Below are 49,592 nucleotides of genomic sequence, written 5' to 3' on the forward strand. Positions count from 1 at the left end.
CGGCTGGTCGTGGGCGCTGTCTCGGAGCGTCTGGGACAGCGCCCACGACCAGCCAGGACCGCTCGGCTGGCGGGTGAGCGCCGGTCAGCGGGCCTCCGGGTCGGGGCCGTTGACCGCGCGGCCGCCGTCGACCGGCAGGATCGCACCGTTGATGAAACCGGCAGCCGGGGACAGCAGGAAGGCGACGGCGGCGGCCACCTCGGCCGGTGTGCCGACCCGGCCCAGCGGATGCAGTGCGGCCATCTGGGCGTCCGCTTGCGGGTGTTCGGCGCGGTACCGCTCGTACCGCTCGGTGGTGATCGAACCGAGCGCCACCGCGTTGGCCCGGATCCCGTCCGGGCCGTGGTCCACGGCGACCGCCCGGGTCAGGCCCTCGATGGCGGCCTTCGCGGTGGCGTAGGGCAGCGCCCCGCGGACCGGGCGCTGTGCCTGGTGGGAGGAGACGTTCACGATCGCGCCGGCCCGGCGGTGTGCACGGAGGTGGTTGACGGCGGTGTGGCAACCGGTCACGGCCAGGGCGAGGTTCGCGGTGATCAGGTGAAGGACGCGCCGGACCGGATCGGCCGCCAGCCCGGCGTCGTGGAAGACCGCCGCGTTGTTGACCCAGCCGGTCAACGGGCCGGCGGCCTCGGCTGTGACGGCCGCCCGCTGGGCCACGGCCGGGTCGGCGGCGTCGCCGTGAACCAGCGTGACCCGATCCTGCCGCCAGTCGAGCCGGTCGGCGACGTCCAGGACGACCACGTGCCCGTCGGCCGCCAGCCGTTCCGCGATCGCCCGGCCGATCCCCTGTGCCGCACCGGTCACCACGAAGGAGGGGTTAGACATGCCGTAATCCTCGCGTGTGGACGGCGTGGCCGTCGGCCGCAGCCGTGCGGTGAGGCTGGTCGCTCGACTGGGCTACCGGGAAAAGCCGGATCTGTGGGAGATTGTGGCGGAATCAGACCTTACGTCCCAATTTATAGTAGTTTCGATAGGGAGTTCGCTTATTTCCGGCATGTTTCAAGATTGGTTTCCCCTGCGGGTGTCTCATCGGTCTGCCTAAGATCAGGGCAAATCGGACCCTCCTACAGAAAGGCTACTGGGTCAACATGAAGCACTACACCCGTAAGGCATTCGCCGTGGCTGCTCTCGCTGCCGGCGCCCTGATGATCGCGCCCGCCGCTGCGCAGGCCGGCAGCCCGCCGCCCGGATTCGAGATCGACATCGACTGCTCGGAGACCAGCTACCAGGGTGTGGCGTCCGCCAGCATGAAGGACGTCAACAACATCGGCCTGCTCAACGGCATTCAGGTTCCGATCGCGGTCAACGCCAGCGACATCCTCAGCGGCAACGGCCTCGGCCTGCTCGGCGGCGGCCTCGGCGGGTACAACAGCAAGCACTGCTGATCTGCCCTGCCCGAGCCGACGACGGCGGACGATCCGCTATCAAATAGACGAAACGGCCTCCACCGAAGGTGGGGGCCGTTTCTCGGCCACCGATCTCAGCCCGGCGGCCGCGGCACAGGCCGGGTTGGCAGACGCTCGCGCCGTGCGGACGGGACGGGGCGGATTCGGTGGGGACGGCGCACGGCGTACCGGAGATGAAGGGTCTTGTTGTTCGCGGAGCGCCACGCCCGTGGACGAAGGAGACTCTCACCTGCCGGGTCACCGCGTCCGGCGCCGTCACGAAGGAATGACGCTCCGCGCGTCGTGGTGGTACCCCGGCTGCCACGACTCCCGGAAGGCGGCTGCGACGCGGGCCGCGAGCTCATCGCTCACCGCGTCCGGAGCCTGTTCGAGCCAGCGCCATTCGATCATGTCCTGGACCGGCGGGCGGATGTGGGGCCGCAGAATCTGGGCGAAGCGCGGCGGGCCGTCGGGGTCGGCCATCGTGAGTCGCTGAGCCGGTTCGAGTCCGACCGCCAGGGCCACCCGGCGGCCGTGTCCGATCGGCAGCGAGGAGAGCGTCTCGATCAGCTGCCGGATCTGTTTCGTGACCTCGCCCCGGTCGAGAACAGCGAGGTGACCACGGCGGAGGAGCGGAACCCACCCCGACCTTCCACCCTGCCGGGTGACCGCGAGGCCAGCCACCTCGTCGACGTCCCCGACCACGAGGCACACCCTGTCGTCAGGGGAGGAAACCCGCTTCGCCCGAACGGCGCCGAAGCGTGTGCGCAGCTCCAGATCCTGCGGGAACAAGCCGTCTCGCCGTCCCGACTCGCGCAGGTGGCCATCGATCCCTTCGAGATCGGTGAGAGCCAGCCTCCAGGGAGTCAGGTCCTCCACCGGAATCAGGTGGATCTCGATCGACTCCGGTGTATCACGCTCGACTCTGGCGCCGAGATCCTTCCTCCATCGAACGTCGACCTCCCGCGGCAGAAGCTCCCACTGCGGCCGGGCGGGCACCTGAGGCCTCGGCGGGATGGCCATGAGAGGCACGACGGATTTGGAAGCCTCCACGTCCGTCTTCGCGTACGCGGGCGACGACTCCTCATCGCCAAGCAACTCGTCGGCGGCCCGGCAGGCGATGCGAAAGTAGTACTCCTGCAGTTCCGGCGTCAGGTTGTTCCGGGACGTCAGGATGAGTCCGTTGGCGCAGAGAGCGAGCAGGTTCAGCCTGTGCCATTTCTCTGCGACTCCCCGTTTCTTGAGCCACTCGTCGCCGACGGAACGCACCTCACGAAGCAACGGGACCATGTCGGGCTCGACTTCGTCCCATCTCTCCTTGTCGGTGGGGCGGGCGACGAGGAGGTCGACCAGCTCGGCTTGGGCTCGGTGGTTGTGCTCCAGGTCCATCAGCCGGGGAGCGATCGCGGTGAGACGGAGGTACGTCGGATCGAGGGTGAGCGGTACCTTCTCCTCGAAACGGCTGAGATCGATCAGGCGGAAAGAAGCCCGACTCTTCGCATCCTTCGGAACGATGATGTTTCCCGGATGCAGATCGCCGTGGCTGTTGCCTGTCCAGTTCTGCACCTCGACATTCGAGCCGAAGTCTGTCTCATCGGATGCCAGGGCCCAGGGGTTCGCCAGAGGCGACCGTTCTCCGAAGATGCGCAGCTTGGTGTTCCGCGTGTTCAGGGCCGCGGAAAAGTGCATTTCGAGCCACTTCGCGAGCTTTCCCTCGGGGCTCAGCCGGTGCTTCAGAATGGAGCGCAGCAAAGACTTCGCGTCCGTGGTCTCTGGTTCGCGACCGTATCCCCATCCGTCGATCAGCTGTCGCGTGAGATCCTTTACCGTTTCGGTCCAGTCATGCCAACCATGCTTCTTTTGGAGCGCCTGAGCCAGCGTCTGACTGTTCTCCAGGGAGTCGTTGGCGATCTGTTGCAGGAGGACGGTTCCCCCGTCGGCGACCGGCAGTGGGTCGCACACCTGCGTGACGAGATGTCTCTCAGCGAACTCGCGGTTCGCTGCCAGTGCCTTGTTGAGACGAACGGACTCGAATCCCCCGTCCGGGCGGGGCCGGCACCTCTTGACGATGATCTCTCGATAGCCGTCGAGGGGTGTGGACAGTGTTGCCGAGAACAGATCGTCATCGGTGCCACCGGTGACGATTCTTCTCATGAGCTCCAGATTCGCACCGGTACGCTTACGCCACTCGTCAACGGCCTTTTGCGCGGCCTCGTCGAACTGCGGACTCCCGTCATCCCCGGGCATCATCACTCCTCGGCGCCCCTGAGCCTGTCACCCCGGACGGGATTCTAGGAAAGTCCGTCGATCTTTCCGGTGCCGGGCTCACCGGCTTGCGAGGGTGTTCCCGTTGGCTAGGATGGCCCGATAGACGCTCACCGTCCGAACCGCGCTCGCCGGCTCACCGCCGCCATCGCCGCGTTCCTGCTCGTCAGCCTGGCCTTCGCGATCCTGCTCATCACCCGGGCGGAGACCGTCACCAAGGCCGTCGGAGCCGAGGCCTACAAGGTCCTGCTGCAGTTCGTCTTCATCGCGCTCCTCGGCGGGGCGGTGTCCTTGATCTATCAGGCGTTCAACCGGGACGCCGAGCAGCGTGCGCAACGCGCCCGGCGGGCCGAGGACCGTGCGATCCTCGTGCGAGAGTCCCGGCAACGCTACCTTCGCGAGCTCGTCGAGCAGTACAACACCGTCAAGAGAGCACGCCGGCTGCTGCGTGCTCACGCCCTCACCTACGCGCGGGATGTGGACACGCCGTGGGTCAAGGTCGACCGTTACGACGAACTCATGCAGACGGTCCTTGACGCGCAGCTGTGGTTCGAGACCTTTTCGCACGTGCTTCGCGCCGACACCGAGAGCTTCGCCACGAGCGCCCGGATAAGAACGTCGATCAGTTCCGCCGAGGATTTCCTCCGCTCGATCCTCAGCGAATTCGAAACATTCCGGCCGACCGTTCAGGCGGATCAGGAGGTGCCGCTGGCCACCCTTCCCGTCCTGACCGACTACATCGGCCCCTACCAGGACTCCGAAGGCTTCCGCCGGCGATTCGTTCATCCGATGCAGGAAGCGCTGACCGCCATGCAGGCGCTGATCCTCTCCTCCGACCAGCCCTGAACCGCGGGAACGGCGCGCCGGCCGGTGGTCCCGAGTTGCCGGCCCGTATCGAGGCCGACGATCGGAGCGCATCCGGAGGCGTCCCGCCGGCGCCGCGTCCACGCTACCGGTACTGGCTGCCCTGGGACCGGCGCAACCCTTGAGATCTTGACCGAATTCGATTAGCAAGGCGCTTCCGGGCATTGAAGGCATTGATAACCTGGCCGGACATGAGTGGGTGGCACGCGAAATATCGAATGCGTTTCACTTCGCGGGGGTGATCGGCCATGAGCGACGAAATGCGAGGCGCCGTGTTCGGCGGTCCGCTCGAACGGCTACGCCAAGCCGCCCGCATCGACCTGCCCCGCCTGGCGGACGAGTACGCGGAGATCCGGAACGCGTGCGAGACCACGGCGAGCTACGACGACAAGCTCGACCGGCCCGGCTACTTCGGCGCGCCGGCCCTCAAGGACAGCTGGACCCGGCTGCGCGACGTCGTCTGGAGCGCCGCCGGCGAGACAAGCGAAAACCTGTGGGAGCTGTCGCGAGGCCTGGAGGCCGCGCTCAACCGCTTCGCCCACGAGGACGAGACCGCGGCCCGCGAGATGTACGACGCCCGCGACCGGCTGCAAGGCGACCGCTCCCCGGGCAACGACGAATGGACCGTCGGCCACGACGCCGGCGACTATCCGAAGTGACGGACCGGGAGGAGGTCCCACGGTGGCGGAGTTCCCGCAGAGTCTCGAGTTCGCGATCAGCAGCCTCGTCAACACGCTCGTGAACAAGGTCATGACCCGCGCCGGCGACACCGACGCGCTCGAGGAACTGGTCCAGGTAACCGGCATCCCGTACGTCAGCGACGTCACGCTCCGCAACTACGCCACCGAGAAGGCCCAGGAGATCTGGGGGCCCTACATGGAGCTTCCCCCACCCTCGGCGTTCGACGGGCCGATCGAGACCCTGCGCGGCGCACACCAGCGGCTCACCAACACCGGCGTCACCAGCATCGAGGACGCCGAACTGTTCAGCCTCGGTGCTCTCGTGCCGGAGTTCATGGCGGACTTCCGCACCAATCAGGCCGGCTGGCGCGGCCAGACCATCGACGCCGTCCGCAGCGGCTATCTCGACCGGTGGGGCGGCATGGTGTTCCTCCAGGCCAACACCATCGCGCTCCTCTGGCTGGTGCTGCGCGGCTACCAGGAGCAGGTCCGGCAGGCGCAGAACGACGTGGTCGAACTCGTCAACCTCGCCGAGGAGGTCATCGCGGCCTACGACCCGCAGTCGCTGTGCGGATCCACCGAGAGCAAGAACCTGACCTTCAACATCGCCATCGGTGTACTGGGCGTGCTGTCCGCGGGCGCCGGAGCGGCCGGGATGGCCGTGGCCAGCGTCGTCGCGGCCGTCGGCTCCGCCGGTCTCGGCGTGGCCAAGGACCTGTACGAGCCGGACGCGCCCCGGGACGCGGACATCGGGGGCGACAGCGTCGGCGCGATCTGGCAGAGCATTCTCGACGCGACCGAGAAGCTCCGCCTCCAGTTCAGCGCCTCGGACAGGGAACTCCACGACATCATCGACGGATTCCACGACCAGGTCGTCAACGGAGGCATTCTCTTGCGAACGTCCGGCAGCGGGGTGAGGTCCATGGTTCCGGCGTTGGAGGTGTTCCGGTCGAAACCGTTGGGTGTGGGCACCAGCAACCTGGAACGGCCACGGATGGGTTCGCACAATCCCGACCCGGCCCATTCGCCGGAGTATTGATCCGCACGCGCCGAGGAGGGGAGAAGCGATGGCCGCGATCGTGGACGATCTCCACGCGATAGTCGTCACGGCGACCTCACCCGACGGGCGTATCGAAGGGCGGGTGGAGTCCCTCCGGCACATCACCCTGCGGTTCGTGCACGACAGCTACGAGCAGTACTACCGGCGTTGCGACGCCGGGACCCTGGCACATCAACTCGGGCGCGGCGCGACCCTGATGGCCACGGCATACCAGAAGGCGCGGCGGGAGGTCATGCGCGTGCACGGTTTCGAGCGCTACAGCCCGCTGAGCCCGCCGTTCTCGATCCGGCACCGGGAGTACCTGGAGCGGGGCGAGAGACTCACCGCACATGGCTGCTCGCCGGGACGGGAGATCGAAGTGACGACGGCCGGTCTCCTCGATTTCAGCGTCAGCATCGCGCCCGATGTCCTCGACCGTCACGGCGAACAGGGGTTCCTTCGTCTCGCCGACACTGCGATGAAGAAGCTCCAGGAGGACCATCAGCGAGCACACACCGAGTTGCGGCATGAGCTGTACCTGAAATACAAGGACAGGGAACGGTGAATCAGATCCCGCGACGTCACCTGCTCACGGCCGCGCTCGGAGCGGCCGGCCTCGTCGTGGCGGCCGGCTGCACCGGGCCGCCGGAGAACGACGACCCGCCCGAGCCGTCGACCAGCCCCGACCCGGCGCTGCTGCGCGACGACATCGCCGACGGTGTCACCGTCGACGAGCGCGGGTTCGAGACCTTCCCCGTACCAGAGGGCGATGCCACCCGGAGCATCGTCGGTGCTGCGGCGGTCTTCCGGAACGAAACGGATCAGCCGGTCAGGATTCATGTCCGCTTCCGATTCGTGGACGGCGCCGGGCGGGGGTGGCGTTCCGAGGAGCTGAACGACTGGCAGGCGATCGTCAACGCGGGTTGGGCCTACCTGCCGGCGCGACGAGCCGTCGAGCTCGGCGGCATTCTCCAGGTCGGCACGGAGGAGGCCGGCCGGGTCGCGGGGATCGTGCTGTACGTGAACGGGGAGGGCAAGCCGCCGCCCCGGACCGTGCTGCTGCCCGCGCAGAACCTCACACTGCAGCACCGCCCCACCTCGAAAGACGAGTGGGACCACGTCTCCTTCGACGTGAACAATCCCACCGCCGGGTTCAAGGAGCCGAACTACGGCCTGGCGTACCGGTCCGCCGACGGGCGCCTGATCGGCGGCTGGTTCGTCGACCGTACCCATTGGTGGGACATCGAGAAGGCACTACCCGACGACGAGAGCGACGAGTACCGCCGGGGCACGAGCCGCCACACCCTGCCCACCTGGCTGCCGCCCGGCATCCAGCCGAAAAGCGTGACGATGTACGTGTGGCCGAGCTGATTCAGACGCCGGCGGCTCCGGTCGGCGCCGGGCCCGTCGGTCGCTCCGGGGCGGGCCATGGCGGCGCGGACGTCGGTCATGATGGCCGTGGCCCGGGCGCCGGTCGTGCTGGCAGGGCGGGCGGTGGTGGGCACGGTGCCCACGGCGCAGATGAAGGCGAGTAATCTACCTGGCTCCAGGAGGACGACGGCGGGTGGAGCGGCGGCAGCGCCACTCCGCCCGGCGTCACCGCCTGACCGGGCCCGGAGAGGAATCACGTTAGAAATGCGTCGTGTACGACCGCTGACGCGGACACTGGTCGTCATAGCCGCCGGGCTGGCCGTCGTGCTCCCCGGCAGCGCCGCGCGTGCGGAGACCGTCCGCCAGGCTCAGTGGTACCTGGACGAGCTGAGGATCAACCAGGTCCACCAGATCACCAAGGGCAGGGGTGTGCTGATCGGGCTGGTCGACTCCGGCGTGGACACCGGCCATCCCGACCTGAAGGGCCGGATCAAGGTCGGGCCACGGTTCGACTCGACGGTCCCCACGACGGTCAAGCCCGACACCGACGGCCACGGCACCGGCATGGCGGGTGTCATCGTCGGCAAGGGCGGTGGCCGCAACCACGTGCTCGGCATCGCCCCGCAGGCGACGGTGCTCTCGGTGCAGGGCGCCGCCGACGGACAGGACAACGTCGCCAACCGCGCGGCGATCGAATGGGCCGTCGACAACGGCGCCCAGGTGCTCAACCTGTCCTTCGCGCAGAACGAGCCGGCCGAGGATCTGACCAAGGCGATCGAGTACGCCCTGGCCAAGGACGTCGTGGTGGTGGCCGGCGCCGGAAACCTGAAGCAGGGGCACTACGAGGTCGGCTACCCGGCGGCCATCCCCGGGGTGATCGCGGTCAGCGGCACGTCGCGCGGTGGCAAGGCGTGGGATCTGTCCGCGATCGGTGACCGGGTCGTTCTCAGCGCCCCTGCCGACGGCATCGTCAGCACCGCCTCACGGGCGTCCGGCAACACCAGCGGGTTCCGCAAGGGCGTCGGCACCAGTGACTCGGCCGCCATCGTGTCCGGTGCGGCTGCGCTGGTCCGCGCGAAGTACCCGGAGCTGAAAGCACCCGACGTGATCAACCGGTTGATCACCACGGCGGACGACGCCGGTCCGGCCGGCCGCGACGAGAGGTACGGATTCGGCCGTCTCGACATCCTGAAGGCCCTGACCGCGGAGGTGCCGTCCGTCACCACCAATCCGCTCGGCGGCGTGGCAGGGACCGGGAGCGGGACCGCGTCGGCCGGCACCGACCGGGTGGCGGCCGATCGGGGAACCCGGGTCGGCCTGACCGGCAAGGCGATCGCCGGTTTCGCGATCATCGGCCTGCTGCCGGTGCTCGGTATCGTCGCGATCATCTGGCTCGTGGTCGGCAACCGCCGCCGGAAGCGGGACCGGCTCGCGCCGGCCGGGGGCTACCCGTACCCGCCGCAGCCCGGTTATCCGCCACCACCCGGATATGCGCCACCGCCTGGTTACCCATCGCACCCACAGCATTATCAGCAGCCCCCGTCGGCACCGCCCGGCGCCGGCCGATGAGACCGCTGGACCCTCGGTGCGGGGCCGGTGACAGGCACATTCAGGTCCGGGCGAACGGGTTCCGCTGGATGCGGATCTCGCCGGTCACGTAACCGGCCTGGTCGAAGCCGAGTTCGGGCAGCCGGCCGGTGAAAAGCTGGAGCAATGTCTCGACCAGTGTCAGGTCGAGTGCCTGCCAGGTGTCGCCGTCGTCGTCGCCGACCACCACACTCCAGGAGTCCGGGTCGTCCTGGCTGGTGTCCCAGTAGATCTGGGTGCCGTCACTGTCGGCGCACAGCATCAGCCGGTCCCGGCCGATCCCGAGGGGCAGCGGCGGAGCGGTGAGGTGCGTCTCCAGATACTCTTGCTCGGCGTCCGGCGCCTCCCACTGCTCGGGCGCCTGGAGGAGGTTGAACCCGGCCTCCGTGGTTGTCGGATGCCGCACCACGAACAGCCGGTTGACGAAACCGACGCCGTACTCGTCGATGTAGGCCTTGTAATCGGCCGGCAGGCGCAGACCGAGTGACGACTCGAAGTCGGCCCAGGCGACCGGCGGCTCGGTGTTCTCGTCGGCCGAGGTCACCGCCCGCCGCCACTGGGCGAAGGCGGCCGTTTCATCACCGGGCATCGGTGTTCCTCCTCGAGATCAGATGTGGCCGCCACCGGCCGTATCAGAGATCAGACCAGGCCGGGACGGGCCGTGGACACGGTGGAACTCTGACGCCGGGTGCCTTTCACGTCAGGCTCCAGTGTGCGCCGCGTCCGGCGCGGTAGGTGACGTGGTCGCGCCGGCAGCGCATGGCGATGCCCGATGCCTGGACCGTCGTGTCCGGCACGTCGGCCACCCGTCCCGCGATCGCGGCGGTCACCACCACGACGCTGAGCTGGTGCCGGCCACCGTGCCGGGCCCGTGGATCAGGCGCCGCGGCCAGTGCTTCGGGCAGCCGACAGCGGTTTCCGGCACGGCAAGAGCGGTGGATCGAACAGTGAGGAGATCAGAGACGATGGCAGCGCGGCATGACTCGTTTCGGAAGGCACTTCTGCGTTCCCGGCCCGCTCCTTGGGAACCCTTGACGAAGGGGCGAGGCTGACCGCTGCAATTCGATTTTCAATGAAATGATCAAGTCGATTGGTGCAGCACAATCAAGAAATAGACGTGCCGCCCATCATGCGCAAAGCATGGAACGCGTCCCGACGCCCATCCGGCGTAAAGAACTTGCGTCCGATGCAGTAACCCCTGAATCCGAGGTCGGTTGCCAGCGCAACCGACTCACTGAGATCGACGTCCACGTCTCCTCCTGCGAGTAGACACGGGGGCGACGACTCAACAATTCGCCTGCCCCAGGCCAGGGCATCTCGGTCGGGCCGATCCGGTAGCGCAACCTTAACAAGATCTGCACCCAGCTGGCTGGCGGCAACGATCGCCTGGCCAAGACTCCGGAACGATGATCGGTCGTAATTCGCCATCACCAGAACAACGAGCCCCACTGCGTGCGCGGCATGAACAACAGCCGCTGCATTCGCCATTTGACGGGATGAGCCGGTTGCGTTGTACTCTACCGCGATCGCCGCACAGTCGAGCTCCAGCGCGACGGAGGCAGGGGCCACAACGTCCTTGGCCTTGTCCCCGGGAGTGCTTGCATGGGTCTGCATGACTAGCTCAACACCCCTTACTTGGCTTAGCCTGGGTAAGAGTCCGAAGTGTGCCACTACCCCTTGAACGCCAAGCGGTGCGCAAGCGAGAGCAATATCAAATGGATCTTCCTGCTCGAAGGTCCATCCCATCGTCACTCCATGATCGAGCGCTAGGACACGGTATGTCCCGTCGCTGCTTTGCAGTCGCTCCAAACGGCGCGCGCGGCCGACACTGGACATTCCCCCACACCTCGCCTGGAAAGAGGTTCACATGAGTCGGCTCGACCCTATCAGCACCGATCGTTTCCGTATAGTGGAGTCGGACAAATTAGACATCAGTCTAATCGATGGAGTATTGAAAGGCGAATTGACTTGCGTAGTGGTTCGCCAGTTCGCTACAACTCAGGAGTGCCAAGAACTGCTTTTCGCGTTCAGGAGTTCGACGTCTCGTCGGCAGAGAGCCGGTGACGCCACCGGAGAGTACGTCGGGTCTTTCCACTGGGGAAAGGACTTGGATGACTACTTTGACGACTGCGATGCCATCCGCGCGGGGCTCGAACTGACTCTGGGCCGGGCGAGCACCAGCCCATGGCACAGGTTCGAGCAGCAATTGGTTGGCGAGATGGCTGTGCGGGACGTGGAAGTAGGAAGAGCGGTCCATAACGGCCGGCGGGCGTGCGCTCCGATCATCAGGTCATGGAACGGGGTGGGCCGATTTGCACTCATTCCGCACGAGGACATCGCACAGTGCAGCGATCCTCGACAAGCGGGATTCGAGATTCAGTCGGTCGAGCCGAGTGCGGTGGGAAGCATAAATCTATGCCTCGCCAACGGCGATGGTGGCCGACTCCTGCTCTGGCAGCACTTTCCGACCGAGAAGGAACGTGAGCGGTTCGGAACGACCTACACCGGCGGGCCATATCCGGCCGAGTATGTTCAGGAGTTCCCATCACTTGAACTTGACGTCAAGCCGGGCGACCTATATGTGTTCAACGGCTCGATGATTCATGCGGTCACAGGAGTGTCGGGCGAGCGCGTAACAATTTCGTCGCTTATAGGCTATGTGTCCCCGAGTAAAGTCGCTATGTGGACCTGAACTAGATTTCCAGTCGCATACATATGAAGGCGTAGGTGGACGACGGAACACTTACTGGAACCACCCTGTCCACCCGCCAGCCGCCATCGGGTAGGACCTCGAGCCACTCATCCAGCCCAGGAATGTATTGGCCCATCGCTTCATGAAGGTATTCATAGCCGAGCGACGGTATTCCGTCCGTGACACGCTTAGCGGTTTCGGCTCGCACAGTCTCCAGGAGAACCAGGCGGTCCGCATTCGGAAAAGCAGCTCTGATCTCCCGCAACGACGACACGCAGGTTGGCCGCGGCCACAGATCGTGGCCCATCAAACAGCATGTCACCGTGTCAACATCAGGATCGAGAGTCGTCCTCGAGAGTACGCGGACATCTGCCACCGTCACCTCGATCTCTTGACGATAACCGGTAGACAGGATATTCGCACGAGCCCTCTCGACAGCCTCGCTGGAGAGGTCCACTCCCAGCCCGGCGGCACCGCATTCCCGCCGAATATGAATCAACCTGCTCGCGTCACCACATCCTAGATCGGCAACCTTATTGGCTCCTGCCACTTCGGGAAACGAAGCGACAACCGGGTCCAGCATTGCCTTTCCGAAGTCACCCGTGGACCTTGCAATAATCCCACTCTCACGACGAACCGGATCGGTGCCTCGTGACGACTTCGCAGGATGGGCAGCGTATACGAGGGCCGCTCCGGAACCTGCGAAAAGCCAGGAGAAGAAGCCCTTCATGGCGGCATATTGATCAAACATGGCACCCTTCGTCCAGACGTCCGTATCCACTTCAATGACGACCTCCACGATCGCCAGCAATTCAAGGGTGTGGCGGACGAACGAACGATCTTGCTCGGCATAGTCCTGTAGGCGCATGTTCAGGGAATCTGCTCTATCCAGTTCTTCAAAGACACCGAACTGGTCTGCGGCAGCAATAGCATGCGCCAGGACGCCAGAGTTGAATATGATCGCAGGCGTCCACTCGTCCACGGCGTACTCCGGTGATAGTCAGTCGCTGACGTCGATCAAATATAGCCGCAATATCCGGACAAGCAAATACCAGAGCCGCGAAATGCGCAATGTCATCAAAACTACTGCGGCTGCGAGCCCGGCACCGAACGCTGGTATGCATAGGGACGGCCTCAGACCGCCTGATACGGCGAACAGCAGCGCCACGAAAATGAGAGAGCCGAGGCAACGAGCCAGCATCTCACCCAGGCCACGACCGACCGACTGCAGAGCGAACTTGCCCCGCCTGCCGGTCCCGACTGCCAGAAGAAGCGTGAAGGATGTAGCTCCGAAGCCCAGCAGGGCGGCACATACACCGGACAGCGTCTGCATGTAGGTCGGCCAACTCGCTTCTGCCAGCAGGCTCGCACTTAGGGATGCTCCGAGGTCGGTGTGCACCAGATAAGAACATGCGGTAACGCCTGCGATCGCGAAGGCGAGCCAAATATCGACCGACAGGCCAGAATAGAGCCACCAGCGAGCGAGACGCAGCACGGGACGTTTCACACGTCGTCTCCTGCGGTGCCTCCTCCACGGAACCACCTTTTCGGCTTGGAATTGCGCCGGTCTTTCTTCTCGCGAGCGTCCGCCTCGATCTCGTCGAGAGTCTCATACACGCGGAGTTGGGGCACACTCAGGCGCCCTACGTCAGAAAGTGTGGGTGGGACGTCAATGAATTCCAGCGCCTTCTCGAAGGATCGAATGTTTGTGGTTACGAACGAGCTCAACTCCTCGGTCTTCTCGTTGATTAGGGACTGAAGGGAGTCGTCGCTCTTCGGGTATATCAACAATACGTTGAGGCCTTCGGATTCGAAGACCGGGTGGATGATGTTTGTGGTAGCTCCGTCCAGCAACTGGCAGGCAATGCCAAAATATGATCCCGACATGACATACGGTGCTTCACGAAACGGCACCACAATCGCGTCGTGAGCCTTGAGCGCCCGGCTCATCAGCAACTCCTCCCGAGGCAAGGAGGTGCTCACGAACGTAGCCGCCAGAAGATCCGCGTGCGTATCCGCCATGGAGTTCCGGAGTGCGGAGAGGGACCTGCTCAGCGTGTTTATGCTAGGCACGCGCCATCCACGCCTTCTGCCTATCAGTGCGACATCGACACGGCCGGCCTTAGCCTCCGCTCCCAATATTCCCAGTATGTCATAAACTGCCTCAGAGATCCTTTGACTTGCAGCCTCCATTGCTTGGAATATCTGATCCTCTATCCATTCGCCGAGCCCTTCGAGCATTCGGACGGCGGCATCCATCGTCGCATCCAGGCAGCGAACCGTCTCTTCGGTGGAGGAGCCGATCACATACTTGTAGCGACTGGGCGGTCTTATCGAAGTCGACCTCGTGACGCGCCGGATGGTCGACGGCGGATACGGCTCGATGCTGATCACGAAGATCGATGGCCTGGAAGGATCTATATCGGCGCGGACGGAGTACAGATCGCCGTCCGCCCCGATGGCGAAATCCAATGCCTTGGCGGGCCGGAGCGGCGGCGTTGACCTGGCTAGCACGGAGCAGATTCTTGCGACTTCGTCCTCGCCCACCCGGTAGGCTTCCAGAGTCGCCTGTTCAAGGCCAGACGCCTCGAAAGCTGCCCTGCAGTTCAGGTCAAGGTAGGCCAGTAGCCGGATTCTCGCGCGCTCCGGCGTGACGTGCTCCGCCACATCAGTCCACTCAGATAGAAGTTTTTCCGGCCGACAGGCCACCGTCAAGATAAATGACCTGGCCGGTAAGGTATGACAAATTTTCACCCAGGATCGTCGCGGCGAGGGTGCCCACCTCCGCCGGCTTTCCGAAATGCTTGACCGGGATCTGCTTGAGTTGCTGCGCCTCGCCAGTGCTTCCCACGGGGTTTCGGCTGCGGAACAGCTCTGTCTCAATCGGTCCCGGACTGATCGCGTTCACCGTGATGCCGGTGTGGGCCAGTTCCAGTGCCCACGTTCGAGTCAGCGATGCGAGTGCCGCCTTTGAGGAGCCATAGCTACTCCGCTCCTCCTTGCCGAGTCCGGCTGTCGAACAAATGTTCAGGATTCGTCCGCCGTCTGTCATGCGGCCGACGGCCGCCTTCGTCAACAGCGCGGGCGCGAAGACATTGGCCATAAAGACCCGGCGCATGTCGGCGAGGTTGATTTCGCCAATTGCGTCGGCATGCCCCACACCTGCATTATTGACCAGGCACCAGAGCGTCGACAGCTCCTCGATTCTCCGACATGCTTCCTCGAGTGAGTTCTCATCCAGTACGTCGCACTCGATAAATTCGCCCTCCCAGTCCGAGGGGCGATGTCGCGCAAGCCCTATGACTTGGTGGTCCAGACGCCGTAGTTCAGCAGTAATGGCAGCGCCGATGCCCCGTGTTGCACCGGTGACAAGGGAAACTCTCATTTGGACCCGTCTCTCCTCGCGGTCGAGCCTGCTTAGCCTGCGGCACGTGAACCTGAGTGGACGATATAGCAAGGCCGACGCGAGTGATAGGTACGACAGGCGTGGCCGGCGGTAAAGCGTAGGGACAGCACGCATGTAGCCTGGCCACACTTTTGATCCACTTGATCCGAGGCGTGCGCTCGGCAATCGGCCGGTTCTGATTCCTGAACGTTATCCGCTGAGTTCGCCGCGCCGGGCGAGGAACGATCTCCTTGATCACCCGGGTCATGAGGCCGGCCCTGCGCCGCGGAATCATCGCCGGCGAGCCGCTCGCGGTGGCCGAGCTCCCGCCGATCAGCACCGGGATCTTGCGGGTGGGCGGCGGGTTCAGACGACCCCAGCGGGACTCGATGCGGGGGAGCGCGGTCGCCAGGTCGTCGAGGCGGCCGCCGGCGGTGCCGAACTCGCAGCCGAGTCCATCGAGATCGATCTCGGCCGGGTCTGACGCTGCGGCCCGGCGACGGCGGCCGATGCCCTTCCGGTGGAGGGCTGAACGCCGGAAGCCGGTGGTTCAGCCCTCTCCGTGCGTGTCATGCGTTGAGTTCGTCGCGCCAGGCCAGGAACTCGCGGAGCTCGGTGAGGTCGGGTGTGGGGCCGCCGGTGTGGATGGTGAAGAGGCGGGCGCCCAGCTCGTACATCTTGTCGCGGTTCTCGGTGTGGCCCATGACGGAGATCTCGATCTCGGAGGGGTCGCGGCCGATGTCGGCGCAGTGACCGGCGAGGATGCCGAGTTTGCGTTCGAGGGTTTCCGGGTCGGAGAAGCTGTGCCAGATGTCGGCGTGTTTCGCCGTGAGGCGCAGGGTCTTCTTCTCGCCTCCGCCGCCGATCAGCACCGGGATCTTGCGGGTGGGCGGTGGGTTCAAACGAGACCAGCGGGACTCGATGCGGGGGAGCGCGGTCGCGAGGTCGTCGAGGCGGCCGCCGGCGGTGCCGAACTCGTAGCCGTACTCGGTGTAGTCGCGTTCGAACCAGCCTGAGCCGATGCCGAGGATCAGGCGGCCGGAAGAGATGTGGTCGACGGTGCGGGCCATGTCGGCGAGCAGGTCGGGGTTGCGGTAGCTGTTGCAGGCGACGAGTGCGCCGATCTCCACTCGGGAGGTGGACTCCGCCCAGGCGGCGAGCATGGTCCAGCACTCGAAGTGCAGGCCGTCCGGGTCGCCGCTCAACGGGTAGAAGTGGTCCCAGTTTGTTCTGCTACCACATCCAGTCACACGACAAGCCCTCGATGGCCGAGAACTCGGCCTGAATCTTATCCCTGGCGTTGAGTTGAACAGGCAGAAGTCGACCCAGATGTCGGGCGGCGTGTTCGGGTGGCGCCTGCTGTGGATGTGCCGGCGGAACGGCGGCGGGCGAGCGCCAGCCAGTTGACCCAGCGCTGGTAGGCAGCCGATGACTATACGACGAGAACGTGTGGCCCCTCCCGATGAGGTGAATTCGACCTTTTGGGGGACGGCTTCCGATTCGCAGGCGACTAGGCTTCGCCGCCGGATGGCCTGTTGGCACACAGCCTGTGAGGAACGGGAGACTGTCGATGAAGATCGTTGCGTTGAGGCTGAGCAACTTTCAGTCGTTCGGCCCTGAGCCGACAACGATCGATCTTGATGACTTGACTTACGTTCTCGGCCCGAACGGCTCCGGCAAGACTGCTGCCTTGGAGGCGCTTTCCCGGTTGTTCAGCCCACTGGCCGCGCAGCGTCAGATTCGGCCTGAGGACTTTCACGTGCCGGTCGATCGGTCCGCCAGTGAGGTGCAGGATACCCAACCGACGCTCTGGCTAGAGGTCGATGTGTGGTGCCCCGAAGCGGGGGCCGACGGGACACACGCGTCGGTACCGCCTTTTTTCGCGCATATGAGGATCGATACGGCGGACGGGATCCCGCAGATTCGAGTTCGGCTGACGGCACAGCTGGCCGCAGACGGAGTCATCGACGAGAAGATCGAGTACGTGCTGCAGGCTGACGCAGCAGGGGTGCCGACCAGCTGTACTCAGATGAGCCGTTTCGACCGTGCACAGATCGAGGTGTACTACCTTCCAGCCCGCCGCGACCCGGTAGATCACATCGCCTATACAGCGGCCTCGCTGATTGGACGTAGCCTGCGAGCAGCGGACTGGACGAGCGAGCGGGAGGTGCTTGGCGATCTATCTGCGCAGATCACCGACACACTGGTTGCCAACGCCGCGGTGGCGGGTATCGGCGTGCACCTGACCAAGCAGTGGCAGAGCCTGCACAGCGGCGGGTACTTCCGAGATCCCTCGATCGCCTTCGGGCGTGGCGATCTTGAGGGGGTGCTGCGTCAACTCACGGTGACATTCTCCCCATCGCACGACGGGGCCTCCCTCCCATTCGACCGGCTCAGTGACGGACAGAAGTCGTTGCTCTACATCTCACTCGTGCTCTCCTGGCAATCGTTGGTCCGACGGGTTCTGCGGGGTGAAGAAACGTCCCTGGATCCAGATCGGCTGCGCCCTCCTGTGCACATCGTGATCGAGATCGAGGAGCCGGAGAACAGCCTCGCACCGCAGTATCTTGGCCGCATCATCCGTCAGGTGCGCGGCGCATGCTCGGCCGGCGACGTCCAGGCACTGATCGCCACGCACGCGCCGGCTCTGCTACGACGGGTTGACCCGGACACGATCCGCTTCTTGCGGCTCGACGCCGCCCGGCGGACGACTGTCAAGCGCATCGTTGTTCCGACGGACGACGAATTGGCCGCGAAGTACGTCCGCGAGGCGGTCCAGGCGTACCCGGAGCTGTACTTCTCCCGCCTCGTCGTGCTGGGTGAAGGCGACAGTGAGCAAGTGGTACTGCCCCGAGTCCTAGCCGCAGCCGGCATCGCCGAAGACGACGCCTCCGTGTCGGTGGTTCCGCTGGGCGGTCGGCACGTCAACCACTTCTGGCGGCTGCTCAACCAGCTACACATCCCGCACGTCACCCTGCTTGACCTGGACAGCGGCCGTTATCACGGTGGGTGGGGCAGAGTGCGCAACGCCATGCGGCAGCTCAATGCAGTCCGACCCAATACGTTCGCGGAAATCCAGATCGACCAGTTGCCGAAATGGGATGACGACTGCGATTTTCCGCAGCCCGGATGCGGCCCCGACATCGGCGGTGGGCTCGGCCCGATCGATGTGCTGGAGCAGCATGGCGTCTTCTTCTCCGAGCCAGTCGACCTTGACCTCATGATGCTGGCGGCCTACTCGATCGCCTATGCCGTCGACTCTCCCGCGCAACCGGACCCGAAGACCGTCGTGGCCGTGCTTGGAAAGAGCCACAAGAACGAGATCCGCCTTGGCAGCGAGGTCCTTTACCTTTTCGACGAGTATCACCGAAAGTTCGACCTCAGCAGCAAGCCTGCGACACATCTGAGCGCCCTGGCCAGCCTCGATGACCAGCACTTGCTCAAAGAACTACCCATGGTGCTTACCAGGATGATCGAGCATGTGCGCGCGATCCTGGGCGGCCTGCCGGAATGATCCGCCCCGAGCACTGGCGGCCCGCAGAGGGCCTGACGCTGGAACCGAATGCGCTGAAAGCGGCGACAGCAGGCGACCTCAACGCGGTTGTCGCCGCCGGGCCCGGCGCAGGGAAGACGGAGTTGCTTGCCCAGCGTGCAGACTTCCTGCTGCGTACTGGTCAGTGTCCGTACCCGCGCCGTATTCTGGCGGTCTCGTTCAAGGTCGACGCCGCTCGAAATCTGGCCGAACGGGTCCGCCGCCGCTGCGGGCCGACGCTCGCGGACCGGTTCGACAGTTTCACCTTCCACGCCTTCGCCAAGCGCCTCGTTGACAACTTTCGGCCGACGCTGACCGGTGTCAACGCTCTTGACGCTGACTACAGCATCGATCGACAGGATCGGGTCGCCCGCAAGCAGATCACCTTCGAGGACCTGGTTCCGCTTGGGCTGGAGATTGTTCACGCCAACGTCTATGCCCGGCGGGGCCTACACCAGACCTACAGTCACGTATTTCTCGACGAGTTCCAAGACTGCACAGCGAACCAGTATGAGCTGATCAAGGCGGCCTTCGGGCCGTCGACCGCCGTATTGACCGCAGTCGGCGACACCAAACAGCGGATCATGCTGTGGGCCGGTGCGCTCGACGGTGTGCTGGAGACCTTCGCGGACGACTTTTCCGCCGTCCGGCTGCCGCTATATCAGAACTTCCGTTCCGCGCCACGACTGCGGCGCATGCAGAACCGGATGATCGCCCAGATGGACCCCAGCGCCGTCAGCCCAGCGGAGGATCTGGTCGGTGATGATGGTGTTATCGACGTCCTCGGCCTCTCTAACGAGCACCAGGAAGCCCGAACAATCGGCGATCTTTTATCAGGATGGCTCGGCCAAGGGGTGCCTCCGGACGAGATCGCTGTGCTTGTGCGCAACCAGCCGCACCTGGTCGCCGCAGTGCTCGGCGACGAACTGCGCACCCGCGGTATCGCCTTCCGTAACGAACAGGAAAGTCAGGACCTCACCGCAGAGCCGATCGCCAGCCTTGTGCTCAGTTTTCTTCGGGTGATCGCTGACGATCGGCAGCCTGACGCTTACGCCGACCTGATGAGAATTGTGACTCGCACGAACTCCTCCGACGATGAGGTGGCCCGCTTCGACAGCCAGGTTAAACGGATGATCACCACGGCTCGGGTCGCTGTACGCGATGTAGCTTTCACCTCTGGCAATCCCGTAGGGTGGCGCAACCTCGTCATTGGATTCCTGCGCCTGGTGTCCCGACCGGTGCTGACCGCATTGTCGGCCAGCTACCAGCAAGGTAACCGGCTCGACGACCTCATCGTGCAGACAATGGCTGCCTTCGAACGGGAACTCGCCATCGACGGCGACGCCGTACTCGCCCTGCGGAGGCTCTCCGAATCCGACGCCGTCCGAATCCTGACCATCCACAAATGCAAAGGCTTGGAATTCGAGAAGGTCGTAGTGCTTGGGGTAGAGACGCAGCTCTTCTGGAGCAGAGACTTCACGACGATTATGTCGGAGTTCTTCGTCGCGATCTCCCGCGCGAAACAGCACCTCGTCCTGACTCACGTCGAGCATCGCGACCGGCCCAGCGCCGCCACTGGGCGGTGGGACGAGTGGCGCAGGCCATATCAGACGTTGCTCGGCTTCGCCGACGGGTACTAACCATCCAAACCACGTCGTCGTATCTGAACGGCATGGTCGGTGGCTGGCGTGTCGCGCTGGTCGGATCGGTACGTCCTGGACAGTGATTTTTCGACGACAACAGCCGCTGAGAAGACGGAACAGCCTTGGCTTCAGGGGGAGATCCTCGTAGCGAGGGCCCAACACTCTCCGGGGCGGCTCCCATGCCAAGGCCGGCGGGCGCTGCTCGCCGCCGCGAGACCCTCAAGCGAAGATCCATTCATCGTGCTATTCAGAGAGAGTGGACGAGAAGCGCCGGCTTCGTCCGGTCCTTGTGAACCGCTACGAGAAGGTGACCGATCAACTTCTGACCGAAGTGGCCGCCGAGCACGGAGATCGCCTGCTCACCAAGGTTCGGGTTGCCGATGTGATGAACGTAGATTCCTTGACGGGGGTCGCGAAACACTACGGGCTTTCAGCCCACTACGACTTCGTCATGATCCAGGCCGAGACGTCCATGCCCAAGTTCGCTGTCGAACTCGACGGCGCTCAGCACTGGACCGACCCCGCAACTCGGCGACGCGATCAGCTCAAAGATCAACTCAGTGAATGGGCTGAGCTGCCGCTGTTGCGTATCACCAGCGACTTCACGCAACAGCGAGGCCGTTGGTCGGTGCTCACCTACGTGGTCGACGCCTTCTACCTCTCGGAGGGTTTTCTTGCCGCGCAAGAGGCAGGAACGGTTCCGTGGGACGAACCCTTCGATGCGGCCTCGTTCCTGCGCCGCGGTGACGATGGTCGCCTCGGGTTCAACACTCTCGACCACGAACCGCGTCTCCAACTCCTTCGTATGTACGAGGCGGGCAAAATTCCGTTCTTCGCCCCCGACGAGTGGCACACGACGGCTGTCGAATCGCGGGGCGTGCAGACGCATGCCTGGATGGCGGTGGACTCAAGCCGCTACCTGGTGTCTCGTGTTCGCGTTCGCGACTTCCTCTTCCAAGGCATGTCGCCTAGCGAACTGTCCAGCCAGCTGGCGGTCGCCGAGTTCGCCGACCTTGCACGTCGATGGTTAACCGGCGAACCCGTGGCATGCGATCAGCGTCGGCTGGCGCGTTACATGGCGGAGGTGCAAGAGGCCATCGACGCTGGCGGGTTTCGGGGCTCAGGCACCGGAGGCGCGATGAGGGCCAGCGGTCCTCTTCCCAGCACGATCAACGTCCGGATGAGCCACCTGCGGCACCCGCCCAGTCCCAGCCAAGAACCTCTTTGAGGAGTGACGTTGACCGACGCAGAGCCGGAGACCCGCATCAAACGGCTTCAACGAGAAGTACACGCCGCCACGACCGGCCGCTGGGACCTCCCTTTCGTGGGGAGGGAACAGTCCAAGGAAACGTGGCACTGGTTCGGCAACGGACCTAACGGTGTCATCGCTGGACTTTGCGACTTGCTCGACCGGCACGTCGCGCGGGGACGAGGCCGGTTTTGGCCTGCAGCAGTCGGATGCGTTCCGTGGTTCAACCACGAAGGCATCGCCGAGCGGCTCGCATCAATGCCGACCTGCATCGTGATCAACAAGCCACAGAACCGGACATCCTCGGCCGTCCATCACCTCTACAAACACGGAAGCCCTGTCCACTCGGAGTGGCTCACCGACATCCGCGACCTTGCCCCGGCACAATCCGGAGGCGCGCCACGGATCGTTCAGCCGGGCGATCGGTCAGGTAGCGCGTTAGGCCCGGTAAGGGTGTACGGCTACCGCCAGGATGGGAGAAAGCCACTACTCCACACCAAGATGCTGGTTCTCGGTGGCACCTACGAAGATGACGAATACTTTTCAGGCATCCGCTTCTTGCCGGACCTAGTCTGGCTCGGCAGCGCCAACTGGACCGCCGAAGCCGACACGCAGCACGTGGAGGCCGCCGTTGCCGTCGCCGACCCCTCATTCGTCAAAGCGGCGACCCAACACCTAATGACCATCATCATCGGCAGCGAGCCGCTTAGCTCGTACTCCGCCACGCCCTCTCCCAACTTGCTGCCGAGCCGACTGGACATGGCTGCTTTCGCCGCTACTACGCAGCCGAGTTCCTCCCCTTGGACGATGGCGACACGGCCTAGAGAATGAGAACTGCCCGGAGGCCGGTGGAGATCGAGTGTGCGAGGTGCTGACGCCCATCGGAGTGAACATCGATCTTCTCCGAGAGGAGTTCCTGTACGCGCCTGCATGAGCCTGGCAAGGTTGACACCCGATTCCGTGTCGGGTTTCAAGCACATCTGCTGATGAGCGTTGATCCGATTGTTGTGAGGGAGCTGGTGGTGGACCCTAGTCGGCGGTGTTGTCACTGGGACGGCTTGATCTATCCCGACGGTCGCCGAGTCTGCGAGCGTCACGCCACGCTGGCCGAGCGAAGGCTCGTAGATGATCTCGACGTGGCGGCCAGGCCGATTCTCGGTCGCCAGGATTGGCCATACGGTCCCAACCTTGAGGTCGCTACGAGGCAGCGGCTCGTTCAGTGGGCAGAAAAGTACGGTCTCCAGTTGGCGAATACCTCTTGCAAGGATCTCCATTGGCTGCGAGTAGGGCGTTGTGCCGTCCAGCGTTGCGTACTCACCAGCGGATGGTTGAAGGAGCATGTCACCCGCTGGAACCACGCGGGAAGGTCGGCGCTCGTTCTTGCGCAGCCTTACAGGTTGAGCGCCGAGGACGAATTCGAGATCGATATGCTGAGCGTCGACCGTAACTTGACGGCCTTCACCGGAGGTGAGGGCTGGTATGGCCACGGCACGATCGAGGTAACAGTCTGGAGCCGGACGGCGCTGGCCATCGTGTGAGAGTCGATCCCGTGGCCGAACCGACGATGGGCTCGGCTTGTTCGCGGTGAGCGGTTCGAGTGATTCAGATCGGACGGGCCGGTCAACGCTCAATGAACACGACCGTAACCGCGCGCCACGCATAGCGTGGTAAACCTCGTGACGGTGCCAGGGCAGCCGACCCTCCGCAGCGGTGTCACTATGCCGCGTCAGCCGGGCCCAGTTCAGACGTGATCGTTTGGGTGAGGCCGGACCATACTTTCCACGCGTCAACTGTTCATGCGTCCACTGTCCACGCGTTAACTCGCCAGGAGCGACCGGCAACGGGGCACCGGGATGGGGCAGAATCCTCGCCACGGTACCAGGGGAGGGCGAAGATGGGTTCGAGTACGCACTTCGATTGGCAGATCGGCGATGACGTGGTCATTGCGTGGCGTGACGGCGGTACGGTCCGATTCACGGATCTGATGGCTGAGGCGCTTCCGGTCATCCGCGGGATTCTGATTGCCGCGGCTCGCCGTGGGGAGACCATCACCTACGGCGAGCTGGCTATGGCCATCGATCGCCGCTATCACAACCTTCAGTTCGGCGACCCGCTCGACATCCTCAGCCTGGACTGCGAACAGTCCGGAGAGCCGTCGCTCGCCCCGCTCGTGGTGAACAAGAAGACCGGTGCTCCCGGGGACTCATTCGTCGGAGACCCCGTGTCGGGTCAGCAGGAATGCTTCGCCTACTGGGCGGCCCAGTAGTAGGGAAGTCCGGGCAGGGCCGATCATGATCCGATCGGTTGCCTGCCCGATTCCGTCATGCGTTGCGTTGATCACGCCAGGCGAGGAATTCGCGGAGTTCGGTGAGGTCGGGGGTGGGGCCGCCGGTGTGGATGGTGAAGAGGCGGGCGCCGAGTTCGTACATCTTGTCGCGGTCCTCGGTGTTGCCCATCACGAAGATCTCGATCTCGGACGGGTCGCGGCCGATGTCGGCGCAGTGCTGTCCGAGGATGCCGAGTTTGCGTTCGAGGGTTTCCGGGTCGGAGAAGCTGTGCCAGATGTTCGCGTGCTTGGCCGTCAGGCGCAGGGTCTTCTTCTCGCCGCCGCCGCCGATCAGCACCGGGATATCGCGGGTCGGCTTGGGGTTGAGTTTCTCCCAGCGGGATTCGATGCGGGGGAGCGCGGTCGCGAGGTCGTCGAGGCGGCCGCCGGCGGTGCCGAACTCGTAGCCGTACTCGGTGTAGTCGCGCTCGAACCAGCCCGAGCCGATGCCGAGGATCAGGCGGCCTTCGGAGATGTGGTCGACGGTGCGGGCCATGTCGGCGAGCAGGTCGGGGTTGCGGTAGCTGTTGCAGGCCACCAGCGCGCCGATCTCCACCCGGGAGGTGGACTCGGCCCAGGCGGCCAGCATGGTCCAGCACTCGAAGTGCAGGCCGTCCGGCTCACCGCTCAGCGGATAGAAGTGATCCCAGTTTGTTCTGCTACCACATCCAGTCACACGACAGCCCTCGATGCTCGAGGGCTTGTCGATAGATTAGCCGGAGATGGGCTGAGGCGGCAGGCGATCAGTGTGTCCAACCGGACGGTCCGAGGCCGATCTCGTGCCGAGAGTCTGCTTGCTGGCCCCGCGCCGATATGGCGCGGAGCCTGCAGTTCGAGCGTTAGAACTATTCCTCTCCGTCGAGGTCGGCTTCCTCGTCGGCTGTTTGTGCGGTGCGGCGGTACTGGGGATGGTCATTATCCATTTGGATTGCCGCGTGTAGGGCGACGGGGTAGCGGGCGCGATCGGACCAGGAGATGGTTTGGTGGCAGAGCTGGGCTGTGGCGAACGCGAGCGCTTCGTGGGAGACCCGGTCGTTGAGGGCAATGGGGAGGATTTCGGTGGCGGTCATCGAGTACCACGGCTCGGGGATTTCGCTTTTCCGGCGTTCTTCCTTGTTCTCCGAGTTGACGGAGTGTTTCGCGTCCCATCGGGTGTACTTCGAGCCGAGCCGGCCGGAGTTGCCGCCGTCGTAGTTGCGGGGAACGTTGCAAAGCAGCCATACGGGGGTGCCGAAGTCCGTCTCGATCTCGTACAGCGCCTTGGTCGTCTCGCCTTCTTTCTCCTCCTCTCGGCTGCTGAGCACGTGGGTGTAGCCAATCGGCGGAGGCACCCGGTTGTCGGCGATGTTGACACGGATGACCGCGTCGGGCCGTTCGTCGGCGGGAAGGGTGTAGCCGGGCAGCCAGTATTTGCTCTTGCGGGTGTCGGGGTGCAGTCCCTGCTTGCTGTTCTGAAGACCGTCCCAGATGCGCCGCGCGCTGTCTTCGTCGACGGTGACGACGTAGGGGCGGCCGTCGAGTTCTTCAACGAGGTCTTCCAGCGCCCGTTCGATGATCGCCCCGATGTCGTCCCACCGTTGGCGGTGGGACTTCTTGCCGCCGGTCTCGCTCGGGTAGTTCGTGGCGTGGAATTCGTTCTGGGCGCAGCGGTAGGGCTGCCAACGAGCAGCGGTCGAACTCCAGCCGCGCAGTTGCCACACATCGCCTGCGACGGTCGGTGGGACCAGTGCGGTTGCGGTCACGACGGCCTTGGGGGCGCCCTTCTCGCGTTTGCGGTTGTTTTGCTGGCGGATATGGAATCCGACGTGGGCGATGCGGTCGGCCCCGTACGCGGCGTGCCGGGTTTCGGGACGCAGGGCGTTAGCGATGCGGTCGTCGATAATGCCGAGGGACCGGTACAGGTCGAGCAGCGCCATCTCACTCGGGTGGTCGGGCGTTTTCGGCGCGATGATGCCCTTGGCGTTCTTGCCGAGCAGATACTGGCTGGGGATGTCCCGGCCAGCCAAGATCATCTTGGTTTGCGGCTTGGCATCCAACTCCTCCAACTCGGCCGGTTTGAGGCCGGGGGCATCCTCGGCAGTAGGAACGTGGGTTTCGCACCACGTGCCGACCAGCACGCTGCCGCTGGAGTCGAGAGCCGCCTCGGCCGGCTTCAGCGCCTTGGTTCTGCCGTGCGGGCTGCCGTGGGCGAGGAAATCGTCCATGAGATGGAAGACCGCGGTGACCGTTCCGCCGTAGAGGTCGATCTCCTGGCCGTCGCGTGGGTCCAAGCCCTCGGTTGCCAGGCCGTAGGTTTTGGCGAGGGTCGCGATCATACGCAGGCGGGTCTCATCGCGGTACCAGAGACAGACCAGGCGTAGTTTGGTGAAGCCAGCTGCCTTCACCGCGGCGGCGATGGAGGCGGGGTCGGGGAATGCGCTGCCTTTTCCGCGTAGCCGCACATCGGCGCCGGCCTCGCGCGCTGCCTTGCGCCGATCCACCTCCGCCTTGGACACCTTCTCCGCATCGGTGGGGCGGTGCGGCAGGGTGAGGGTGGTGGCGCGGGCGACGATCGGTTGGGCTAAGTCGCCGAGCCGGTCCACGATGTGTTTGTTGAGCACGCGCAGGTGGTGCATGCCGGTGCCGACCCCGATGGGGAACTGCCGGTTCTTCGCCAGGACCGGCCAGATCTGGCCCGGGTGTTCACGGGGGAACGTCAGCTTTGCTTTGCCGTCCGGGCCGGCCGCGGCGATGGCTTGGGCGCGCATCCGCTGTTCGGCCTGCGAGCGGGTCGCGATGGCTTGCAGGATCGAGTAGTCCATGTCGAGGCGCCCGAGTGCTTCGAGCGCGTATCGGCTGATCGTGCGGGCTCCGCCGCCGCCGTGTAAGCCCACCTCGAGGATCGGCCGGTTCTCTCCTGGCTGGACCGCCAGGACTGTCCTGCTGAAGATCAGTGAGTCCGAGATCCGGGTTACCCGGGAGGTCACCATGAGCACCGGGTTGGCGACGTTCGGCACCGTTTCGAGGCTCAGTGCGGTACGTGACAACGCGTACCGGCCGCCCTGGTCGCTCTCCCACGGCTTGTCGAGAACGACCAGGCCGCCGGTGACGTCTGGGCGCAACGTGACGCTGAGCCCGTCGCGGATTGCCCATGGGCCGGCCAGCTTCTGCGCCAGCCCCCAAGTGACGGTACGGTACACCCAGTTCGGGGCGACCGGCTGAACACCGGTCTGCGGCTGGATGTGCTGGGCCAGGTACTCCTTCTTCTGCGGAGTGTCGGCGATGCTCTGCGCGACCTCCGGGGGCCGCCGCAGGTCGATCTCGTGGATCGCCACACCGTGGGCAAGGCCGTGGGTGAGGGTGAACACCCGGCACAGCAGCTTGTCGTCGATCGGCTCCCGCGACGCGAGGAACGGCTGGAAACCGCCGGGCTCGAAGTAGACGTACCCGCCGCTGAGCACGCTGAGCACGGTGGTGGCGATCGAGTACGGCGCCTGCGCTGATTCGTTGCCGTACCGGTCTTTGCAGGCGCGTTCGAAGTTCTCCCATAGGGAGCGGGTCTCGGGGCTCAGATACCGCAGATATACGGCGTCGTCGCCGACCAGGTCAGGGGTGCACCGGTACGCGAGCGTGTCGAGATAGCGACCAGGGGCACGGCGTTGTGGGGTCACTCGTCCTCTTCTCCGGGAGCGGGCATCAAGGGGTACTCGTTCGGGTCGATTCCGGCGTACGACAGGAACGCGTTGAGCGCTTCGCCATACAGGGCGTTCATCTGCGCCCGCACCTCGGGCGGCCATTTGGCGTGGATGCGGCGCAGGATCGTGTCGAGATCAGCGCTCCAGGTGTCTTCATGGAACGCGTAGTCGACCATGTGCAGGACGGCTTCGGTGCCGCCGCGTCGGGCCCGGCCGGCGAGCTGGATCAGGTCGACGATCATGCCCGCGACGACTTCCTCCTGCAGCGACTTCTGCATGGAGGTGAACTGGTTGGCTGAGCGCAGCAGCAGCCGCAGCCGTTCCCACGCGGCGTCGCGGGCACCCTCAAGCGCGGCTATCGGGTCGCTGCTTCCACCTGCGGGCAGGGCCCGCATGCCGGCGGCGTTGATGCTGGCGTACATTTCCGACGGCTCGTTGAGCAGCGCCAGGGGCCGTACGCATAGGTAGACCGAGCGCACCGCGGAGCGGATGCCCTTGACGATGTTGAGCCCGCGTGCGATCAGCGACAGCGGCACGACCAGGATGTTGCCCCGGTCCGGGAACGTCTCGAACTCCTCACCGGTCAGCCGCACCGCACGGTCCTCGCGGGGCAGGTCCGGGTTGAGACTGTGCCGGTCCTCGGCGCGCACGGCCACACACAGCCCGGACCGGTAAGACCCGGACTGGGAGATGCCGCGGGCCAGCCAGGCGCACTGCTCGTAGGAGTTCGCCACGACCAGCACATGGGCACGGTCAGGGTCGTTGGCGGCCGCCTTCTCCAACTCGCTACGGATGTAGCGGTCGTAGAGCTGATCGCCGAGTTCGATCAGGGCATCGCGTTTGCGGCTAGGGTGCAGACCGGACACCTTGATCGCTTCGCCGAAAAGCGGGTGGCCTTTGCCGTACTCGACGCGGCGTTTGCGGGCGCGGATGGAACGTGCTTGCGCGTCGGTCATCCACCAACGCACTGGTGCGTGTACGTGCTCGCGGACCGCCTGCGGGAAGAACGCGGTTGCGGATAGTCCCATGACGGGCCGCTGCGTGCCGGCCAGGCTCAGCGAAACGATCCCGCCGAGCTCGGCGGTGAACAGGTGCGGGTCACCGCCGATGGTTTGCGCGACCAGTTCAGCGCTGCGTTCCCGGTCGTCGAGGCCAGTGACCCGGTAGCCGGTCAGAGAACGGCCGAGCATGCCGATCGGCATCACGGCGGTGATCGCCGAGTTCTGCAACTGTTCGACGATTTTCTGGGCGGACCGCAACCCGGACGACCGGTAATGCTGGGCGGTCTTGCGGACCTCGGCCAGAGCCTCGTCGAGTTCGATCATCACCGCGCGGGTCGCCAGCAGGTTGATGATCTGCGCGCGGCGGTGCCCGTCGGTGATCGAACCTTCCAGCAGCTCGTGCAGTTCGATCTTGACAGCGTCGAGCAAGGTCTCGCCGCGCGGCCCGACCAGCGCGCTCAGCCCGCGCTGGACATCGGCCCAGACCGGATCGAGCGGGTCGCTTGCCCGTCCATGCCGGTCTTCTTGCTGGTAGCGCTCGGGCATCAGCGCGTTGATCCGTTCGATGACCTCGCCGGGGATACCGGCCTCGCCGAGTTCGAGGTCCGGCCACAGCAGTGTGGCGAGCGTCCGGTCGCGGCCGCGGGCCATGTGCCAGCGACTGCTGGTCTGGTCTGGGATCCGTTCTGCGGCGCGTTTGTCTTCGACAGCGGTCAGGGTCAGCGCGTTGCGGCAGATGCTGAGCAGCAGAAACTCGGCCATGAGCCGAACGTGGCTGACCGAGGGCAGCAGCTCGTTCTCATCGTGGATGGGCAGGCGTTTGGCGTCGGTGTCCATTGCCTGCGGGGCGGACGTCCAGTGGCGACGTGAGTGCAGTTTCACGTCGCTGGCGCAGCGTTCGATGGCCCGGGACTGGAACTGGTCGACCTCGTCGATGAGCACAGCATCGCAGGTGCGCAGCGCGAACTCGGCGGCCGTCAACGTGTACACCGGCCGGCCGTCGAGGTTGACGCCGATGCGCAGGGAGCCCTGCAGGAACAGGAAGTGGTTCATGACGACTACGTTGGCGTCGCACGCCTGGTAGACCGGGGTGAACTTGCTGCAGGTCGGGATCCACGGGCAGGCCGACATCCCGACACCCTGCCGGCCCAGCGACAGGCATGGCTCGCGACCAGGCGGATAGTCACCGGTGGCCTCGGTGAATTCCCGCTGCGCGCAGCCGTAGGCGAGCGGGTCGATGTCACGTTCTCCGCGCAGCCCCCAGTCACCGGGCGAGCCGGGGTCCTCGTCGATCAGCGAAGCGTGCTTGACGGCCCGCTCGTGCATCCCGCTGGTGGACATCAGGTGCGCGCAACTCGGCGTGTGCTCCAGTGCGCGCGTTGTCTGCAGGTGGGCCAGGTCGCCGCGGATGTTCCATGTCATGGCCAGGCAGGATTTGATGTCGGGCTGCACGATGGCCAGACGCCGGTTGTTCAAAGCGAACCAGCTGGCCATGACCCGGACCAGGACGCTCTTGCCGGTGCCGGTCGGTGCATGAAAGATTTCCAGCCCGCTGGCCGACATGGTCATGGCGTCGCGGGGTGAGACAGTGTCGGTGGTTTGCAAGACCTCGAACAGCCCGGACAGGGTGGTGTGCAGGAACCGCTTGTCGGTCGGGAACCGTTCGTCGATCTGCGCGGCCAGATCCAGTAGCTCGTGCGTGGGAATGCGCAGCTCGGGCTCGTACGCGACAGTCGACGCGTGCGGCAGCCGGTCGTGGTCGAACGCTTCCGTGAAGTGCGGATAGCGGGGAATGCGCACTCGGCCGTAGATCTGACCGCCGTCCTTGACGTAGATCGTCGGGGTCGTCCACGTTCCGGGGCCGGCGAAGTCCGGCGGTTTCGGGCGGGCGCTGGGGCGCCGGAACCGGGCGGTCTGCCGGTCGGCGTACTCCAACAGGTTGCCTCCCACACGCGGGTACGCGGCGACGGCCTTCAACGGGTTCTCCCCCGCAAGCTCGAAAGCCGCCAGGGGCACGGGTTCGTCGACGCCTCCGGGATCCGGCGGTGTGAGGATGGTGCGGGCGGCGATGGAGAAGGCACGGTGCTCGGCCAGGTCGGCCGGGGCAACCGATCCAAGCAGCGCGATTCGCTGCTTTTCGGGGTGGGTGAGCCCGTTCCAGCGGTTCCACGCCGTGTATTTGCCAGACAGCAGGAACGCGGCGTCGGCGAACCCGGCGGCGTCACGGGCATCGCCCGCAATACGGCGGGGGAAGTAGTGGGCGGCCAGCGCCAGCGCGGCGTTGACGACGCTGGTCTGCACGGTGGGTTCGCTCATGCCCACTTCACCCCCGCCCTCGCGCAGACGAACTCGCCGAAGGCCGACGCGGTGATCGCCTTCATGCCGTAGCGGGCGCACACCTCGGACAGCAGCGGAATCTGCCCGGCCCGGTAGTCCGGGACTACCAGCCATTCGGCGCCGCCACGATCGCCCTCCTGCGCGTGGATGAGGCTGCCGAGCGTTGTCGCCGACGTGTAGTCCTTGACATCGACCTTGAAGGGCTTGTCGATCCCGGGAATCGTCACCCGCAAGTCGTAGGCGTCCAGCGATGGCCAGAGTTCCGCTGCCAGACCACGCTGATGCAACTGGTCGCGTAACGCCAGCTCGGGAATCCCCGGCACAGTGGTGTAACGCCACACGCCGCGGACCAGCGCCTTGTGCTTGTCCACCGGCATCGGCTCCGGGATCACGTCAAGGTCGGGGAACAGCACCGACTCACGGCCGACGGGCCGGTCCGGGCGTGACTCGGGAAGCAGCGCGGCGGCGGATCCGTCGGTGGTCGGCCGGAACAGGTACGAGGCCCCCATCTCGGCGTGCGGGGTGTGCCAGCATCGCGCCGAGCCGGTCAGCAGGCCAGCACTTTTACGCAGCACCAGCCGCATCGGCCAATAGCAAATCGGGCAGGCATACCACCAGCCTTGGTGTGTCGAGCCGTACGGGATCTCCTGGTAGAAGTCGGCCACGCTCGGCGGCAACCGCAGCTCCGCCAGCTCATCTGTGTGCCCAGCCGGAGTGCGGATCAGATCCTCGCGGCCGTTCTCGTAGATCGACTGGATGCCTTGCTTGCTCAGCGCCTGGTAGACCGTCTCCTGCTCGACCTCTTCACGGAATTCCCGTACGCCCGCGACGCCCGTGGCCCGGTGGAGCTTGTGCAAGGTGTGCAGCAGCATCCGCTGCTCGAAGTCCAGGTCGAACGCGTTCTCGGTGACCTGTCCGTCCCGATCGACGACAGCCAGTCCCTTGAGATCGACCGGCTCGACCCCCGCAGGCAGCAGCTGCGCGAGGTCACCCGAAAGTGCATCGCGGAACTGCCCGAACGGCAGCGGGCTGCCGGGCCCACGGGCGGCTAGAACGCTGCCGTGGCACTCCATCAATGTCTCCAGCCGCTGCTCGGGTTTCCGCCCGGGGCTGGTCAGCGCCTTCGCGGCATGCACTGCCGCCTTGGTCACGAGGTAGCGAGCGTGAAGATCGCTTAGTGTGCTGGTGTCGTCATCGACAGCATTCGTCACGAGGCCGGATGTTAGACCTACCCTCCGACAAAAAATCGGTCTCGAAGCGACGAGGGGTAGTGTCAGAAATCAGACGATCCCGTCGAGTCCATCGCAGTTGATCCGCGGGTACCGCCGACGATAAAGATCAGCAAACGCGGTGACATGTTGCCGGCCTAGGTCGGTCAGTCGCCAACGAAACTCTTCCACGTGCGTCCCACCAGCGGCCAACACCGCCACCGACTCGATTAAACCTCGACTCGGCGGCCCGCCGACCGCGTTGCGGTATCCGACGCCGAGGAAGAAAAGTGCCCGGCCCGCCAGCCGGTCCTCCGGCAATCCTTCGGGCTCGGCCGCCGCGACCCGGACGAGAACACCCCACAGCCATTCCGATAGAAGATGGGGCTCGTGATCAACTTGTGCGGGCTCATCCAGGCCGGCGCGGGCAGCGGCCCGGCCGCGCCGTGTGATCTCCACCAGCACCCGGACCACCTCGCCGGCGTCAGGGTGATCGATGATGTCCTCAGTTACAACCACTAAGCCTCGCCGAGCAAGGGCGTGCACTGTTCCGCCGACGCCCGGGTCATGAACTCCGCGGCGACGCAAGCGTTCCTGCAGGCGCGTGTATCCCGTGTGCGATGGTGCGCCCTTGAAAGCCAGCGGAAGCTGGCGCCACTCAGCAGCCTTCGGGACCGGCACCCGCTGGAGCCGACGCATCCACATCTCAGTGGCCGTCATCCGGTCGTCGCGCATGATCTCAGTCAGATACACCCGCTGACGTTCATTCAGCGATGCCCACGCCGTGATCGCCGCGCGAGACGGGCCTCCTCGATCCGGCGTCGCCACGATCGGAGCGGGCTCCTGCGGCCGGGTACGCATCCACGCGTCCAAGGCCATCCGCGTCGATGCCCCATAGATCTTCCCGAGCGCAATTACCAAACGGCCGGTCGTCTCTGGCTCGTCCCATCCCTGCCCGTGAAGAGGCTCGCCAGATTCCAGCGCAAACAGCGTCTCAGCCGAAACGCGGAGATCCCTCCCGATGGGAGTCGCAGCGATTAAGGTTGCCGCGTCTCCGAGCTTCAGTCCGACGGCGAACCGAAGGTCCGTCAACGTCTCACGACCCGGTTCGACGTCGATCAGCTCATCTGGGCGGCAGTTCACGGCCTTGGCTAGGCGTTCTACCTGTTTCGGAGTTACTGGATGTAGCCCTTCCTCGCAAAGGAAAACCTCCCGAGCGGACATCTCGGTCAGTGCGGCCACCTCGCGCCGCGAAAAGCCGCATATCGTCCTGCGGGCCGTAAGTGCGCCGGGGGTTAGGTTGCGGGCTGATGGAGAGAGCACGTCAGCGTTGACGGCGGTCATCGCCACCACGTCACTTCGAGATCAGAACTCACGCTGTCCGTAGCCATCGCACATGTCACCACCTGTGACGATATCCCGTGATCGGCCGGACGGTCGGAGACCCGCCCGGCCTCGCCGTCGGAGTAACAGCCACGAGTAATCGAACACATGTTTGATTCTTGCACGTTGACGTCTACAGAGTCGAGCCGCCTCAGCAAGTTCCCGGTGTGCTCTGATACGAGCCGGAGAACGGCCTGGTTCTCTAGTTAATCGGCGCCTTCGAAGACCGAATCACGTCAGACCCCGATCCTGGCGTCGTTATGGTTGAGCCGGCCTTGGGACGTGATCCACGCTGCGGCCGAGCAGCGCGAGACCACCCTCCTTGCCTGTGCCCCGAGGAATACCCGGTGGACCATGGGCGCGCGAGTGAAAAGACCGGATGAGCAGACCATGAAGGCGATGGCGGCGCTCATGGGAGATCAGCTGTCAGGGAACTGATCTCCCAGCGATGCCCGATCCGGGTCGTCTCCGGTCATGTAGTCGCGGACGATGCCCGTTCGGTTGATGTCCAAGCGCTCGGGCGGCTTCTCCGACACTGCATCGGCACCTTACGGGCGAATCGTCCAGGAAAGTCCTTGAGGGCGTTGCGGTGTCGTTCGTTCAAAAGCTGCCTACGACCCGCCAGGCACGCAGGACGACCGGCTCGGGCAGCCACCGGCCGTCCTTGCCAGATGGCACCAGCACGTCTAGTAGCTTCAGCGCCGCGGCTGCGCCGGCCGGGTCGGCGTCGAAGTCGGAGCACAATGCGATCAGTTCCTCCTCGTCCACGGATTCGTCGTACTCGACTAGTTGCTCGAACGCCGCCGTCAGCCGTGCTTCGGTGAGCAACCCGGTCGCCTCGAGCAACTGGGTAGTCATCTCGCGCCCGGCGAGCTCCTGCTTGATCAGGTCGCAGATCTTGGTGGCTCGGGACTGCTGTGCGGCGAGCTCGACGGCCCGGTCCAGCAGCAGCGGCCAGCCGCCGGTGGCGTCCATTAGGGCGCTACGGCTGGCATGGTCGCGGAACATGTGCAGCGGCTCGTTCTCCGCCGTCCACGACCGCAGCCCGGCCGGTGTCACACGGCGCAGAGGCACGACCAGGTCCGCGCCGATCACCGCGGATGTCCCGGTGACCGCGCCAAGCATGCCGGGTACGGCAGCATCGACGACCACGACCACGGTGCGCGAGACCCCGGAGTCGGGCTGGATCCTCTCCGCCTGCCCGATAGCAGTCAGCACCATGTCGACCGGTGAACCGGTCAGATCGTCGAGCACGATCCGATGGTCCCCGCCGGGCTCCCCACGGCGTAGCTGGGTGCCGTAGGCGGCCGCGGTGCGGGTGACAGACAGGGCGAACCGAGCGCCGGTCTCCTTCGCCAGTTCCAGCAGTGAGCGGACTCTGCCGACGGCGGTGGCCCGGGTCCCGACAATCACGCGGATGTGGTTGCCACGGGTGGTCAGCCGGGACAACTGCTGCTCGGTGCACGGCGACACCAGCCCGGCGGTCACCGCCCGGCGGGCCTGCTCGGCCGAGGACTGGGTCGGCACGGTGTTCCACTGATCGCTGCACAACTCGTCGTCGATCTCCGCCGCGGTGCCGAGCAGCCGCAGCACGTTGCCCGAGCGCAGCCGCCACCGACCGCCGGACGTGGTCAGCACCCCGAGATCACGCATTTCCTCTAGCAGCGGGGTGAACTCGTCGATGCCGCGCCCGGCGAAGCCCTCCGGCCACCAGCGTTCACACGCGACCCGCAATTCCGGCATGCTCAGGGTGTGGTCGGCGCCGTGCTCGTAAGCGTCGAGTGCCACCATCAGGGCGATCATCTTGTAGCGGGGGTCGAGGTCCAGGGTGAGGTGGACGATCTCGCGGATCTGGCGTTGCAGGGTCGCCGAGTGGAAGACCCGGTCGAGGATTTCCTCGCCGATCACGTACGGCGGGCCGCCCGGCCGGCGTGACACCGCCTCGTCGACCACGGCCCGGCCGACCAACTGCAACAGTTTCGGCTGGTAGTTGCAGTACGCGAGGATTCGGTGGATCAGCTCCGGGGCGGCGAAGCGGATCCCGAGCGCCTCCATCGGGGTGAACAGCAACTGGTAGGCCGGTCCCGGGCTGAGCGGTCCGATAGCGAGTTGCTCACCGAAGTGGGCGCCGGCCAGCGGCTGGTTCGGCAGGTGGGCGAACCGCTGCACCTGGTGCAGGCCGGCGAAGACCGGCTTGAACCGGCGCTCGGTCTGGTCGCGCAGGTTGCGGAGGGCTGTGACGGCGGTGAACCCCCGGTCGGCGTCGGCGTTGAAGAACTCGTCGCACTCGTCGATCAGCAACAGCAGCCGCCGGGTCGAATCACCGTCCAGCCACGCCTTGATCGAGGCAACAACCTTGTCCCCGGGGTCCTTCCAGCGGCCCTTCGGAACCGCGATGTCCAGCTCGGCCAGTTTCTCCGCGACTCGGTCCCACAGGGCGGCCGGGTTGACGCCGACGCCGACGACGTTGGGCATCACCACGTAGATGGCCCGCCAGTTACGGGTCAGGACGAACCGGCGGGCGGCTGCGTGCAGCAGCGCCGTCTTGCCGAGTTGCCGGCCGCCGTATAGCAGGTTCGGGCCCTGGCCATCGGTGATGCTGGACAGTTCGTGGTTGCGGCCGTAGAACATCTCCGACGGCACACCGCCGGAGCCGGGCGGCACGTACGGGTTGACGGCCGCGAACGGCAGCAGGATTCGTTCCATGCTCGGGAATTGGCCGGATCCGTGCGCGGCCAGGTGGGTAAGCGCGATGTCGTCGAGTACGATGACGGGCTTGCCGGGTCGCGTGGCGCAAGCCAGCGCCAGGTCGGTGCGCTGCTGGCGGCCGAGAGGCGCCTGTAGCAGCACCAAGACCGGCAGGTCGCTGTGGTCCTGCTCGAGCCAGCCGATCAGGGTGCGGATCTCGGTGCCGCCCCAGCACACCAGGATGCGCTGCCGGTCACCGGCCAGCGACGCGAACCGGGGCGAGAGCGGCTTGCCGTTGCGGACCACCCCGCTCAGCTCGCGCCAGGTCCGACGGCCTCCACCCGGCAGTCCCTCCACCCGGGTCATGGTGGTGAACTCGATGCCGGCCAGTCGCAGCACCCGCGCCACCGCTATGGAGCGCAGCGTGTCGGCCCGAGCGGTCCGTATCTCCAGCGCCGACTCCAGCCCTGACGCCGCGGCGTCGCGGTCGGTGTCGGGCAGCTGCCCGAAGTCGAGGCCGGCGACGGACCGGCCGGCGCGGATGTCGGCGATCAGACGGTTGGTGATGCCCTCGGGCAGCGCGTCGATGAGGTCGAGGAAATCGCTGAGGTCGCTGCTGGGCGTCGCGGTCGGCGGTGTCTCCTGGTTGATCGCCGCCAGCAGGTATTCCTCCGCGGTGGCGAGGTCTCCGTCGTCGATGCGGGCGATGATCGCCGCGCGCCTGCTGTCGGCGTCCGGTCCGGTGATAGCCGGTTCCGCGGCGACGCGTCGGCGCATCACCTGTTGGGCCTGCTCCCGGTAGCCGGGGAGGTTACCCATGATGTCCTGCAGCCGACGGCGCACCACTCCGAGGTCGCGGGGTCCGAAGTCCGGGTCACCGGAGCCGGGGTCGGCGGCCTCTAATTGCCCGGTGACGGTGCTGTTGGCAGCCTCATCCAGTTGCCCCAGCCGGGCGGCGCGGGCTACCTCCTGCTCGACGGTGCGCCGCAGCGCCCGCAACTGGTCCTGGGAGTTCGTTACGGCCGTCGTCAGCCGCTGGCGCATTTCGGCCCGGTCGTCGTCGGGCGCCGCGGCGATGATGCGATTCGCGGCGGCGAACTCTTCCTGCTGCAGGCGGGCGGCAAACGCGTCCTGCCAGCTGGTGTCCGCCGCGGCGGTCACATCCGCGGTGGTGACCGGCCGCCCCGGTGTCCCGTCGGCGCCGATCGGGAGATCCGGCGCGCACAGCAGGTCTTGGTTCAGCACCTGTCCGGGATCCCTATCGGTGCCGCCGAGGGCGACGCCGTCGAGCATTCCGACGCTGCGGCGGATACTGCCACGGCAGACGATCGCAGCCTCCGCCAGCAACGTTTCCGGGCGTTCGGTGGCCAGAATGGTGAGTTCCTGCTCGGCGGCTGACCACAGCTGCTTGACGTCCTGGCGCAGGTTCGTCAGGTACGGCGAGGCGGCGGCGCCGCGGCCGGCGGTGCGCTGAGTCGCGCGGACCACCTCGATCCACCCGCTGACGGCGTGCGCGGAGGTGTCGACCATCGTCTTGAGGCGCCGCCGGACCTGGCCCTGCAACGGTTTGCCACTACCGATCCGCAGTTCGCTGTCGACGCGCTTGAGTTCGCTGTCGACGTTCTTGACCAACCAGCGGAGGTCCTCGGCGACCGTTTCGACCTCGGCTTGCCGGTCGTGCGCGGCGGCGTCCAGTAGACGCCCAATCAGTCCGGTCCGGGACCACCACCGGTCGATGATCGTGTTGGCGCGCACGAATTCGACGTTGCGGGGCCGGCGGGCCTCGGCCGCGGCCCGCGCCACCGCCGCCGCGACGTCGTTGTCGGCGCCCGCGATCGGGGCGAGCTCGGCCAGTACCTCGGCGCTGTACAGCCAGCCGTGCGTGGACGCGGCGCCGATGGCGTCGCCAAGCGCTCCGAGGGCGGGCAGGTGCGGCATGCTGCGGGACAACTCAACGACGATCTCACCGCCGGTGGCGTCGGCGGCGGCCAGGCTGACGCGCAGTGCCGCCGCGAACATCAGCAGGTGGGCCGGTGGGTCACCGGCCGGGCCGCTGCGCTGCGCCTGCTCGAGTGCCGCGTGCGTGGCCATCGCGATCGGGGAGGTCTCGCTGCGGGTGGCGTCGGCGAGCGCGAACAGATGCAGCGCGTCGGCGGTACGGGCGTCCCCGGCGGCCCGGGCGGCGTGTCCGGCGAGGCTGACCCGGCCGGCGGCGAGCAGCGTACGGATCAGGTCTCGGCTCATCGTCACCGTGCCCGCGGACGTCCAGTCCGCGGTCGAAGCACTGGCCGGAGGCGGCTGCTCTTTCGGCGACGTTGCCGCTGGCTGGCTTTCCGTCGGCGTCGGTGACAGCGTGGCGGGTGGCTGCGGGTCGGGGGCGAGCCCCGCGGTGTCGACGGGCTCGGAGAGTGCGACCGTGGCGCCGGGCGGAGTGGAGTCCGCCCGGCGCGGCAGGGGCGGGACCGGGTCCGGCGCCGTGTCGGGTACGGATTCCGCTGCGACGGCGTCCTCGTCGGCGGCGGTTACCGTCGAGGTGCTGACCGCAGGGGTCGCGGGGCCGGGCGAGGACTCCATGGCCGACCCGGCCGTCGCTGTGCTGGCATCGTCCGGGGCGGCCGTGGTCAGGAGCAGGTTGCCGAACATGGCCGGGTAGGTCACCGGCATCAGACGCGCGGGCAGCTGCTGCTGTGCAGCCATGTGTGCCTGCGCAGCCGCCTGCATGTCACCGGCCGCTGCGGAGTCGATGATGTCAAGCAGCGTGCGCAGGCCGTCGGCCTGACGCTGCTGCTCGGGGGTCCAGGTCGGCGCCGCGACCAGCTCGGCGGCCCAGCCTGAGATCTCGTCGAGTTGATCGCGGACGTCGTCGGGCCCGCGCACCGCGGTGAGGGGGGCGAGCCGGGCGCGTTGGCCGTGCCGGCTGCTGGCCTCGGCGGCCTGCCGCAAAGCGTCGGTGAGGTCGCCTAACCCGGCATCAGCCGGCACCGGCCGTGCGACGTCGGCCAACAGTCGATGCGCTTCACCGGCCACGTCGATGAACGCGGTGATGACGGCGACCAGGCGGCTGTCGGGTACACCAGCGGCGGCCAGCGTGTCGGCGCATTTTCGCGCCGCCTCCAGCGCCGCCTCGTGCGAACTTGTCAGGCGGCCGGCGTGCAGGGACAAGGCCACGGCGGGATCATCCTCGAGTTTGCCGAGCGCCGGTGCCTCGACAATCGCTATGGACTCGCCCCGTGCGGCCGGCGTCATAGGTGGCGCAGGCGCCACCGCGGGGGTCCCGGTGGCCGGCGCGCTGGCCTGATTCGGCTCGGGGAGATGGCGCTGTCCGACCGTCTCCTCGTCGGGTTCGTCGACGGTCGGGTCCGAGGGTGACACCGGTGGCTGCTCATCGGGTTCGCCGGCAGCAGCAACCGTCCGCTCAGTGTTCGGCGTAGTTGTCGGGGCGGGGTTGGTCTCCGGGTTGAACTCCGGCTGCAGCACGGCGACGACCGTGGACCACACCTGTTCGAGCCGGTGGCACGCGTCGATCACCCGATCGAGGCCGGCGGCATGCCAGGCCGGCAGCGCGAGGCCGTGCTGCAGGCTCAGCCGCAGCGCCAACGTCATCCGGTCTGCTCCCCAGAAATGCGTGAGCACAGTGAGCCGGATGCTGTCGGCCCGTTCCGGATTGGCGGTCAACACGGCGATCAGGGCGTCGTCAAGATCGTCGTCATGCCGATGCTGTCGCCAAGTCTCCACGATCGTCCTGACGACGGGACCGGTCGCGTGCCGGATGGCGTGGTCACGCTCGTCCCCGGGCCACTTTCGCAATTTGGCGAGGCCATGACCCGCGGCGACAGGGGTAGGCCGCTTCGCTGGGGGAATCCCCAGGTTCTGCAACAGTCGCCGCCGCGGCGCCTGCTCCATGCTCCACACCAGGCCGGCGAACTCGTCACCGTTCATGCGCTCGAGCACGTCCGCGACTGGGTCGCCGAGCTCGCTCAACGCGGCGGTCACCTGCTCGATCGCGGCGTCCCGGTCGGCAAGCAGCCCGGGATCGAGCCGGTCAGAGCAGTCGAGGCATGCGTCGGGGTCGTGGTCGGGGCGTGGGCCGGGAGCAGCCATCGCGGGTCAACCTGCGCTTTCGGTTGGGAACGAGGGACGGATCACCGGCGGCACCACGGTGAGACGGGAATGGTTCATGGGAGGGTCCGGCCCTCGACGGCGTCGGCGGCCAGCTTCAGCCAGCTGCCGTCGGACAGCGACCCGCGGGGCCCGCCGCGGACGAAGGTGTAGCCGTCCGGCAGTGCGGTGTCGGCATCCGGGCCCCGGGTCTGGCGGATCCACGCGGCGTAGGTGCGGCGGGCGGTGTCACTGGCCCGGTAGCCGTCCGGCAGCCGTCGCGCGAACGGCGGAACCCAATGCTCGCGGACCGCGCCGCGCAACAGCAGCTGCACGGGGCTCTGCTCGGTATGCCGCCGAGCCTGGTCCCGGGCGGTGTCGTTCGGCCACCAGACGAAGGTGTCTGGGCCAGTGCCGCCGGGCTGATCGGCGCGGCCCGCGCCGGGTTCACGGGTCAGCTGGCCGGTCGCAGCCAGCCGCTCGCAGGTATAGATGATGTGTCGTAGCAGTGGCGGATCGGTCAGCCCGGGGCCGAACAGGGCTGCCATCAGCTGCGGTCCGGTCATCCGGCGCGCCCCAAAGGCTCCTGTTGTGCCGTGCCGGCGCACCGCGGTAATGATCAGCCCGTCGAGCTGCTCGACGCCGCGCAGCCGTGAGCCTTGCGTACCTGGGCTGGGCTCGTCGGGATCCGGGTTCGGCGGCTGGTCGCCAGCGGCGGTTGTCCGGGCGGGGGCCGGCAGGCCGAGGGACGCGGCAAGCATCGCGGTGTCGGCGTCCCACCGGTACTCCTCGCCGAACGGCAGCGGCTCGTCGAGCAACGTGGTGGTGACGGTGAGCCGCCGGGCGCCGCGCGCGGCAGCAACCGTGAGTTTGATGCCGGTGTAGAACGTCCACGGCCAGGCGATGCCGTGCAGCACATCGCTGGTGTGCTGCACGTGGTGCAACCGATCGGCGTCGTCGAGGACATCGCCGTCATGGTGCAGTTCTACCAGCAACGTCCCGTCGGCTAGCACCCCGTGGGCGGCGGCCGGCAAGGGCAGTTCGCCGTCAGCCCAGCACGATTCGCGCAGGGCCACGGTAAACACCAGCAGGCTGTCGGCCACGGTGACATCGGTGAAGTGGTCCTTGCCGGTGTCGTGGCCAGCCGGTTCGTCGCTTTCTTCCGCCGCTTGCTCGTCCTTCTCCGCCGGCTCCGGCCGGCCATCGGCGGGAGGTAGGAGCGGGCCGTGCGCCGGCTCGCTCTCGGCGGGTGGCGCGGTATCCCCGGAGTCCGGCGCCGGGTGGTGACCGAGGCCGAGCGGGACGAGGGGATTGGTGGCCAGGACCTCGGCGGGCACGGGCAACCGCTGGCTGCGCCAGACGCCACCGGCTTGCCAGGCGTCGTCGATGCGTAGATGCGTTCCACCGGTCGGGGCGGCGCCGGTGGCCAGGTCGGCGACGGCCAGGTTGAGGTGGATGATGACGGTCGCGGCCCCGGTGAGCTCCAGCGGGTCGTGATGCTCACCGATGCGGGCGGCTACCAGTGGCCAGACCGCGGTGTGCCGGGGCACTGGGCCGGTGCGCGACAAGTCCCGCACGATGTCGTCGAGAACCTCCGGCGCCGGGCTCAGCCTGTCGTGACCGGCGGTCGGTTCCTGGGTTACGGCATAGTGCTGCCAGCGGCGCAGCCCGGCGGCGTGATCGAGCAGGTCCGCGATTGTGGCCAGCGCCTGGTGCACCGCGGCGCTGAGCAGCCGGTCGTCGTCGGGGTTGGTGAGCAGGCCGCCGAGGGGCCCGCCGACCAGCAGTGGCCGGGCGACGGTCAGCAGATGCCGGGCGTAGCCGGCCAGGTCGTCGCGGGCATCTGGGCTGCCGGGTGGGTAGGTGATGTCGTCGGTGAGATGCCCGCGGGCGTCAAGCAGGGTGCCGCGGCGGCGCAGCCGGTGCAGTTCCGCCCGTTCGGTGCTGGTCAGCGGCGCGCCGAACGCCTCCATGTCGAGGACCACGCGTTCGCTCACCACGGCCGGTTCGCCGCCCGGCGCGGGCATCGGCGCGCCGGACAGCGCGGCGGGCAGCCAGCCGTCGGCGTCGACCCGCGAGTCGGCACCCCAGCGGGCCACCACCTCGGCCCACAGTTCCCGGGCGCCGCCGCGGTCGATACGCACGAACGTGCCGACGGGCAGCGGCGGCCGGGCGGTGTCGGCTGGGCGCAGCGGCACGAACAGCGACGGATCGAGAACCTCGGCTCGATAGCCGCGATACTCCAGGTCGTAGCCAAAATGCAGCGCGTTGAAGGCGGTGCAGGTGTGCAGGGGCGCCTGCCGGGCTGCGGCGACCTGGGCGAGGTAGCCGACGATGCGGTCTCGCAGTGCGGAGCCGACGGCGTCCGGGCCGTGCAGCAGTTCCGGTACGAACAACGGCTCGTCGTCGACCGGCCGCCACAGCGGAATCACGGCGGCGGTCATACCGCCGCTGCCTGACCGGCGCCCGGCGAAGCGGCCTGGTGCGCTGCGGCGCGGGTGGCGTCTCGGTCGGCGTGCCGGCGCAGCCGCCAGACCCGGCCGTCGGCGACGACGTTTCCCTGTTCGGTCAGCGCCTGCAGGGACTGCTCGACATGGTGGAGCCGGATGCCGGGGTCGACGCCGCGCAGCCGGTGGTAGAGGAGGCCCGGCCACAGCGGCCGGCGCCGGCCGGTGGCTGCGGACAGATACGTCTCGTCTCCGCGGAGTACCCGGTGGATCATTGTGGCGGTCAGGCCGCGGTAGTTGTCCCATAGCAGGGCCCGCACATAGCGTTGCAGTGCCTGCCGGTAGGGCTCGGCGTCGCGGCGTGCTGACGGTCGCGGGCGTGGCGTGTTGAACGCGGTTAGCAGTGCCGGTTGCGGTTCCGCGATCGTGCTGGCAGCCCAGCAGGACGAGCACCGGCACGCCGTCGTCGTGCAGGTGCCCTCGGGCAGTTCCACGGTGGCGGAAACCGCGAAGTAGCCGGCGAACCCCTCGTTGGCGCACGCGGTGCTGTCGTACCAGTCGCGCAGCTCGCGCAGGTCGGCGAGCCGCCGGGCCCGGTTGCCTGTCATCGTCAGCAGGAAATCCTCCGGCAGCGGTCCGCCGGCGTGCCGGGGCCGCACCGCGACCAGCGTGCGGTTGTTGCCGGCTTGCGACACGTCGGTGACGCCGAGGTCGTGCAGCGCCGCCAGAACCGCCCAGGTCTGCGCCGGGTCGTCGGCGAGCAAACGGTAGCCGGGCACCGCGTCGCCGAGCCGCCGGTGCAACTCGGTGATCCTGTGCCGGCCGGGTGACGCCGCCGCGAGGGCGATGATCGCTGCGGCAGTGGCGGCCAGGGTGTGCTCGCCGACCTCGGCGGGTTCCTCGATCGGGGTGAGGATGACGGTGGCCGGGAAGTCACCGCCGTCGTCGACCACCCCGGCGTCGGCGAGGACCGCGAGGGCCCGGATCACAACCGACCGGTACTGCGACACGGTGGCGGTCTTGCGGGCGTCGTCGCGTGACAGCCGCCCGGCGGCCAGATCAGCGGCGATGCAGTCGTCGGTCACATGGTCCGGGTCGAGTACCCCGGTGCGGCGGCCGGCGGCCAGCACGGCCTGCCCGATCGCGCGCAGTGTCACCGGTCCGAGTCCCTGGGCGGCCATCCACGCGACGGTGCGCAGCCCGCGGCCGGTGCCCAGTGCAAGACCGTAGGACGCGGCGGTGATGCCTCCGGCCGCGCGGCCAGCCTGGTCCCGGCCCGCCCGCCCGAGCTGCTGGTACAGCGCGGCGAGATCGGTGGGCGGTGACACAACGAACACGCAGCGGATGTCGCCGCGGTTGACGCCGAGCCCGAAGGCGCTGGTCGCGACGATCAGCAGCGGCGCGAAACCGTCATCGCCCTTGGCCGCGGCCTCTCGGAACTCGGTGAGGACCGCGGACTTCTCCGCTTCGGAGAGCCGGCCGTGGAAGCGCCGCACCCGCCGGTTGGTATCCCCGGCGAATTCCCGCAGGTGCGCGTACAGGGCGTCAACCTCTTTGACGGTCAGGCAGTAGAAGATCGCATGATCATCACAGGCGGCGGTCACGGCTTCGGTGAGCCCGGCGACCGCGTTGGGGCCGGCTTTGGCCAGCGCCCGCCGGTAGATCGCCAGTTCAGGGCGAAGCGGGTCGGCGGCGACCGTCACCAGTTCTTCGCCCGGTTCCGGTTCTGCCGGCAGGGCGAACAGGCCGCCGCGCAGCCCGCGGCGGACGCTGCGGTTAGCGGTGGCAGTTACGGCGGTGACCCGCACCCCGTACCGGGTGCGAAGTTCGGCCAGCAGCTGAGCGGCGCGCCGGAAGCTGGGCCGGAAGTCGTCGCCCCACTGCACGAACGTGTGCGCCTCGTCGACGGCGACCCGGCGCAGGATCCCGGCCTGCGCGGCCGCGCGCAGCCATTCCTGGAAGCGGCGATTGCCGAGCCGTTCCGGGGACACGTACACCAGGGCGATGTCGTGGCTGCCGGCACCCGTTAGCTGCTCGGCGACCTCCGTCTTGCCGCGCCAGCTATTCGACTCGGTCATCGGCCCGACCAAGGCGCGGACCGCGCCGCCGATACTGGCGTTGAGTTCGAGTGCCTGATCGGCCATCAGCGCGATCAACGGGGAGATCACCACAGTGACACCGGGTAGGGCGAGCGCGGGCAGCTGGAAGGTGTAGGACTTACCGAAACCGGTCGGCAGCAACGCCAGCGCGTCACGGTCCTCGGCCACCGCGCGGATCACCTGCCGCTGTTGCGGTTTCAGCGGCAGCGGGTCGTCGGAGAACCGCAGGTGCCCGGCGATCCGCTCACAGCGCTCGACGAGCAGGTCGGCGAGGGTGCCATCGGCGCGGGCTGCGGCCTCCTCGGCTGTGGTCAGCCGCGCCCGGCGAATCATGCGGGTGGCCGGTAGCAGCGTGTGCTCCTCCAGCGCTGCCGGATCACAAAGCTGCCCGGCCCGCTCCGGGCCCAGCCGCCCGGCGTCGGCCAGGAACCGCCAGATTCGTTCCCAGCCGTCGGCCATCGTGGTCACGTTGCCGCCGGCCGGCTCGCCGGTGCCCGGATCGGCGATCAACAGGCCCTGATCGAGAGACTCGAGAAAGACCTTGCGGTAGCTGCGGCGTAGCGCAGTCCGGCCTGCGAGCTTACGGTCGCTAATCACGATCACCCCGCGGTGTCGGCGCGACCGGATGAGTCGGCCGACGGCCTGCCGCAGGTCCATCGCCGCTAGCGGCAGGTAGTAGTCCTCCGTGGCGACGCGGTCCGGGTCCGGGTGCCCGGCGTCGGCGGCGCGGCGGGCCACCGCGGCGCGGCGGGCGGCGACCACGGGGTCGGCGAAAGGCGCGAACGGCAACTTGTTGATCCACACTAGGGACAGCCTGTCGGCGGGAAAGTCGACGCCCTGCCACATGCCCCGGGTGGCGACGCAGAACCCACCGGTGCCGGTGAACATCCGCGCCGCGCGGGCGTTACCGAGCAGCGGCGCTGCTGCGATCGGCACCCCCGGCGCGGCGGTCGGCAGTTCACGCTGCAGCCGGTCGGTGATCGCCGCTGCGGCGCGGGTGGCGGTGGTCAGCACCAGCGCTCCACCGGTCCAGCCCTGGCCGCCGGGATCGTAATGATCACGCAGTGCGTTGTCGTCCGGCGCCGCCGGCCGGACGATCTCACGGGCATAGCCGGCGAGCTGATGGGCGACGGTGCGAACTGCACCGTTTTCCTGCTCCGCCCAGCTGGGGAAGTCGCTGAAGCAGACCAGCCTGGCCTGGGTAGCCAGGTCAAAAGGACCATTAAGGGCGACCGCGTCGACCTCGGTGCCGAGCCCGAGTCGGCCACGGATGTAGTCCCACCCATCGGCGATCCGCAGGGTCGCGGACACGTAGAAGACGTGGGCGAAACGGGCGCGGGCGGCCTGCCACTGTGGCTCCCGTGCCAGCTCGATGGGGGCGGATGCGGCGGTGAACGCGTACCGGCGGGCTGACTCGGTGAGTCCGCTGAGGTCGTGTTCGATCGCGTACACCACTCGGTTGGAGAAGTCCGGCGCCTCGGGAGCGACCACCTGCGGCCTGACGGCCTCGTCGTCGGCTAGGTCTTCCTCTTCGGCGCTCACCGGATCGCTCAACTCCTCGGCGGCGGCACTGCTGCCGCCGTCGAGCTCACTACCGGCCCCGTCGTCCTCACCACGGTTCTCGGCGTCCGGCGCGACGCCGCCACCGTCCTGCTGCCTGGCGTTGGGGTCAAGGACATCGCGGGCGTCGCTGACGATTTGGCCGGCCGCGTCGGCTAGGGCGGCGATCCGGGAGGCGAGGGACCGGAGACGTTCACGGTCCCACCACGGCCAGCCGCGAGCCTCCTGCGTGTTCAGGTAGCCGGCCAGTCGGCTGTGGATCGCACTGGCCAGCCGGGCGAGCGCGTCGAGACGTGTGAGCATCTGCCGGGCGGGGGCGTCACCGCCGAGCCCGCCGAACGGGCTGGCCAGGGTCGCCGACCGGGCGCCTGGAGCACCGCCGGCCCGGTCGAACACCGCCTGTGCCGCCTTAGGCAGCACCTCGGTGTCCAGCTGTTCCTCCAATTCCCGGACCAGCGTGGTCAGGCCCGGCGGTCCGGAGTTCTCGTTGGCCCAGCGGCGCAGGTCGGCGGCCATGTTCTCAACAAGCCGATACTCGATCTCAGCGCTAGCCGCGCCGGTGGCGGCCTGCTCGAGCGCGTGCGCCTCATCGACTACCAGTAGCGTGTCGTCGGTGAACACGTCGGCGCGGCTCATCAGCAACGCGTGGTTGGCGATCACGAGCCGATGTCCAGCCAGGGCCTCGCCGACGCTATCGGTCATTTCGGTCAACGGTGTTGCCGAGCCCAGGGGATAGTCATCGGCGTCTTGGCTGACACCGCGCAGCCACACCCCAAGCAGCGGTCCCCACATGCCCTGGACGTACTCGCCGAGGAAGATCGGCATGTCGACGGGGTCGGTACTGCGGGCGAGCCAACTCTGCGGCGCGGTCGTTGCGGTGACCAGCCGCCGCACCAGGTAGATCAGCACCTCACGGAAGCCGGGATGCTCGCTGAATCCAGCCCGGGTCGAGCCCCGCCGGCTGGGCCTGCGGCTCGTGGCCGCCTGTGCGGCGTCCGTCAGTGCGGTGACCAGCGACCGCAGCGACAGCCTATTGGTGGCGCCCTTGACCAGGTCCGTCGCGGCGAGCAGCCCGGGCACGACATCGGCGAGCCGGTCGATGTCACCGGCCAGCTGGCTCTGCAGCGCCTTGGTATAGGTGGCGATCACCGCCCGGCGGCGTGGATCGCCGTCGAGCCAGTGCAGTGCGGCGGCGAGCACCGCGAAGCTTTTTCCTGTGCCGGTCGGCGCCTCGCACAACACATCGCGTCCTGCGGCGAGCTGCCGGGTGAGCAGCCGGGCCATGTCCTGCTGTGCCGGGCGGCGCTCGACTGCGCCGTGAGCGGCCGCTTCGGCCAGCGCATGCGGGTCGACACCGCCCGCGTCGTCACGGATCGACAACGGAACCTGTACGGTCGCGGCCGGCAGACCGCGCCGAACCGGCTGGAATCCGCCGCCGGTGTCCACCGCGGCCAGCACGTCGGCGAGGGTTTGCGCCACCAGCGCGTCGTCCGGCACGGCCGGTGGCGGGGTACCGACGGGCAGCAGCGAGGCCAGCAACTCCCAGCCGGGTGACCCAGTGCCAGCGGCCTGGACTAGGGCCCGCAGGTCCGGGTCCCAACTGGCCATGACGGTGGCGGCCTGCAGCAGTAGCCGGCTGGTCAGTTCCGCGTCGTCGGCCGCATCATGCCAACTCAGTCCCTCGGCCGGCACGCCGATGTCGGCCGCTAGCTCGGCGAGACGGTGCGAGGTGGCGTGCGGCCACACCGCGTACGCCAAGTACAGCGCGTCGACGCGCCGGAGGCCGCCGAACCGGGGCTGCCCGGCCCGGTCGGCGGCCTCGTCGAGCATTGGGAAGTCGGCGCCGACGCCGTTATAGGCGATCAGCACGTCCGCGTTGGCCAGGTAGTCGCGCAGCTCGGTGAGTGCTTGTCCGGGGTCGCCCGCCGCGGCGGTGTACCGCTCGCGGACGTTGGCGGAGCGCAACCGGTGCTCCCAGTTGGCGTCCGGCAACCGCAGCCAGGCGTCGAACCGCGGCCGGTCGGCCACCCATTCGGTATCGGCGGAGAGGCGCACCGCGCCGAGCTGGTAGATCCGCCGATCACCGTGCGGATGATCGGCGTCGACGTAGACCACCGACTCGACGTCGACAATTACGGCCCGCAGCGGGCCCGGCCGCCGGCTCTCGCCGGGCCTGGCCGAATCGGATTTCGGGTCGGTGATCACGGCGGACAGCAGGCCATCGTCGTCACGGATCAACCCGGAGGCAAGGGCCTTGCCGGTGAGGGCCCGCAACCGGATTGCGGTGATGTTCGGCCACAGCACGCGGGCGATAGCCAGCAACCGATCGCCGTCGCAGGGGCCGCTTTCGGCAAGTAACGCCTGTAGCTGCCGTTCCCGTGCGCCTGCCGTGCCCGTAAGACCACCCCCGCGCCGTGCTTGTTTGCTGCCACCCTGCCGGTCGGTACCCGTTAACGGAAGGATGTCCGCTGATTGTGAACCCACTCTGCGACATTTTTGCCGATGCGCTGAAGGCGCACCCCGTTTGTCGCCTTGATCAAGACGTTGAGGTGGCCCCCCGCGACAGGCTGGTGGGTAGAAAGTGGCCGATGAGCCCTGCGTGTCCGCTGGTGCCCGCCTCCATATGCGGGCTATGCGAGAGCCGGTGCGGCAGCTCTGCAAGCCATCCTGATCGCGCTGTGAACCCGAGCATCCAAGTGCGACGTCGTTGCAGTGCCAGCAGCGGACGTGAGTTCTTCCGGGGAGCGGGCGGCGCGATTCGGCCTGCATAGGTGGAGCCGGGTGCTCCCGAGCGTGACAAGACTCCTTGAGGATCTCGGTCTAGAGAGCAGCGCCTTTGGTGTGAATCGTCATGACACTTGCGAACAGGAGTAGGCATATCTGCGAGGGGCCATTATCGATCTAGTGATAACCCATCGCCGCGATGCTATGCGTTCAGCTTGTCGCGCCAGGCCAGAAATTCGCGTAGCTCGGTTAGGTCGGGAGTCGGGCCGCCGGTGTGGATCGTGAATAGGCGGGCGCCCAGCTCGTACATCCTGTCGCGGTCCTCGGTCTTGCCCATCACCGAGATCTCGATCTC

At 66.8% G+C, this 49,592-nt stretch carries 33 protein-coding genes; 14 read left to right on the top strand and 19 right to left on the bottom strand.

Going from position 1 to position 49,592, the window contains the following annotated elements:
• Positions 1–84: 84 nt before the first annotated feature.
• On the bottom strand, positions 85–825 hold the full coding sequence (locus AB0I88_RS31995) for an SDR family oxidoreductase (RefSeq protein WP_361033135.1): 741 nt from the start codon (positions 823–825) through the stop codon (positions 85–87).
• 263 nt (positions 826–1,088) lie between these two features.
• On the opposite strand from AB0I88_RS31995, the gene AB0I88_RS32000 reads away from it, so the two are divergent.
• Positions 1,089–1,385, top strand: coding sequence for a hypothetical protein (locus AB0I88_RS32000; RefSeq protein ID WP_361033138.1), 297 nt, complete (start codon positions 1,089–1,091; stop codon positions 1,383–1,385).
• A gap of 276 nt (positions 1,386–1,661) precedes the next feature.
• Here the strand turns inward: AB0I88_RS32000 and AB0I88_RS32005 are convergent, their stop codons facing one another.
• Together AB0I88_RS32005 and AB0I88_RS32010 are read right to left on the bottom strand one after the other, a co-directional pair.
• Positions 1,662–3,632 (bottom strand): hypothetical protein, encoded by a 1,971-nt coding sequence (locus AB0I88_RS32005; protein WP_361033141.1) that lies wholly within the window; start codon positions 3,630–3,632, stop codon positions 1,662–1,664.
• Positions 3,633–3,710: 78 nt separating this feature from the next.
• Positions 3,711–4,106, bottom strand: a complete 396-nt coding sequence (locus AB0I88_RS32010; protein WP_361033144.1) for a hypothetical protein — start codon at positions 4,104–4,106, stop codon at positions 3,711–3,713.
• A gap of 21 nt (positions 4,107–4,127) precedes the next feature.
• On the opposite strand from AB0I88_RS32010, the gene AB0I88_RS32015 reads away from it, so the two are divergent.
• The 6 genes from AB0I88_RS32015 (at position 4,128) to AB0I88_RS32040 (ending at position 9,173) form a co-directional block, all read left to right on the top strand.
• Positions 4,128–4,496, top strand: a complete 369-nt coding sequence (locus AB0I88_RS32015; protein WP_361033147.1) for a hypothetical protein — start codon at positions 4,128–4,130, stop codon at positions 4,494–4,496.
• Positions 4,497–4,762: 266 nt separating this feature from the next.
• Positions 4,763–5,173, top strand: a complete 411-nt coding sequence (locus AB0I88_RS32020; protein WP_361033150.1) for a hypothetical protein — start codon at positions 4,763–4,765, stop codon at positions 5,171–5,173.
• A 22-nt stretch (positions 5,174–5,195) separates the two neighbouring features.
• Positions 5,196–6,233, top strand: a complete 1,038-nt coding sequence (locus tag AB0I88_RS32025) for a hypothetical protein (protein ID WP_361033153.1) — start codon at positions 5,196–5,198, stop codon at positions 6,231–6,233.
• A 28-nt stretch (positions 6,234–6,261) separates the two neighbouring features.
• Positions 6,262–6,798, top strand: a complete 537-nt coding sequence (locus AB0I88_RS32030; RefSeq protein ID WP_361033156.1) for a hypothetical protein — start codon at positions 6,262–6,264, stop codon at positions 6,796–6,798.
• Entirely contained in the window at positions 6,795–7,604 is an 810-nt protein-coding gene (locus AB0I88_RS32035; protein WP_361033159.1) for a hypothetical protein, read from the top strand. Before AB0I88_RS32030 ends, AB0I88_RS32035 begins: the two co-directional genes overlap by 4 nt.
• A 264-nt stretch (positions 7,605–7,868) precedes the next feature.
• Positions 7,869–9,173 (top strand): S8 family serine peptidase, encoded by a 1,305-nt coding sequence (locus tag AB0I88_RS32040; RefSeq protein ID WP_361033162.1) that lies wholly within the window; start codon positions 7,869–7,871, stop codon positions 9,171–9,173.
• Between the two features lie 40 nt (positions 9,174–9,213).
• Here AB0I88_RS32040 and AB0I88_RS32045 read toward each other — a convergent pair whose 3' ends face one another.
• From AB0I88_RS32045 to AB0I88_RS32055, 3 genes are all read right to left on the bottom strand, one after another.
• Positions 9,214–9,780: an SMI1/KNR4 family protein gene (locus AB0I88_RS32045; RefSeq protein ID WP_361033164.1), complete on the bottom strand. Its 567-nt coding sequence runs from the start codon at positions 9,778–9,780 to the stop codon at positions 9,214–9,216.
• Positions 9,781–9,886: 106 nt separating this feature from the next.
• Positions 9,887–10,021 carry a hypothetical protein gene (locus tag AB0I88_RS32050; protein WP_361033167.1) on the bottom strand — a complete coding sequence of 45 codons (135 nt, stop codon included), beginning with the start codon at positions 10,019–10,021 and terminating at the stop codon, positions 9,887–9,889.
• A 274-nt stretch (positions 10,022–10,295) separates the two neighbouring features.
• Complete coding sequence (locus tag AB0I88_RS32055) at positions 10,296–11,027, bottom strand: hypothetical protein (protein WP_361033170.1); 732 nt, start codon at positions 11,025–11,027, stop codon at positions 10,296–10,298.
• A 31-nt stretch (positions 11,028–11,058) separates the two neighbouring features.
• On the opposite strand from AB0I88_RS32055, the gene AB0I88_RS32060 reads away from it, so the two are divergent.
• A complete protein-coding gene (locus AB0I88_RS32060; RefSeq protein ID WP_361033173.1) occupies positions 11,059–11,883 on the top strand; it encodes a hypothetical protein in 825 nt (274 codons plus the stop codon).
• 1 nt (position 11,884) lies between these two features.
• Here AB0I88_RS32060 and AB0I88_RS32065 read toward each other — a convergent pair whose 3' ends face one another.
• The 5 genes from AB0I88_RS32065 to AB0I88_RS32085 form a co-directional block, all read right to left on the bottom strand.
• On the bottom strand, positions 11,885–12,865 hold the full coding sequence (locus AB0I88_RS32065) for a class I SAM-dependent methyltransferase (RefSeq protein ID WP_361033176.1): 981 nt from the start codon (positions 12,863–12,865) through the stop codon (positions 11,885–11,887).
• 18 nt (positions 12,866–12,883) lie between these two features.
• A complete protein-coding gene (locus AB0I88_RS32070; RefSeq protein WP_361033179.1) occupies positions 12,884–13,390 on the bottom strand; it encodes a hypothetical protein in 507 nt (168 codons plus the stop codon).
• Complete coding sequence (locus AB0I88_RS32075; RefSeq protein ID WP_361033182.1) at positions 13,387–14,550, bottom strand: hypothetical protein; 1,164 nt, start codon at positions 14,548–14,550, stop codon at positions 13,387–13,389. The genes AB0I88_RS32070 and AB0I88_RS32075 overlap by 4 nt, the downstream gene beginning before the upstream one ends.
• Positions 14,551–14,560: 10 nt before the next feature.
• On the bottom strand, positions 14,561–15,268 hold the full coding sequence (locus AB0I88_RS32080) for an SDR family oxidoreductase (protein WP_361033185.1): 708 nt from the start codon (positions 15,266–15,268) through the stop codon (positions 14,561–14,563).
• 569 nt (positions 15,269–15,837) lie between these two features.
• Positions 15,838–16,518 carry an LLM class F420-dependent oxidoreductase gene (locus AB0I88_RS32085; RefSeq protein WP_361033188.1) on the bottom strand — a complete coding sequence of 227 codons (681 nt, stop codon included), beginning with the start codon at positions 16,516–16,518 and terminating at the stop codon, positions 15,838–15,840.
• Between the two features lie 320 nt (positions 16,519–16,838).
• On the opposite strand from AB0I88_RS32085, the gene AB0I88_RS32090 reads away from it, so the two are divergent.
• From AB0I88_RS32090 to AB0I88_RS32115, 6 genes are all read left to right on the top strand, one after another.
• Positions 16,839–18,782 carry a TOPRIM nucleotidyl transferase/hydrolase domain-containing protein gene (locus tag AB0I88_RS32090; protein WP_361033191.1) on the top strand — a complete coding sequence of 648 codons (1,944 nt, stop codon included), beginning with the start codon at positions 16,839–16,841 and terminating at the stop codon, positions 18,780–18,782.
• On the top strand, positions 18,779–20,440 hold the full coding sequence (locus tag AB0I88_RS32095) for an ATP-dependent helicase (RefSeq protein ID WP_361033194.1): 1,662 nt from the start codon (positions 18,779–18,781) through the stop codon (positions 20,438–20,440). Before AB0I88_RS32090 ends, AB0I88_RS32095 begins: the two co-directional genes overlap by 4 nt.
• A 259-nt stretch (positions 20,441–20,699) precedes the next feature.
• Positions 20,700–21,671: a DUF2726 domain-containing protein gene (locus AB0I88_RS32100; RefSeq protein WP_361033197.1), complete on the top strand. Its 972-nt coding sequence runs from the start codon at positions 20,700–20,702 to the stop codon at positions 21,669–21,671.
• 9 nt (positions 21,672–21,680) lie between these two features.
• Positions 21,681–22,523 carry a hypothetical protein gene (locus tag AB0I88_RS32105; protein WP_361033200.1) on the top strand — a complete coding sequence of 281 codons (843 nt, stop codon included), beginning with the start codon at positions 21,681–21,683 and terminating at the stop codon, positions 22,521–22,523.
• Positions 22,524–23,089: 566 nt separating this feature from the next.
• On the top strand, positions 23,090–23,230 hold the full coding sequence (locus AB0I88_RS32110; protein WP_361033204.1) for a hypothetical protein: 141 nt from the start codon (positions 23,090–23,092) through the stop codon (positions 23,228–23,230).
• A gap of 356 nt (positions 23,231–23,586) precedes the next feature.
• Positions 23,587–23,958, top strand: a complete 372-nt coding sequence (locus AB0I88_RS32115) for a hypothetical protein (protein ID WP_361033207.1) — start codon at positions 23,587–23,589, stop codon at positions 23,956–23,958.
• 55 nt (positions 23,959–24,013) lie between these two features.
• Here the strand turns inward: AB0I88_RS32115 and AB0I88_RS32120 are convergent, their stop codons facing one another.
• The 8 genes from AB0I88_RS32120 to AB0I88_RS32155 all read right to left on the bottom strand — a co-directional run bounded on the left by AB0I88_RS32120 (position 24,014) and on the right by AB0I88_RS32155 (position 48,835).
• Positions 24,014–24,694, bottom strand: a complete 681-nt coding sequence (locus AB0I88_RS32120; RefSeq protein ID WP_361033209.1) for an LLM class F420-dependent oxidoreductase — start codon at positions 24,692–24,694, stop codon at positions 24,014–24,016.
• A gap of 169 nt (positions 24,695–24,863) precedes the next feature.
• Positions 24,864–27,668, bottom strand: a complete 2,805-nt coding sequence (locus AB0I88_RS32125) for an RNaseH domain-containing protein (protein WP_361033212.1) — start codon at positions 27,666–27,668, stop codon at positions 24,864–24,866.
• Positions 27,665–31,009, bottom strand: a complete 3,345-nt coding sequence (locus tag AB0I88_RS32130) for a hypothetical protein (protein WP_361033215.1) — start codon at positions 31,007–31,009, stop codon at positions 27,665–27,667. Before AB0I88_RS32130 ends, AB0I88_RS32125 begins: the two co-directional genes overlap by 4 nt.
• Positions 31,006–32,241, bottom strand: coding sequence for a hypothetical protein (locus AB0I88_RS32135; protein WP_361033218.1), 1,236 nt, complete (start codon positions 32,239–32,241; stop codon positions 31,006–31,008). The genes AB0I88_RS32130 and AB0I88_RS32135 overlap by 4 nt, the downstream gene beginning before the upstream one ends.
• Before the next feature lie 69 nt (positions 32,242–32,310).
• Entirely contained in the window at positions 32,311–33,582 is a 1,272-nt protein-coding gene (locus AB0I88_RS32140; RefSeq protein ID WP_361033221.1) for a hypothetical protein, read from the bottom strand.
• 639 nt (positions 33,583–34,221) lie between these two features.
• A complete protein-coding gene (locus AB0I88_RS32145) occupies positions 34,222–40,410 on the bottom strand; it encodes a hypothetical protein (protein ID WP_361033224.1) in 6,189 nt (2,062 codons plus the stop codon).
• A gap of 74 nt (positions 40,411–40,484) precedes the next feature.
• The gene (locus tag AB0I88_RS32150; protein ID WP_361033227.1) at positions 40,485–42,851 is read right to left on the bottom strand and encodes a hypothetical protein; all 2,367 of its coding nucleotides are present in this window, start codon (positions 42,849–42,851) and stop codon (positions 40,485–40,487) included.
• Positions 42,848–48,835, bottom strand: coding sequence for a DEAD/DEAH box helicase (locus tag AB0I88_RS32155; RefSeq protein ID WP_361033230.1), 5,988 nt, complete (start codon positions 48,833–48,835; stop codon positions 42,848–42,850). The genes AB0I88_RS32150 and AB0I88_RS32155 overlap by 4 nt, the downstream gene beginning before the upstream one ends.
• Positions 48,836–49,592: the final 757 nt, after the last annotated feature.

It is taken from the genome of Actinoplanes sp. NPDC049802 (genome assembly GCF_040656595.1).
Taxonomy (GTDB): domain Bacteria; phylum Actinomycetota; class Actinomycetes; order Mycobacteriales; family Micromonosporaceae; genus Actinoplanes.

What these genes read in the sequence shown, in the direction of transcription:
- AB0I88_RS31995 (WP_361033135.1), bottom strand. Translation starts at nt 825, where the DNA reads ATGTCTAACCCCTCCTTCGTGGTGACCGGTGCGGCACAGGGGATCGGC.
- AB0I88_RS32000 (WP_361033138.1), top strand. Translation starts at nt 1,089, where the DNA reads ATGAAGCACTACACCCGTAAGGCATTCGCCGTGGCTGCTCTCGCTGCC.
- AB0I88_RS32005 (WP_361033141.1), bottom strand. Translation starts at nt 3,632, where the DNA reads ATGCCCGGGGATGACGGGAGTCCGCAGTTCGACGAGGCCGCGCAAAAG.
- AB0I88_RS32020 (WP_361033150.1), top strand. Translation starts at nt 4,763, where the DNA reads ATGAGCGACGAAATGCGAGGCGCCGTGTTCGGCGGTCCGCTCGAACGG.
- AB0I88_RS32030 (WP_361033156.1), top strand. Translation starts at nt 6,262, where the DNA reads ATGGCCGCGATCGTGGACGATCTCCACGCGATAGTCGTCACGGCGACC.
- AB0I88_RS32040 (WP_361033162.1), top strand. Translation starts at nt 7,869, where the DNA reads ATGCGTCGTGTACGACCGCTGACGCGGACACTGGTCGTCATAGCCGCC.
- AB0I88_RS32045 (WP_361033164.1), bottom strand. Translation starts at nt 9,780, where the DNA reads ATGCCCGGTGATGAAACGGCCGCCTTCGCCCAGTGGCGGCGGGCGGTG.
- AB0I88_RS32055 (WP_361033170.1), bottom strand. Translation starts at nt 11,027, where the DNA reads ATGTCCAGTGTCGGCCGCGCGCGCCGTTTGGAGCGACTGCAAAGCAGC.
- AB0I88_RS32060 (WP_361033173.1), top strand. Translation starts at nt 11,059, where the DNA reads ATGAGTCGGCTCGACCCTATCAGCACCGATCGTTTCCGTATAGTGGAG.
- AB0I88_RS32080 (WP_361033185.1), bottom strand. Translation starts at nt 15,268, where the DNA reads ATGAGAGTTTCCCTTGTCACCGGTGCAACACGGGGCATCGGCGCTGCC.
- AB0I88_RS32090 (WP_361033191.1), top strand. Translation starts at nt 16,839, where the DNA reads ATGAAGATCGTTGCGTTGAGGCTGAGCAACTTTCAGTCGTTCGGCCCT.
- AB0I88_RS32095 (WP_361033194.1), top strand. Translation starts at nt 18,779, where the DNA reads ATGATCCGCCCCGAGCACTGGCGGCCCGCAGAGGGCCTGACGCTGGAA.
- AB0I88_RS32115 (WP_361033207.1), top strand. Translation starts at nt 23,587, where the DNA reads ATGGGTTCGAGTACGCACTTCGATTGGCAGATCGGCGATGACGTGGTC.
- AB0I88_RS32130 (WP_361033215.1), bottom strand. Translation starts at nt 31,009, where the DNA reads ATGAGCGAACCCACCGTGCAGACCAGCGTCGTCAACGCCGCGCTGGCG.
- AB0I88_RS32140 (WP_361033221.1), bottom strand. Translation starts at nt 33,582, where the DNA reads ATGACCGCCGTCAACGCTGACGTGCTCTCTCCATCAGCCCGCAACCTA.
- AB0I88_RS32145 (WP_361033224.1), bottom strand. Translation starts at nt 40,410, where the DNA reads ATGGCTGCTCCCGGCCCACGCCCCGACCACGACCCCGACGCATGCCTC.
- AB0I88_RS32150 (WP_361033227.1), bottom strand. Translation starts at nt 42,851, where the DNA reads ATGACCGCCGCCGTGATTCCGCTGTGGCGGCCGGTCGACGACGAGCCG.